Source organism: Ferranicluibacter rubi, assembly GCF_011603255.1.
Lineage (GTDB): Bacteria > Pseudomonadota > Alphaproteobacteria > Rhizobiales > Rhizobiaceae > Ferranicluibacter > Ferranicluibacter rubi.
Window position 1 is genome coordinate 340,442 of sequence record NZ_JAANCM010000003.1, and the last position, 56,720, is coordinate 397,161.

54 protein-coding genes (2 of these 54 running past the window's edge) are annotated in these 56,720 nt (G+C 63.4%); 28 read left to right on the forward strand and 26 right to left on the reverse strand.

The genetic code is table 11. The features are described 5' to 3' along the window. The 6 genes in view from G8E10_RS08270 to G8E10_RS08295 are tightly spaced (at most 22 nt apart) and all read left to right on the forward strand, a layout consistent with a single transcriptional unit that may run on beyond the window. Window positions 1–342, forward strand: the final stretch of a protein-coding gene (locus G8E10_RS08270) for an ABC transporter permease (RefSeq protein WP_110801615.1). It extends 546 nt beyond the left edge of the window; 342 of the gene's 888 nt are visible here — the last part of the coding sequence; the start codon falls outside the window, past its left edge; it ends in the stop codon at window positions 340–342. Continuing rightward, window positions 339–1,184 carry an ABC transporter ATP-binding protein gene (locus G8E10_RS08275; protein ID WP_132712390.1) on the forward strand — a complete coding sequence of 282 codons (846 nt, stop codon included), beginning with the start codon at window positions 339–341 and terminating at the stop codon, window positions 1,182–1,184. The genes G8E10_RS08270 and G8E10_RS08275 overlap by 4 nt, the downstream gene beginning before the upstream one ends. Beyond that, window positions 1,181–2,062 carry an ATP-binding cassette domain-containing protein gene (locus tag G8E10_RS08280; RefSeq protein WP_110801613.1) on the forward strand — a complete coding sequence of 294 codons (882 nt, stop codon included), beginning with the start codon at window positions 1,181–1,183 and terminating at the stop codon, window positions 2,060–2,062. Before G8E10_RS08275 ends, G8E10_RS08280 begins: the two co-directional genes overlap by 4 nt. Window positions 2,063–2,084: 22 nt before the next feature. Continuing rightward, window positions 2,085–3,632, forward strand: coding sequence for a hydantoinase/oxoprolinase N-terminal domain-containing protein (locus tag G8E10_RS08285; RefSeq protein WP_110801612.1), 1,548 nt, complete (start codon window positions 2,085–2,087; stop codon window positions 3,630–3,632). Next, window positions 3,622–4,740 carry an S-methyl thiohydantoin desulfurase family protein gene (locus tag G8E10_RS08290; protein ID WP_110801611.1) on the forward strand — a complete coding sequence of 373 codons (1,119 nt, stop codon included), beginning with the start codon at window positions 3,622–3,624 and terminating at the stop codon, window positions 4,738–4,740. Before G8E10_RS08285 ends, G8E10_RS08290 begins: the two co-directional genes overlap by 11 nt. Then, the gene (locus G8E10_RS08295; RefSeq protein ID WP_110801610.1) at window positions 4,737–5,819 is read left to right on the forward strand and encodes an S-methyl thiohydantoin desulfurase family protein; all 1,083 of its coding nucleotides are present in this window, start codon (window positions 4,737–4,739) and stop codon (window positions 5,817–5,819) included. Before G8E10_RS08290 ends, G8E10_RS08295 begins: the two co-directional genes overlap by 4 nt. Window positions 5,820–5,904: 85 nt before the next feature. On the opposite strand, the gene G8E10_RS08300 is transcribed toward G8E10_RS08295, so the two are convergent. Further along, window positions 5,905–7,437 (reverse strand): xylulokinase, encoded by a 1,533-nt coding sequence (locus G8E10_RS08300; protein WP_110801609.1) that lies wholly within the window; start codon window positions 7,435–7,437, stop codon window positions 5,905–5,907. A 135-nt stretch (window positions 7,438–7,572) separates the two neighbouring features. Continuing rightward, entirely contained in the window at window positions 7,573–8,565 is a 993-nt protein-coding gene (locus G8E10_RS08305) for a sugar-binding transcriptional regulator (protein WP_245420140.1), read from the reverse strand. A 110-nt stretch (window positions 8,566–8,675) separates the two neighbouring features. Between G8E10_RS08305 and G8E10_RS08310 the strand changes: the two genes are divergently transcribed. The 10 genes from G8E10_RS08310 to G8E10_RS08355 all read left to right on the forward strand — a co-directional run bounded on the left by G8E10_RS08310 (window position 8,676) and on the right by G8E10_RS08355 (window position 20,974). Beyond that, complete coding sequence (locus G8E10_RS08310) at window positions 8,676–10,025, forward strand: iron-containing alcohol dehydrogenase (RefSeq protein ID WP_110801607.1); 1,350 nt, start codon at window positions 8,676–8,678, stop codon at window positions 10,023–10,025. Window positions 10,026–10,029: 4 nt separating this feature from the next. Then, window positions 10,030–10,842: an HAD family hydrolase gene (locus G8E10_RS08315; RefSeq protein ID WP_110801606.1), complete on the forward strand. Its 813-nt coding sequence runs from the start codon at window positions 10,030–10,032 to the stop codon at window positions 10,840–10,842. Next, window positions 10,839–12,380, forward strand: coding sequence for a glycerol-3-phosphate dehydrogenase (gene glpD / locus G8E10_RS08320; RefSeq protein WP_110801605.1), 1,542 nt, complete (start codon window positions 10,839–10,841; stop codon window positions 12,378–12,380). Before G8E10_RS08315 ends, glpD begins: the two co-directional genes overlap by 4 nt. Before the next feature lie 129 nt (window positions 12,381–12,509). Then, window positions 12,510–13,397, forward strand: coding sequence for a carbohydrate ABC transporter permease (locus G8E10_RS08325; protein WP_110729429.1), 888 nt, complete (start codon window positions 12,510–12,512; stop codon window positions 13,395–13,397). Window position 13,398: 1 nt separating this feature from the next. Next, on the forward strand, window positions 13,399–14,274 hold the full coding sequence (locus G8E10_RS08330) for a carbohydrate ABC transporter permease (protein ID WP_110801604.1): 876 nt from the start codon (window positions 13,399–13,401) through the stop codon (window positions 14,272–14,274). An 81-nt stretch (window positions 14,275–14,355) separates the two neighbouring features. Next, a complete protein-coding gene (locus tag G8E10_RS08335) occupies window positions 14,356–15,852 on the forward strand; it encodes an ABC transporter substrate-binding protein (protein ID WP_110801603.1) in 1,497 nt (498 codons plus the stop codon). An 89-nt stretch (window positions 15,853–15,941) separates the two neighbouring features. Next, window positions 15,942–16,667 (forward strand): SDR family oxidoreductase, encoded by a 726-nt coding sequence (locus G8E10_RS08340; RefSeq protein ID WP_110801602.1) that lies wholly within the window; start codon window positions 15,942–15,944, stop codon window positions 16,665–16,667. Between the two features lie 41 nt (window positions 16,668–16,708). Beyond that, complete coding sequence (locus tag G8E10_RS08345; RefSeq protein WP_110801601.1) at window positions 16,709–17,773, forward strand: ABC transporter ATP-binding protein; 1,065 nt, start codon at window positions 16,709–16,711, stop codon at window positions 17,771–17,773. An 80-nt stretch (window positions 17,774–17,853) separates the two neighbouring features. Beyond that, a complete protein-coding gene (locus G8E10_RS08350) occupies window positions 17,854–19,902 on the forward strand; it encodes a bifunctional aldolase/short-chain dehydrogenase (RefSeq protein WP_110801600.1) in 2,049 nt (682 codons plus the stop codon). 31 nt (window positions 19,903–19,933) lie between these two features. Next, window positions 19,934–20,974, forward strand: coding sequence for a glycerol-3-phosphate dehydrogenase (locus G8E10_RS08355; protein ID WP_110801599.1), 1,041 nt, complete (start codon window positions 19,934–19,936; stop codon window positions 20,972–20,974). Between the two features lie 114 nt (window positions 20,975–21,088). Here G8E10_RS08355 and G8E10_RS08360 read toward each other — a convergent pair whose 3' ends face one another. Both G8E10_RS08360 and G8E10_RS08365 read right to left on the reverse strand, forming a co-directional pair. Continuing rightward, window positions 21,089–21,460, reverse strand: coding sequence for a PRC-barrel domain-containing protein (locus G8E10_RS08360; RefSeq protein WP_110801598.1), 372 nt, complete (start codon window positions 21,458–21,460; stop codon window positions 21,089–21,091). A 62-nt stretch (window positions 21,461–21,522) separates the two neighbouring features. Further along, the gene (locus G8E10_RS08365; RefSeq protein ID WP_110801597.1) at window positions 21,523–22,107 is read right to left on the reverse strand and encodes a calcium-binding protein; all 585 of its coding nucleotides are present in this window, start codon (window positions 22,105–22,107) and stop codon (window positions 21,523–21,525) included. 169 nt (window positions 22,108–22,276) lie between these two features. Here G8E10_RS08365 and G8E10_RS08370 point away from each other — a divergent pair, with 169 nt between their 5' ends. The 3 genes from G8E10_RS08370 (at window position 22,277) to G8E10_RS08380 (ending at window position 24,731) form a co-directional block, all read left to right on the forward strand. Further along, window positions 22,277–22,576 (forward strand): PepSY domain-containing protein, encoded by a 300-nt coding sequence (locus G8E10_RS08370; RefSeq protein WP_165910633.1) that lies wholly within the window; start codon window positions 22,277–22,279, stop codon window positions 22,574–22,576. A 137-nt stretch (window positions 22,577–22,713) separates the two neighbouring features. Beyond that, window positions 22,714–23,379, forward strand: a complete 666-nt coding sequence (locus G8E10_RS08375) for a response regulator transcription factor (protein ID WP_110807792.1) — start codon at window positions 22,714–22,716, stop codon at window positions 23,377–23,379. Then, entirely contained in the window at window positions 23,376–24,731 is a 1,356-nt protein-coding gene (locus G8E10_RS08380; RefSeq protein WP_110801594.1) for a sensor histidine kinase, read from the forward strand. The genes G8E10_RS08375 and G8E10_RS08380 overlap by 4 nt, the downstream gene beginning before the upstream one ends. A gap of 55 nt (window positions 24,732–24,786) precedes the next feature. On the opposite strand, the gene G8E10_RS08385 is transcribed toward G8E10_RS08380, so the two are convergent. Continuing rightward, window positions 24,787–26,775, reverse strand: coding sequence for a putative bifunctional diguanylate cyclase/phosphodiesterase (locus G8E10_RS08385; RefSeq protein ID WP_110801593.1), 1,989 nt, complete (start codon window positions 26,773–26,775; stop codon window positions 24,787–24,789). 270 nt (window positions 26,776–27,045) lie between these two features. On the opposite strand from G8E10_RS08385, the gene G8E10_RS08390 reads away from it, so the two are divergent. Together G8E10_RS08390 and G8E10_RS08395 are read left to right on the forward strand one after the other, a co-directional pair. Then, on the forward strand, window positions 27,046–28,104 hold the full coding sequence (locus tag G8E10_RS08390; protein WP_110801592.1) for a class I SAM-dependent methyltransferase: 1,059 nt from the start codon (window positions 27,046–27,048) through the stop codon (window positions 28,102–28,104). Between the two features lie 148 nt (window positions 28,105–28,252). Then, window positions 28,253–28,522 (forward strand): hypothetical protein, encoded by a 270-nt coding sequence (locus G8E10_RS08395; protein ID WP_132665013.1) that lies wholly within the window; start codon window positions 28,253–28,255, stop codon window positions 28,520–28,522. Between the two features lie 21 nt (window positions 28,523–28,543). Here the strand turns inward: G8E10_RS08395 and G8E10_RS08400 are convergent, their stop codons facing one another. The 11 genes from G8E10_RS08400 to G8E10_RS08450 all read right to left on the reverse strand — a co-directional run bounded on the left by G8E10_RS08400 (window position 28,544) and on the right by G8E10_RS08450 (window position 43,049). Beyond that, on the reverse strand, window positions 28,544–29,707 hold the full coding sequence (locus G8E10_RS08400) for an ABC transporter ATP-binding protein (RefSeq protein ID WP_110801590.1): 1,164 nt from the start codon (window positions 29,705–29,707) through the stop codon (window positions 28,544–28,546). Continuing rightward, a complete protein-coding gene (locus G8E10_RS08405) occupies window positions 29,704–31,665 on the reverse strand; it encodes a glycoside hydrolase family 127 protein (protein WP_110801589.1) in 1,962 nt (653 codons plus the stop codon). Before G8E10_RS08405 ends, G8E10_RS08400 begins: the two co-directional genes overlap by 4 nt. A 27-nt stretch (window positions 31,666–31,692) precedes the next feature. Beyond that, window positions 31,693–32,601, reverse strand: coding sequence for a carbohydrate ABC transporter permease (locus G8E10_RS08410; RefSeq protein WP_110801736.1), 909 nt, complete (start codon window positions 32,599–32,601; stop codon window positions 31,693–31,695). A 29-nt stretch (window positions 32,602–32,630) separates the two neighbouring features. Beyond that, window positions 32,631–33,548: a carbohydrate ABC transporter permease gene (locus tag G8E10_RS08415; RefSeq protein WP_110801588.1), complete on the reverse strand. Its 918-nt coding sequence runs from the start codon at window positions 33,546–33,548 to the stop codon at window positions 32,631–32,633. A 120-nt stretch (window positions 33,549–33,668) separates the two neighbouring features. Then, window positions 33,669–34,907 (reverse strand): ABC transporter substrate-binding protein, encoded by a 1,239-nt coding sequence (locus G8E10_RS08420; protein ID WP_110801735.1) that lies wholly within the window; start codon window positions 34,905–34,907, stop codon window positions 33,669–33,671. A 25-nt stretch (window positions 34,908–34,932) separates the two neighbouring features. Beyond that, window positions 34,933–35,958, reverse strand: coding sequence for a LacI family DNA-binding transcriptional regulator (locus G8E10_RS08425; RefSeq protein WP_110801734.1), 1,026 nt, complete (start codon window positions 35,956–35,958; stop codon window positions 34,933–34,935). 109 nt (window positions 35,959–36,067) lie between these two features. After that, on the reverse strand, window positions 36,068–37,642 hold the full coding sequence (locus G8E10_RS08430; RefSeq protein WP_110801732.1) for a response regulator: 1,575 nt from the start codon (window positions 37,640–37,642) through the stop codon (window positions 36,068–36,070). Continuing rightward, window positions 37,639–38,214 carry a chemotaxis protein CheB gene (locus G8E10_RS08435; RefSeq protein ID WP_110801587.1) on the reverse strand — a complete coding sequence of 192 codons (576 nt, stop codon included), beginning with the start codon at window positions 38,212–38,214 and terminating at the stop codon, window positions 37,639–37,641. Before G8E10_RS08435 ends, G8E10_RS08430 begins: the two co-directional genes overlap by 4 nt. Next, window positions 38,211–39,050, reverse strand: coding sequence for a CheR family methyltransferase (locus G8E10_RS08440; RefSeq protein WP_110801586.1), 840 nt, complete (start codon window positions 39,048–39,050; stop codon window positions 38,211–38,213). The genes G8E10_RS08435 and G8E10_RS08440 overlap by 4 nt, the downstream gene beginning before the upstream one ends. Beyond that, window positions 39,047–42,529, reverse strand: a complete 3,483-nt coding sequence (locus G8E10_RS08445) for a response regulator (RefSeq protein WP_110801733.1) — start codon at window positions 42,527–42,529, stop codon at window positions 39,047–39,049. The genes G8E10_RS08440 and G8E10_RS08445 overlap by 4 nt, the downstream gene beginning before the upstream one ends. Before the next feature lie 160 nt (window positions 42,530–42,689). Beyond that, entirely contained in the window at window positions 42,690–43,049 is a 360-nt protein-coding gene (locus G8E10_RS08450; RefSeq protein WP_132665011.1) for a hypothetical protein, read from the reverse strand. Between the two features lie 200 nt (window positions 43,050–43,249). Between G8E10_RS08450 and G8E10_RS08455 the strand changes: the two genes are divergently transcribed. Continuing rightward, entirely contained in the window at window positions 43,250–43,471 is a 222-nt protein-coding gene (locus G8E10_RS08455; RefSeq protein WP_110801584.1) for a hypothetical protein, read from the forward strand. Between the two features lie 216 nt (window positions 43,472–43,687). On the opposite strand, the gene recX is transcribed toward G8E10_RS08455, so the two are convergent. Further along, window positions 43,688–44,269: a recombination regulator RecX gene (gene recX, locus G8E10_RS08460; RefSeq protein WP_280953139.1), complete on the reverse strand. Its 582-nt coding sequence runs from the start codon at window positions 44,267–44,269 to the stop codon at window positions 43,688–43,690. Window positions 44,270–44,632: 363 nt separating this feature from the next. Between recX and G8E10_RS08465 the strand changes: the two genes are divergently transcribed. Beyond that, window positions 44,633–45,007: a hypothetical protein gene (locus tag G8E10_RS08465; RefSeq protein ID WP_092936553.1), complete on the forward strand. Its 375-nt coding sequence runs from the start codon at window positions 44,633–44,635 to the stop codon at window positions 45,005–45,007. A 74-nt stretch (window positions 45,008–45,081) separates the two neighbouring features. Here G8E10_RS08465 and G8E10_RS08470 read toward each other — a convergent pair whose 3' ends face one another. The 4 genes from G8E10_RS08470 to G8E10_RS08485 all read right to left on the reverse strand — a co-directional run bounded on the left by G8E10_RS08470 (window position 45,082) and on the right by G8E10_RS08485 (window position 47,337). Next, window positions 45,082–45,378: a PRC-barrel domain-containing protein gene (locus G8E10_RS08470; RefSeq protein WP_110801583.1), complete on the reverse strand. Its 297-nt coding sequence runs from the start codon at window positions 45,376–45,378 to the stop codon at window positions 45,082–45,084. 69 nt (window positions 45,379–45,447) lie between these two features. Further along, entirely contained in the window at window positions 45,448–45,708 is a 261-nt protein-coding gene (locus G8E10_RS08475; RefSeq protein WP_245507211.1) for a hypothetical protein, read from the reverse strand. Between the two features lie 17 nt (window positions 45,709–45,725). Beyond that, window positions 45,726–46,619 (reverse strand): hypothetical protein, encoded by an 894-nt coding sequence (locus G8E10_RS08480; protein ID WP_422038588.1) that lies wholly within the window; start codon window positions 46,617–46,619, stop codon window positions 45,726–45,728. Between the two features lie 16 nt (window positions 46,620–46,635). Further along, window positions 46,636–47,337 (reverse strand): RibD family protein, encoded by a 702-nt coding sequence (locus G8E10_RS08485; protein ID WP_110801581.1) that lies wholly within the window; start codon window positions 47,335–47,337, stop codon window positions 46,636–46,638. Between the two features lie 133 nt (window positions 47,338–47,470). Here G8E10_RS08485 and G8E10_RS08490 point away from each other — a divergent pair, with 133 nt between their 5' ends. Together G8E10_RS08490 and G8E10_RS08495 are read left to right on the forward strand one after the other, a co-directional pair. Further along, window positions 47,471–48,061, forward strand: coding sequence for a 3'-5' exonuclease (locus G8E10_RS08490; protein WP_110801580.1), 591 nt, complete (start codon window positions 47,471–47,473; stop codon window positions 48,059–48,061). Between the two features lie 79 nt (window positions 48,062–48,140). Further along, entirely contained in the window at window positions 48,141–48,464 is a 324-nt protein-coding gene (locus tag G8E10_RS08495) for a hypothetical protein (protein WP_110801579.1), read from the forward strand. Window positions 48,465–48,491: 27 nt separating this feature from the next. Here G8E10_RS08495 and G8E10_RS08500 read toward each other — a convergent pair whose 3' ends face one another. Both G8E10_RS08500 and G8E10_RS08505 read right to left on the reverse strand, forming a co-directional pair. Then, window positions 48,492–48,914, reverse strand: a complete 423-nt coding sequence (locus tag G8E10_RS08500; RefSeq protein WP_110801578.1) for a type II toxin-antitoxin system VapC family toxin — start codon at window positions 48,912–48,914, stop codon at window positions 48,492–48,494. Beyond that, window positions 48,911–49,165, reverse strand: coding sequence for a type II toxin-antitoxin system Phd/YefM family antitoxin (locus tag G8E10_RS08505; RefSeq protein ID WP_110801577.1), 255 nt, complete (start codon window positions 49,163–49,165; stop codon window positions 48,911–48,913). Before G8E10_RS08505 ends, G8E10_RS08500 begins: the two co-directional genes overlap by 4 nt. A gap of 150 nt (window positions 49,166–49,315) precedes the next feature. Here G8E10_RS08505 and G8E10_RS08510 point away from each other — a divergent pair, with 150 nt between their 5' ends. The 3 genes from G8E10_RS08510 to gnd all read left to right on the forward strand — a co-directional run bounded on the left by G8E10_RS08510 (window position 49,316) and on the right by gnd (window position 53,944). Next, on the forward strand, window positions 49,316–51,139 hold the full coding sequence (locus G8E10_RS08510) for a glycoside hydrolase family 15 protein (protein WP_110801576.1): 1,824 nt from the start codon (window positions 49,316–49,318) through the stop codon (window positions 51,137–51,139). A gap of 43 nt (window positions 51,140–51,182) precedes the next feature. Further along, window positions 51,183–52,826 (forward strand): Na+/H+ antiporter, encoded by a 1,644-nt coding sequence (locus G8E10_RS08515; RefSeq protein ID WP_110801575.1) that lies wholly within the window; start codon window positions 51,183–51,185, stop codon window positions 52,824–52,826. A gap of 107 nt (window positions 52,827–52,933) precedes the next feature. Then, window positions 52,934–53,944 (forward strand): phosphogluconate dehydrogenase (NAD(+)-dependent, decarboxylating), encoded by a 1,011-nt coding sequence (gene gnd / locus G8E10_RS08520; protein ID WP_110801729.1) that lies wholly within the window; start codon window positions 52,934–52,936, stop codon window positions 53,942–53,944. A gap of 212 nt (window positions 53,945–54,156) precedes the next feature. Here the strand turns inward: gnd and G8E10_RS08525 are convergent, their stop codons facing one another. From G8E10_RS08525 to G8E10_RS08535, 3 genes are all read right to left on the reverse strand, one after another. Beyond that, window positions 54,157–54,747 carry a TetR/AcrR family transcriptional regulator gene (locus G8E10_RS08525; protein ID WP_110801574.1) on the reverse strand — a complete coding sequence of 197 codons (591 nt, stop codon included), beginning with the start codon at window positions 54,745–54,747 and terminating at the stop codon, window positions 54,157–54,159. A 451-nt stretch (window positions 54,748–55,198) separates the two neighbouring features. After that, window positions 55,199–56,185 carry an acrylyl-CoA reductase (NADPH) gene (gene acuI, locus G8E10_RS08530; protein WP_110801573.1) on the reverse strand — a complete coding sequence of 329 codons (987 nt, stop codon included), beginning with the start codon at window positions 56,183–56,185 and terminating at the stop codon, window positions 55,199–55,201. A 37-nt stretch (window positions 56,186–56,222) separates the two neighbouring features. Then, a protein-coding gene (locus G8E10_RS08535) for an SDR family NAD(P)-dependent oxidoreductase (RefSeq protein ID WP_110801572.1) crosses the window boundary here: on the reverse strand, window positions 56,223–56,720 show its 3' portion. 291 nt of this gene lie beyond the right edge of the window; only the last 498 of its 789 coding nucleotides appear in the window; its start codon lies off the right edge, out of view; its stop codon occupies window positions 56,223–56,225.

Consider the following 56,720-nt stretch of genomic DNA (forward strand, 5'->3'; position numbering starts at 1 on the left):
CGCACGCAGGAATTCATCGAGGCTGCGGAAACGCTCGGCGCCAGCAAGTTCCACATTCTCTTCCGCGAGATCCTGCCGAATTGCGTTTCCGCCATTGCCGTCAAGACCTCGCTCGATTGCGGCTTCGTCATTCTGGTCGGCGCCTCGCTCTCCTTCCTCGGCCTCGGCATCCAGCCGCCTACACCCGATCTCGGCACCATGGTTGCGCAGGGCGCGGGCTTCCTGCCGGATTTCTGGTGGGAATCGGTGCTTCCCGGCCTCGCCATCCTGTTCGTCGCGCTCGGCTTCAACCTGCTCGGCGATGGCTTGCGCGACCTCTTCGATGTGCAGGAGGTCCGATGAGCTTCCCCCTCCTGCGTGTCGAGAACCTTTCGGTCTCCTTCACCACCTACGGCCAGACGGTGCCCGTGCTGCACGGCGTCAGCCTCGATGTACCCGCCCGCTCGCAAGTGGCGCTGGTCGGCGAAAGCGGATCGGGAAAGACCGTGACGATGAAGGCCATCATGGGCCTGCTGCGCCAGCCGCCCGCCCGCATCACCTCCGGCGCGATCTATTATGACGGCGCAGATCTCCTGACCATGCCGGAGAAGGAGCGCCTGAAGCTGCGCGGCACGGCGATGTCGATGGTGTTCCAGGACCCGATGAGTTCGCTCAATCCGGTCTTCACCATTGCCGACCAGATGGCGACGATCCTGAAATATGCCGACAGGCGCCTCGGCCGCGTCCGCTCTTCCAGAGACCGGATGCAGAGGGTCTACGACACGCTGACACAGGTGCGCATGCGCGATCCCGAGCGGGTGGCACGCGCCTATCCGATCGAGCTTTCCGGCGGCATGCGCCAGCGCGTGCTGATCGCCATGGCGCTGCTCAGCGAGACCGACCTTTTGATCGCCGACGAGCCGGGAACGGCGCTGGACGTGACCACGCAGGCGCAGATCCTGAAGCTCCTCAAGGATCTGGTCGAGGCGCGCGGCCTCGCGCTCCTGATGATCACCCACAATCTGGGCGTCGTGCGCGAGACCTGCAACAGCGTCTACGTCATGCAGAAAGGCGTCATCGTCGAGAAGGGCGAAACCGCGGCGATCTTCGAGGCACCGGCGCATGACTACACCCGCAGCCTGATCGACGCCGTCCCGCGCCTCACCGGCGGACGCCGCTTCGGAACCGCCGGGGTGCCGGCATGAGCGGACCGATGCTGGAACTGAAGAACCTCTGCAAGGCCTTCCCGATCCGCAACGCCTTCGGCCGCAAGACCGGTGCGCTGCAGGCGGTCGACAACGTCTCGATGGCGATTGCGCCCGGCGACGTCTATGGCCTTGCCGGCGAGAGCGGATCGGGCAAGTCCACAATCGCCCGCATGATCATGGGGCTGGAAACGCCCGACAGCGGCGAGATCCTGATCGACGGGCGCAGCATTCACGACCGTTCGGACGGTGTGGCGCATGGTCGCCGCGTGCAGATGGTGTTCCAGAACCCCGGTTCCTCGCTTAATCCCCGTCGCACCGTCGGCCAGTCGATCACTGTCCCGCTGGACGCGCATGGGTTTCCGCGCGGCGCGCGCCGTACCCGCGTCGCGACGCTGCTCGACATGGTGCAACTGCCCGCAGCCTTTGCCGAGCGCTATCCGCACGAACTCTCCGGCGGACAGAAGCAGCGCGTCGCCATCGCCCGGGCGCTCGCGGTCGAGCCGAAGCTTTTGGTGCTGGACGAGCCGACCTCGGCGCTCGACGTCTCGGTGCAGGCGAAAGTCATGGACCTGCTCGCCGATCTCGGCCGGCAGATGGGCCTGACCTATCTGTTCATTTCCCACGATCTGAGCCTCATGCGCAATTTCGCGCGCGAGGTCAGCGTGCTGTACCGCGGCGCCATCGTCGAAAGCGGCACGTCGGACACCGTCTTCGGAAACCCGTCCCACGACTATACGCGTCTGCTGATCGCCTCCGTGCCCGTCATCTCGGCGGAGGAAGCAGCGCTCCGGCCCGTCATCCCCCTGATCGACGGCGAACTCCCCACACCCGAACAACTGATCGCGCTGCGGCAAGCGGCGGATCGTCAGGCATGAAAAGCAGTGAGGTTTGAAGCCCATGATTAGGATAGGCATCGATGTCGGCGGCACCAATACGGACGCCGTGGTCATGAACGGCACGGAGGTGATCGCCGGCGTCAAATCCGCAACGACTGCCGACGTGATGAGCGGCGTCGTCAACGCGCTGCGCGACGTGCTGGCGGCGTCAGGAATGGAAGCCTCCGCCGTCGATTTCGTGATGATCGGCACGACCCACTTCACCAATGCCGTCGTCCAGCGCCGCGATCTTGCGCAGACCGCGGCCGTGCGCCTCGGCCTGCCCGCCACGGCCTCGCTGCCGCCGATGGTCGATTGGCCGGAGGATCTGAAGCAGTCGATCGGCAACCACGCCTATCTCGCCCATGGCGGCAACGAGTTCGACGGCCGCGTCATCTCGCCGCTCGACGAGGACGAGTTGAAGGGCATCGCCCGCGACATCGCCGCCAAGGGCATCCGCAGCATCGCCATCACCTCGGTGTTCTCGCCGGTGTCCAGCGATTTCGAGCGCCGCGCCGGCGCCATCTTCGAAGCGGAAATCCCCGGCGTGCACATCACGATGTCGAGCGATATCGGCCGCATCGGGCTTCTGGAGCGCGAGAACGCGGCCATCATGAATGCCTGCCTGCGCGACCTCTCCGCCCATGTCATCGAGGCTTTCCGCAACGCCATCCGCGAGGCCGGCATCACCGGAAAATTCTTCCTGACGCAGAACGACGGCACGCTGATGGATGCGAGCTTCGCCGAGAAATTCCCGGTCCTGACTTTCGCTTCGGGACCGACGAACTCCATGCGCGGCGCGGCGTTCCTGTCCGGCGTCAGCGACGCCATCGTGGTCGATATCGGCGGCACGACCTCAGATGTCGGGTCGTTGCACAAAGGCTTTCCCCGTCAGGCGACGATCGCCGTCGAGGTCGGCGGTGTGCGCACCAATTTCCGCATGCCCGACGTGTTTTCGATCGGCCTCGGCGGCGGGTCGCATGTCGTGGAAACGGACAACGGCATCAAGGTCGGCCCGGTTTCCGTCGGTTACCGCATCAAGACCGAGGCGCTGATCTTCGGCGGGCAAACGCTCACCACCACCGATGTGGCCGTGGCGGCGGGCCGTGCCTCGCTCGGCGATGCCGCCAAGGTCTCGCACCTCTCCCCTGATCTCATCGATCGCGTGCAGGCGAAGATCCACGCAATGCTGGAAGACTGCGTCGAGAAATCCCGCCTCTCGCCCGATCCGCTGCCCGTCATCGTGGTCGGCGGCGGCTCCATCCTGGTCGATGGCCCGCTGAGTGGCCTCGAGGTTATCAAGCCCGCGCATTTCGGCGTCGCGAACGCCGTCGGTGCTGCCATCGCGCAGGTCTCCGGCGAAATCGACCGCGTCTATGCGCTAGCCGAACTCGGCCGCGACAAGGCGCTCGAAGACGCGAAGCAACGGGCGATCGATGCGGCGATTGCCGCAGGTGCCGCACCCGACAGCATCGAGATCGTCGATGTCGAGGACGTTCCGCTCGCCTATCTGCCGGGCAACGCCACCCGTATCCGCGTCAAGGCCGTGGGAGAGCTCCATGCCGGTTGAAGGCTATCTCCTCAAGGAAGAGGACCTCGTGCCGCTGTCGATGGGGGCCGCCCTGCTCGGCACCGGCGGCGGGGGCAATCCGTATATCGGCATGCTGCGTGCCCGTGAGCTGATGCGCAAGGGCGCTAAGGTCCGCGTGCTGCCGCTGGACGCGCTGCCTGACGATGCCTGGGTGGCGGAGTGCGGCGGCATCGGCGCGCCGGTCGTCGGCGTCGAGAAGATCGAGGAAGGCGGCGAATGCTACCGCGCGGTGCGCGCCGTCGAAGAGGCGGCGGGTGTCACCGTCTCCGCGATGATCTCGGCCGAAATCGGCGGTGCGAACGCCATCGAGCCGATCATCGCCGCCGCCATGGCCGGGCTTCCCGTCGTCGATGGCGACGGCATGGGCCGGGCGTTCCCCGAAGTGCAGATGACCACCTACATGATCTATGGCGCACCCGCGTCACCGGCGGCCATCGCCGACGACAAGGGCAATGTCGTGGTCTTCAAGCAGATGGTCGACATGTTCTGGCTGGAGCGCTTCGCACGCGACGCCTCCGTTGCCATGGGCGCCGGGGCCGGCTTCGCGGTCGCCCCGATGCGCGGGGATTTCGTCAAGAAAACCTCCGTGCCCGGAACAGTCACGCAGGCGCTGGAGATCGGTCGCACCATTCTCGATGCCCGCCTGAAGCGTCAGAACGTCGTGGAACGCGTGGTCGAGGCGACGGGCGCAACGCTGTTCTTTACCGGCAAGATCACCGACATCCGCCGCGAACTGACCGGCGGCTTTGCGAGAGGCGAGGCTCTGCTGTCGGGTATCGGCGGATGGGCGGGGTCGCAGGCGCGGATCGCGATCCAGAACGAAAACCTCGTGCTCTGGGTGGATGGCGTCGCCGTCGCCATGGTGCCGGACCTCATCATCAATCTGGAACTCGACACCGGCGAGCCCCTGACCACCGAAATCCTGCGCTACGGCCAGCGCATCGCAGTGATCGGCCTGCCGGTCCATGACCTGATGAAAACGCCGCGCGCGCTGGAGATCGTCGGTCCCAAGGCGTTCGGCTACCCGGAACTCACCTTCGAGCCGATGGCCTTCAGCAACACGCAAGGTCGGGAGCGACGTGCATGAACATCCTGAGAACGATCTATGCCGAAGATCTCGATGATATCGCCATCGGCGGCGCCATTCTCGGCACGGGCGGCGGTGGTGATCCCTATGTCGGCAAGCTCATGGCGAAGGAAGCCATTCGCAAGCACGGTCCGGTCGAACTGATCGACGTCAGCGAGCTCGCCGACGACGCCCTCGTCGTTCCCGTCTGCATGATGGGGGCGCCGACCGTGATGACCGAGAAGCTACCCCAGGGCGACGAGCTTCTGACCGCCTTCCGCAAGCTGGAACAGCTCCTCGGCCGCAAGATCGATGCCGTGCTCTGCGGCGAAGCGGGCGGCGTGAATTCTACGACGCCCTTCGTGGTGGCGGCCGCCGCGGGCCTGCCGCTGGTCGATGGCGACGGCATGGGCCGGGCCTATCCGGAGCTGCAGATGGTGACCTTCACCCTGCACGGCATCTCCGCCACACCCATGGTTCTCTGCGACGACAAGGGCAACGCGCTGGTGCTCGAAACCGTCAGCAATGCCTGGACGGAACGGCTGGCGCGTGCCGCCACCGTTGAGATGGGCGGCTCGGCGCTGCTCGCGTTCTACCCGATGAGCGGCAAGCAGGCCAAGGCATGCGTCGTTCGTGGTACGCTGTCGCTCTGCGCCAATCTTGGCCTCGAACTTCGGGAAAGCCGCCTTTCGAACGGAGACCCGGTCCGCGCCATCGCGGCGAAGCTCGGTGCTTCCGTCCTCTTCCACGGTCGCCTGACCGATATCGACCGCCGCACGATCGGCGGCTTTGCCCGGGGAACGGCGCGGTTCGATGGCGTGGAGGACTGGAAAGGCCAGACGTTCCGCCTCGACTTCCAGAACGAATTTCTGATGGCAGAGCGCAATGGCGAGATCGTCTGCACGACGCCGGATCTCATCACGCTGCTGGAAGCCGAAAGCGGCAATCCGGTCACGGCGGACTCGCTGCGCTACGGCCTGCGCCTCGTCGCCCTCGCCTTCCCCTGCAACCCGCAATGGAAGACGGACGCGGGCATCGCCCTCGTCGGTCCCCGCTATTTCGGCTATGACACGGATTATATTCCGTTCGACGCACATTGAGCGGATGACGGGATCATGAATTAATTGTTGCCGGGTCGAATCTCGGCGCCTATTTCAGGCGCGCCTTGGTCCGGTCTCTCCCGTTTCATCGGAAACGCCTGAGCGGCGTGTCCACGAAACCGGCAGCAGGCACCGTCTCCTGGCGTGTCGCCCGGTACAGCCGCCCCTGTCGCTCCGAAAGATCGTCCCAGAGAGGCCGGGCCGTCGGGTCGGGCGGGATTTCCTCGGCGAGGCGGGTCATGGCGTTGGCTGTCGCCTTGAAGCCATCGTACCATCCGGCGCCGACGGCCGCCGACATGCCAGCGCCAAGGGCGGAGGCCTCGTTGGACAGGCTGCGGATGACGGGGAGGCCCGTGGCGTCCGCCACCATCTTGCGCCAGAGCCTGCTCTCGGCACCGCCGCCTATGACGAACAGGCGGTCGGCTTTCGCGCCACTTTCCCGCATTTTTGCCAGCGAGCGCGCAAATTCGAGCGTGATCGCCTCCATCGAAGCTCGGTAGAGATGGCCGATCCCCGTGTCCGGTCCCATGCCCGAGAAGGTCGCACGTGCCGTATCGTCCCAGTGCGGGTCCATGCAGCCGACGAGATAGGAGCAAACGGTGACGCCGTTCGAGCCGACTGGAAGGCGGATCGCCTCGGATTCGAGCCGCTCGAAGACGCCGGGATCGCCACGCCCACCGGCGAAGGCATCCAGCAGCCAGTTGAAGAAATAGGCGCCGCCGCGCTGGCAGCTTTCCAGCAGATAGCCCTCCCCGCTCGGAGACACTAGCGTGCGCCAGTAATTGCTGAGTTCGGGGGTTGCCGACCACAAGCCGCCGACAACGGCCGTGCCGAGATTGAGATAGACGGCGCCCTCATTGATCGCGTTGACCCCGAGGCCCGCGCAGTTGCCATCGCCACCGCCGGCAAAGACCGGCGTTCCCGGCCGAAGTCCGGTGGCTGCGGCCGCCGACGCGGTGATCTGCCCGATCGCCGTTCCCGGCGCGTGGAGAGGCGGCAGCTTTTCCAAGGGAATTTCAAGGTGATCGAGGATCTCGCGCGACCAGGTCTTTTTCTCGATGTCGAGGATGCCGAATGGATCGGCGCTCGTCCAGCTGGCCGAGGCGCTGCCCGTCAGTTTCAGCGTCAGGAAATCATGGACACTGAGAATGCGGGCGGCCTTGTCGAGAAGGTTCGGCTCGTGCTCGCGGAAGTAACGCAGCCGGTAGACGCAGGGAATGACATCGATCGGCTTGCCGGAGATCGCATGAAGCCGGCCGGGGCCGAGTTCGTTCGCCAGTACGGAGACGAGTTCGTGGGCACGCCGGTCGAGCCATAGGGTCGCAGGCGCAAGAGGACGATCGTCGGCATCAAGGAGGACCATCGTCTCGCGCTGGTTGGAAATGGCAATACCGTCGATCAGCGCAGGGTCCACCTGCCGCATCAGCGACTGCAGGGCGGCGCAAGCTGCTGTCCACCATTCGTCGGCATTCTGTTCGGCACGCAAGGAGTCCGGCGTGCTGATCGTCAGCGGAGCGCGACCCTCCGCATGGCAGCGCCCGTCCTGCGTCCAGGCGATGGCCTTGACGGATTGCGTGGACGAATCGATTCCGATGACGAAACGCTCGCGATCAGGCATGCACTGCTCCTCCCTGTGCAGCGAGATGCCGGGGCTCGACGGGATCGAGCGCACCTGCGCAAACCGGAGCTCCTCCACCGGCCTTACGCACATCCCTTATATAAGTTCCGACTTACACGTTCAACCTTCCCGGCATCATTGCGGCGCGGCGATTAAAGCTTCCGCCGTCGCCATGTCGGTAATGAAATGGGTAACATATCCTGCCTCGAGCGTGGCGATGATCGCCCTGATTTTCGTGGGGCCGCCCGCCACGCAGATGCGGCTTGGAACGTTCTTCAACTCGTCCAGCGTGATGCCGACGACGCGCTCGTCATGCGGCCCGCCGACGGCGCCGCCATGGGCGTCGATGAAGCGGCCGATGATCACGGCGGTCGCGCCGCGCGCCACGTAATCGTCGATCTCTTCCGGCTCGGCGATGCCAGCCTGTCGCACCGTGCTCTTCGGCCCGATATCGCCGACGCCGAAGAGGATGCGGTTGGCGGAATGAACGAGGTCCATCTGCTTGCGCAGCACGGGCTCGGCCAGAAGCAGCGCCTTCAGGGCCTTGGTCGACAACACGGCCGGCGCTAGCAGGTTGACGCATCGCGCGTGGATGCGGTTGGACAAAAGCGACGTACACAGCTCCGGCGAAAAGTCCGCCTCGCCGGTGGAGCTGCCCGAAACCTGCACGACCGTCACGTTGCGGGCCGGTCGCGTCAGCGAGATCTGGTCGGCCACGGCCAGCACTGTGCGCCCCCAGGCAACGCCGATCGTGTCGTTGTCCTCCACTTGGTCTGCCAGAACACGCGCGCCCGCATCGCCCAGCCGCTGCGTCAGAGCCTGCTCGTCGCCGTCCGGAATGACGAAGGCGCCCGCGAGATCGAACTTCGCCATCAACGCGCGGGCGATGCTCGTGCGACTGCCCGCCTTCGGATGGATGTTGACGGAGACGATGCCGCGCTCGCGCGCTTCCTGCAGGTAATTGACGATCGTCGCGCGGGACACGTTCAGCCGCTTGGCGATCTCGCTCTGCGTCATCTCGTCGGCATAATAGAGCCAAGCTGCCCACATGATGGAATCGTCGAATTCCATAGGGACGAGTGCCCCCTTTTCCGCATCGATCCGGTCTGACGTCTTTGCCTTGGCCATGACGCTATCTGACGCCGATCCTGTCATTTGTCAACTTCCACTGTCTTATGTATTGACATATGCCATGACCTGTTGTCATTTGATCGAAAGGCGAGGAGGCCTCGGCAGTCATGGAATTTGGAACGACCGACACGGCGCAGAGCATGCGCCCGAACTGGACCGCACTGATCGACGATATCGTCGAGGGCAAATGGACGAACCCCGAGACGGGCAAGCTCGCCCGCGTTCCCTATGAGTCTATCGTCATCGACGAGAGCCTCGACGGCAGGGAGGCGGATCTGGTCGCGGGTCTCGGGCTCGGCGAGCGCTTCACGGTGGTGACCGATACGAATACGTGGGATGCGATGGGTTCCCGCGTGGCGAGCGCCTTGCGGGATCTCGGACCGGTCGAAACCGTTGTGCTCGACCATCCCCATGCGGACATGGGACATGCCGAAGACCTGCGCCAGAAACTGCATGGCGCGGATGCCGTCATCGCGGTCGGGTCCGGCACGATCAACGATCTCTGCAAGTTCGTCACGGCGAAGGCCGGAAAGCGCTATGCCGTGTTCGGCACGGCAGCTTCGATGAACGGCTACACCTCCACCACGGCATCCATGACGCTCGAAAGCGGGTTGAAGGTCTCCCTGCCCTCGCAGGGGCCGGCCGGCTTCTTCGTCGATCTCGGCGTCAGCGCCCGCGCGCCGCGGCACCTGTCGGCCTCCGGCTTTGCCGATTGCCTCGTGCGCTCCGTCGCGCAGGTCGACTGGTGGATGTCGCACAGGCTGCTGTCCACGCTCTACTCCGCCGTTCCCTACATCATCCAGGAGAAGGACGAGGAAGAGCTGAACGCCCGCGCGGCAGGGATTGCCGCAGGCGACATCGCGGCGAATGGCTATCTCCACCGCGTCCTGACGCTCTGCGGCCTTGGCGTCTCGTTTACCGGCATGTCCAATCACGGCTCGATGGGCGAGCATCAGATCTCCCACTACATCGACTGCTTTGCCGGTGAAGATCATCCCGGCACGCTGCATGGCCAGCAGGTCGGCGTGGCGACGCTGACCATGGCGCGGCTGCAGCGGCATTTTCTCGACAGCGAAACCGCACCGGTCATCCGCCCGACGCGGATCGACCCGGCCGATATGGCGCGGCGCATGGGGCCGGATATCGCGGCACAATGCTTCGAGGAGCTGAAGGGCAAGATCTTCGACGAGCGCGGCGCGGCCCGGATCAACGAAACATTCGCCGAACTCTGGCCGACCCTGCGCGGCGAGTTGAATGCCTTCGCGCTGCCCGTGGCCGAGATGGAAAGGCTTCTGTCGGACGCCGGAGGCCCGATGACATCGCAGGATCTCGGCCTTCCCGTCGCCCGCTATCGCGAGGCCGTGATCCACAGCCGCGAGATGCGCAACCGCTATTCCTTTCTCGATGTGGCGGCAGATGCCGGCATTCTCGCGGACTTCGCGGCCGGGGAGGCATGACGCGATGCGACCGATCCTGGACATGCCCATCGAGGCGGCGGCGCGGATCAGGGTGCTGTTCGCCGATATCGACGATACGTTGACGAATGACGGCCGGCTTCCGTCCTGCGCCTATGACGCGCTGGAGCGGCTGACCGCGGCCGGCATCGCGGTCGCCCCCATCACCGGCCGGCCTGCCGGATGGTGCGACATGATCGCCCGCATGTGGCCCGTCGCCGGTGTGGTCGGCGAGAACGGGGCCTTCTATTTCGCCTACGATGAAGAGCTGCGCCGCATGCACCGCGTCTTCGCCGTCGCCGATCAGCAGCGGGCAAGCGACCGGGAAAAGCTGCAGCACGTCAAGCAGCGGATCCTGCGCGAGGTTCCGGGTTCGGCCCTTTCGGCAGACCAGCTCTACCGCGAGGCGGACCTTGCCATCGATTTCTGCGAGGATATTCCAGCACTTGCCGTGTCCGATGTGGACCGGATCAAGAGCATTTTCGAGGAGGAGGGCGCCGTCGCCAAGGTGTCCTCGATCCATGTGAACGGATGGTATGGCGCTTACGACAAGCTGACCATGGCCCGCCGCTTCGCCGCCGATATCCTCGGTATCGATATCGACCGGGAGCAGGACGCGATCGTCTTCGTCGGCGACAGCCCGAACGACGCGCCGATGTTCGGTTTCTTTCCCAACGCCTGCGGCGTCGCCAATGTCCTGCAGTTCGACGGCCGCATGGAGGCGAACCCCACCTATGTGACAGTGGCACGCGGCGGCTACGGCTTCGTGGAAGTGGCCAACCATCTTCTGAACGCCGGCCCCCGGAGGAATGCGGCATGAGTGCGCCGGTGTTCGATCTCGTCGTGGTGGGCGGCGGCATCAACGGTGCCGGCATCGCGCGGGATGCGGCCGGCCGGGGCCTGAAGGTCCTGCTGGTCGAGCGGTCCGACCTCGGCTCGGCGACATCGTCGGCCTCGACCAAGCTCATCCATGGCGGACTTCGCTATCTGGAGCATTACGAATTCAAACTGGTGCGCCATGCGCTGGCCGAACGCGAGCGGCTATGGGCGATCGCACCGCACATCATCTGGCCGCTCCGCTTCGTGCTGCCGCACCGCAAGGGCCTGCGGCCGGCGTGGTTGCTGCGCCTCGGGCTCTTCCTCTATGATCATCTCGGCGGTCGCAAGCGCCTGCCGGCGACGGTGACGCGCCGCCTGCGCACCGATCCGGTCGGGCGACCCTTGCGCGATGTCTCCGGCATCGGCTTCGAATATTCGGACTGCTGGGTGCAGGACAATCGTCTCGTCGTGCTCAATGCAAGGGACGCGGCCGCGAACGGTGCCGACATTCGCGTGCAGACCGCGTGCATCGCGGCGCGGCGAGAGGCCGATCAGTGGCAGTTGACGCTTCAGGACGAGGAGACCGGCTCTCGCAGCGAGGTCCGCGCCCGCGCCGTGGTCAATGCCGCCGGCCCCTGGGTCGACAGCTTTCTCTCCGGCGTGGCGGGTGTCAACGCCAACGGACGGGCGCGGCTGGTACAGGGCTCCCATATCGTGGTGCCGAAGCTCTACGACCATGACCGGTGCTACATCTTCCAGAATCCGGACGGCCGCATTATCTTCGCCATTCCCTATGAGGATGATTTCACGCTGATCGGCACGACCGATCAGGACTATCGCGGCGACCCGAAAGACGTAAAGGCCTCGCCAGCGGAGATCGCCTATCTCGTCAAGGCCATTTCGTCCTATTTCCAGCGTCCGATCACCGAGGCAGACGTCGTCTGGACCTATTCCGGCGTGCGCTCGCTCTATGACGACGGCGCGGCGAATGCCCAGGAAACGACGCGCGACTACGTGTTGTCCCTCGATCACGGCCCCGGCCGGGCGCCGCTCCTGTCCGTCTTTGGCGGCAAGATCACCACCTATCGCTGCCTTGCGGAAGATGCGCTGGACAAGCTCGCCGTGGTGTTCCCCGACACGGGCGGCAAGCGCGGCTGGACGGCGACGCGGGCGTTGCCCGGCGGCGATTTCCCACCCGGCACGGCCGGAGACGTGGCGCGCGACCTTCGCCAGAGATACGGCTTCCTGTCGGAGCGCGAGGCGCAGCGTCTCGTGCGGCACTACGGGCTGGAGGCCCGCGACATTCTGGGCACCGCACGCAGCCGCGAGGATCTCGGCCGCGATTTCGGCGGTTCCTTGACGGAAAGTGAAGTCCTGTTTCTGATGGACCGGGAATATGCCCGCACGGCCGCCGACATCGTCTGGCGCCGGACGAAATCCGGGCTGCGCATGACACCGGATCAGATCGACGCGCTCGACGCCTTCATGGCGGAGAGACGCCGGCAGGCAGACGCTCCGAAGGCTGTGGCCAGCGGCTAGCACGAACGGCGATCGGTCCCGCGCCGGTCGAAAGGGACGTATCGAGATGCCGTTGGGAGAGAGCGGTGACCGATACGGGAAGAGCATGCGGCGCAGCTTGCGTCCGGTATCAGGGAGGAATGAAGCGCAATGTCCATTGCACAGGTGAAACGCATCGCGATCTCGGATTCGCCGTGGCCATGGCTGCTGCCGCTCGTCGCGCTGCTGGTGGTCTTCACCGTCTATCCGCTGATCTACAACATCTGGCTCAGCTTCCACGAATTCGTGCCCAAGCAGAGAGTGCTGAAATATGTCGGCATGGCCAACTGGATCCAGCTGGTCAATGACGGCCGGTTCTGGGGCGCGCTCGGCGTCACCTTCCTCTATTTCTTCATCGCCCTGACGGTCGAGATCATCCTCGGCATGTCCGTCGCCATGCTGCTCGATGCCGAACTGCCGGGCTTTGCCGCCCTGCGGGCCATCCTGTCGATGACGCTGGTCATCCCGCCCGCCATCGCCGGCATGATGTTCCTGCTGATGGAGGACTCGCAGTTCGGCGTGCTCTCCTACTTCCTCGGCCAGCTCGGATTGCTCGACAAATCGACGCCGATTCTTGGAACCTCGTCCCTTGCCCTTCTCGGCGTGCTCGTCGCGGAAATCTGGCAGTGGACGCCCTTCATGGTGCTGATCTTCATGGCGGGCCTGCGGTCGCTGCCGGCCGAGCCCTATGAGGCGGCATCCATCGACGGGGCGTCCTCGTTCCAGATGTTCCGCCGGCTGACCCTGCCGATGATGTCGCGGGTCATCGCGGTCGCCGTCCTTCTGCGCGGCATCGATCTGTTCCGGGTGTTCGACTACGTCTTTGTCATGACCTCGGGCGGGCCTGGAACCGCGACCTACACGGTCAGTCTCTATGCCTGGCAGCAGACATTCTCGTTCCTGAAATGGGGCTATGGCGCGACGCTGAGCCTGACGAGCCTCGTGATCGTCATGGTCATGGCCAACCTCTTCATCCGCGTCGCCAAGGTCAGGTGGTAACATGCATCAGAGCAAACTCGTCCGCACCGTTCGCACCATTGCCGGCTGGCTGGTGGTCGGCGCCTTCTTCTTCCCGATCTATTTCTGGACCTCGGTGGCCTTCCGCGACTCCAAGGACATCTTCAACTGGCCGCCGATCATCTTCAATTTCCAGCCGACGATGCGCAATTTTGAGCAGGTCTTCGGCATTTCCTTCGGCTTCGCCCGGCAGGACGCCGTCGCCCCCGGCGGTGGAAACTTCTACATGGCCCCGCGGCTGTGGGATTCCATCGTGGTCGCGTCGATGTCGACGGTGCTCGCCATCACGGTGGCGACCTTCGCCTCCTATGCGCTGTCCCGAATGAATTTTCGTGGCCGTCACCAGTTCGTCAACTGGGTGCTGTCGACGCGCATGATGCCGCCGGTGGCGGTCGCCATCCCGATGTTCTTCATCTTCAAGCAGTTCAACCTGCTCGACACCTATATCGGCGTGATCCTGATCCACGGGCTGATGAACCTGCCGCTGGCGGTGCTGCTGCTCAAAAGCTTCTTCGACGACATCCCCGCCGAGATCGACGAGAGCGCGCTTCTCGACGGCGCGTCCCGCTGGACGATCTTCCGGCGCGTCGTTCTGCCGATGGCCAAGGGCGGGATCGCGGCGACCGCCGTCCTCTGCTTCATCTTCTCGTGGACGGAATTCCTGTTCGTCCTCACGCTCACCCAGACGGGCCTGAAGACCGTGCCCGTGGTGTCGTCCACCTTCGTGACTTCGATCGGAACCGCCTGGGGCAATATGGCTGCCCTCGGTGCTGCTGCGATCGTGCCTGCCTTCTTCGTCGTCCTTCTGGTCCAGCGCCATCTGGTGCGGGGCCTGACCATGGGCTCGCTGAAGCAATGACTGCGGCGGGCCGGGAGGGCCTGCCGTTCGATCAACGACGTCCGTTGCCAATCCCGGCAGCGGAGATTGGAGGAGAGAACAGTGAAAGACAGCGATAGAAAATCATACCTGGCGTCCGTCACGGACCGTTTCGTGCGGGGCCAGATGGACCGACGCGCCTTCCTGCGCGCAACCAGCAAGCTGGGACTGGGCGCCGCAGCGCTCGGAATGGGCATGGGAAGCCGCCCCTTCATGCTGAACAAGGCTTTGGCCCAGGAAGAGATGCAGCCCTCGGCCGAGGTGATGGCCTGGCTGAAGGACGTCGGCAAACCCTTTGCTGGCACCACGCTGAAATTCGCCACGGAATCCACGCCGCCATCGAACGCGATCAACTCGCAACTGAAGAAGTATTTCGAGGAAGCGACGGGTATCAAGGTCGAGATCGAGGTCCTGCCGCTCGAACAGGTTCTCCAGAAGATGACGCTGGACGTGGCGTCCTCGCTCGGCACCTACGACCTCTATTACATCGACCAGAGCTGGGCCGCATCCTTCAGCCAGGACGTCTTCGATCCGCGCGAGCAGATCAAGGCCAAGGCCGACCTTGCCATGCCGAACTACAATATCGACGACTTCCTGCCGGCGCTGGTGGACGGGATTTCGAAATATCAGGATCGCTGGGTCGGCGTGCCCTACGACATCCCGATCTTCATCATGATCTACCGCCGGGATATCTACGAAAAGCTCGGCCTGAAGGCGCCAGCGACGTTTGAGGAGCTTTACACCAACTCCGCCACCATCACGAAGGAAATGGGGCCGGACACGTTCGGCTATGCCGGGCAGATGAAGTCCGGCCACTATGCGCTGGAATGCGAATGGACCTCGATGCTGTGGGGTCACGGCGGGTCGATCTTCAATGCGGACAAGACCTTTGTCGGCAATGACGAACGCGGCATCGCTGCCCTCGACTACTACACGAAGCTCAAGGACATCATGCCGCCGGGCGTCAACCAGTGGACATGGGACGGACAGGGACAGGCGGTCGCTCAAGGGGTTGCGGCATCCATGCTGTCCTGGGGCGAGTTCTTCCCCTTCTTTGACGATCCGACGCAGACCAAGGTTTCCGGCCTCTGCGAAGCCGTCATCCCGCCGCAGCCGATCTCCCTGCGCAAGCCGGAAGAATGCGGTTTCGGCGAAATTCCCGGCGTCGGCCATCAGGGCGGCTCGTCGCTGGCGGTCTCGCGTTACTCCAAGAACCCGGATGCCGCATGGCTGTTCATGCAGTGGGCGACCTGCGCCGACACGCAGGCACTGGTGACGACGCTGGGCGGCGGCACCGGCCCGACACGGGCGAGCGTCTATGACGATCCGCGCGTCAAGAGCCATGCCCGCGTGGGCGCCGGTACCACCCGGCACCTGCCGGTCGTACGGGAGACCATCGACAAGTACATGGGCTCCGAACCGGACCTGCCGGAATGGGCGCAGATCTCCTCCGACACGATCCCCGTGGCGCTCGGCAAGTATTTCTCGGGCAGCTACGGCTCGTCCAAGGAAGCGCTCGACGACATCAGCACCGGGATCGCGGCCGTCCTGAAGGGCTGAGCCTCGCCTTGAAACGAAGAGGTCGCGGCAATCCCGCGACCTCTTCCGAACATGATGACGCTCGACGCAGACCGACGGAGGAAACGATGATGGACAACAAACCCCTGATCGCCATTACGGGCGCGAGTTCCGGGATCGGCGAGGCCGTGGCCCGCGCCTTCTCGGAGGCCGGCCACCCGCTTCTCCTGATGGCGCGCAGGCTGGACCGCCTTGAGGCGCTCGACCTTCCCCGCACCGTGTTGCGCAAGGTCGATGTGCGCGACCGCGCAAGCCTTGCCGCCGCCGTCCGCGATGCGGAGGCAGAACACGGCCCGGTCGATCTGATGTTTGCCAATGCCGGCATCGCAAGGCTTGGCGACATCGCCACGCAGCCCCCCGAAGAGTGGGACGAGATGATCGACATCAACACCAAGGGCGTCATGAACAGCGTGCATGCCGTGCTGGCCGGCATGGTCGAGCGCAAGCAGGGCACGCTGGTGATGATGAGCTCGATCGCCGGGCGGAAGGTCTATCCCGACCACACCGTCTACTGCGGCACGAAGTTCTTCGTTCACGCGGTGTCGGAAAGCCTGCGCGCCTATCTCGCGCCCCACAATGTCCGTGTCGTCGTCGTGTCGCCCGGTATCGTCGACACCGAGGTCCTCGATCACGTCAACGATCTCCAGACGCTGGAAAACTACAAGTCGAACAAGGCGGCCATCGGCGGCGGCATTTCCGCCGATATCGTCGCTGGCCTGATCCTCGACGCCTATGCACTGCCGCAACGCGCCATCGTGCAGGAAATCGTCATCACGCCGACGCAGCAGACCTACTGAAAAGACGCCGTCCACCCACGGCCTATTATGGAGTACATTCAATGGCGACCGTCGAATACCAGCGCATAGGCAAGTCCTTCGGCGCCTTCACGATCATGCGCGACATCTCCTTCAAGATCGCGGATCAGGATTTCGTGGTGCTGCTCGGCCCGTCCGGCTGCGGCAAGACGACCCTGCTGCGCATGACGGCCGGGCTGGAAAGCGTCAGCGAGGGCGATTTGCTCATCGACGGCAACCGCGTCAACACGCTGCATCCGCGCGACCGGAATATCGCCATGGTGTTCCAGAACTACGCGCTCTATCCCACCATGAAGGTCTACGACAACATCTCCTTCAGCCTCGAGGTCGCCAAGATACCCCCGGCCGAGATCAAGCGCCGGGTGGAATGGGCGGCCGAGACGCTCAACCTCACGCCCTATCTCGACCGCTACCCCAAGGAGCTTTCCGGCGGGCAGCGTCAGCGCGTCGCCATGGGGCGGGCCATGGTGCGCGAAGCTGCGGTGTTCCTGTTCGACGAGCCGCTCTCGAACCTCGACGCCAAGCTGCGCGCCCATATGCGCACCGAGATCCGGCAGCTGCACAACCGGCTGAAGACCACCACCGTCTACGTGACGCACGACCAGATCGAGGCCATGACGATGGCCGACAAGATCGTGGTCATGCGCGCCGGCAAGATCGAGCAGATCGGCTCTCCCGACGAGGTCTACGACCGGCCGGCCAGCAAATACGTCGCCGACTTCATCGGCGCGTCCGCTATCAATTTCCTCCCCGGAACGGTCGTCGTGTCCGACGGCATGCCCGCCGTCGACACGGCGACCGGACGGGTGGTGCTGGAAACGACGACGACAGCCAGGCCCGGCGAGAAGGTCGTCATCGGCCTGCGTCCGACCGATGTCGTGGTCGATGGCGCGGGCGCGCTTTCGGCGAAATCCGTGCTTGTCGAGCGGCTCGGCCACGATGCCCAGCTCTTTTGCGACGGTGCCGATGGACGCTTCACGGTGTCGGTGGACAAGACCGCCCGCTTTGCCGAGGGCAGCGAGGTCCGCTTCTCCATCCCGCCGTCCAAGGTTCACGTCTTCAACGCCGAAACGGAAGCGCGCCTTTAGGCGCTGCGATCCATCACTTCCATCCCATTCCATCGTCTGCCGGCCTGCCCGATCGCGCCGGCACAGAAAGGACCGTCACCATGAGATCCCGCTGGTCGGATACCGAATTCAAAGCCGTCGTCGATGCCTATGTCGCAAAGGGCATCAATCGCGATCTCGCCATCCGCACCTATACGACGCGCCTTCTGGGGCAGGATCCCGAGCTGGTGCTGCATGGCGGTGGGAATACGTCGGTCAAGACCGTCTTCACGGAGATGGACGGAACTGAGATCGAGGTGCTCTGCGTCAAGGGCAGCGGCTGGGACATGGGCACGATCGAACCTCAGGGCCTGCCGGCCGTGCGGCTGGAGCCGCTGAAGGCCATGGTCGCGTTCGACACCCTGTCCGACGACGACATGGTGATGCTGCAGCGCCGCCTGCTGCTCGATCCCTCAGCCCCCAACCCATCGGTCGAGGCGATCTTGCACGGTCTCCTGCCGTTCAAGCATATCGACCACACCCATGCCAACGCCATCGTCTCCCTGACCAACCAGCCGAATGGCGAAGCGCTGGTGCGCGAGCTGTTTCCGAATGCCATCATTGTTCCCTATGTGATGCCCGGTTTCGATCTGGCTAAGGCCTGCGATGCCGCCTTCAAGGCCAATCCCGGCGGCGATGGCATGATCCTGCTCAAGCACGGCATCTTCACCTGGTCGGAAGATCCGCGCACGAGCTACGAGGACATGATCGCCAAGATCGATGCTGCGGAAAAGCGGATCGCCAAGGGGAACCCGAAGCCGTTCCGGGGCGTGACGCTGCCGCGAAAGATCGCCAGCGCGGCCGAGATCGCGCCCATCCTGCGCGGTGCGATCGCACTTTCCACGGAGGTGGAGGGCGCGCCTCGCCGGTTCGTGCTGGAGCACCGCTCGAGCGAAAAGATCCTCGATTTCTGCAATGCCGAGACTGTTTCGTCGCTGGTCCGGCGTGGAAACGCGACGCCCGAGCATGTCATCCACATCAAGCGCTTCGGCGTCGCCCTGCCGGCACCGGAGACGGGAACGCTGGATGCGTGGGCCGAGACCGTGACGGCGGCGGTCAAGGCCTATCAGGAGGAGTATAAAGCCTATTTCGAGCGCAACAACGCCCGCGTCGGCGGCGGCAAGCGCATGCTCGACCCGATGCCGCGGGTGTTCTACGTCGCAGGCGTCGGCCTCTTTGCAGCGGGGGCCGCCCGCAAGAACGCGCTGGTGGGCGCCGATGTCGCTGAAGCGACCATCGCCGTCATCACCAATGCCGAGGGCATCGACGCGTTCGAAGCGCTCTCCGAAGCGGATCTGTTCGATATCGAATACTGGTCGCTGGAGCAGGTGAAGCTAGCGAAATCGGTCGAAAAGCCGCTGACCCGACAGGTCGCCATCGTCACCGGCGGCGCGAGCGGTCTTGGCCTTGCGGTCGCCGAAGCCCTGAAGGCGGAGGGTGCCGAGATCGCGCTGTTCGACATTTCTCCGGAGGGTGTGGCGCGGGAGGCAAAACGCATCGGCGCATTCCCGGTCGTCTGCGACGTCACCGATCCGGATGGGGTGGATGCGGCCGTGGCGTCCGTCGCCGCGCATTTCGGCGGTGTCGATATCCTGATTTCCAATGCCGGCGCCGCCTTCCAGGGCAGCCTTCTCACCGTGTCGGAAGACACGTTCCGCAAGGCGTTCGACCTCAATTTCTGGGGACATCACTATATGGCGCGGGCCGTGGTGCGGGTGATGGAACAGCAGAAGACCGGCGGCGCGCTCGTCTTCAACGTCTCCAAACAGGCGGTCAATCCGGGCGCGGATTTCGGCCCCTACGGCACGTCGAAGGCCGCGCTGATGGCGCTGATGCGGCAATATGCGGTGGAGCACGGCGCGTCCGGCATCACCTCCAATGCCGTCAATGCGGACCGAATCCGCACCGGACTGATGACCGACGAGATGGTGGCGGCCCGTAGCAAGGCGCGCGGCGTCACGCCGGAAGCCTATCTCTCGGCGAACCTTGTCGGCCGCGAGGTCACGGCCGCCGATGTCGCAGCCGCCTTCGTGCACCTGGCCAAGGCGCGGACCTCAAGCGGCGCCGTCATCACGGTCGACGGCGGCAACGTCGCCGCCATGATGCGCTGACGCAGCCAACCCATCGCAGGAGAAAAGGTCCATGGCCAATATTCTGATTCTGGGGGCCGGCGTCATGGGAACGGCACTGGCCGTGCCCGCCAGCGACAACGGCCACGCGGTCGTTCTCTCGGGGACGCCGCTCGACGACGCAGTCGTCGCGCGGATGCAGGCACCGGGCGGAACACATCCCAAACTCGACGCGCCGCTGCCCGGCACCGTCCGCGTCATCGCGGACGCAGCCCTGACAGCGGAGGATACAGACAAGGCCGACCTGATCGTCGTCGGCGTCAGCAGTCCCGGCATCACCTGGGCGGTCGACAGGCTGAACGAACTGCTGCGCCGGGAGACGACGGTCGCCTTCGTGACCAAGGGCCTTGATCGCAGGGACGGCGCCGTCGTGACCTTCGCCGAAACCGTGCCGGAGCGCATCAACCGCCTTGGCACCTTCATCGGCATCGGCGGCCCCTGCATCGCCCGCGAACTTGCGCTGCGCCTGCCGACAGCGAGTGTCTATGCCGCGCGGAATGAGGCCGCAGCGAAGCGAGCGGCAGCCCTCTTCCGCACGCCCTATTACCGCCTCGCCGTCAGCGACGACCTGACCGGGGTCGAGGCCTGCGCCGCCCTGAAAAATTTCTTCGCCATCGGCGTCAGCGCCATGCAGACCCGCTATCCCGACGCGCTTCGTGCGGACGGGCAGTCTAAGAACCCGACCGCTGCCGCCTTCACCCAGGCCGTCCACGAAATGGCCATGCTGTGCGAGATGGTCGGCGGAGCGCGCTCCACCGCCTTCGACCTCGCCGGTCTGGGCGATCTGCACGTCACCGTCGGCGGCGGACGAAACAGCCGGCTTGGCCACAGCCTTGGCCGAAAGCGGAATGTCGAGGAAGCCATGACACAGGAACTCGCCAACGAGACGGTGGAAGGCATCGATACCGCCCGCGTCGTCGCATCGCTGCTTCACGGTATGGGCCGTGATTCCGTGAGATTCCCTCTCACCAAGGCGATCATCGACGCCGTTCTTGGCAAGACACTGTTCGAGTTCGATTTTGAGAAACTCTACCTGCCAGCGAACGCCGGCTGATGCCGCGGTCGGTACGCGGATCTGATCTTGTTACAGCGCCGCGCGTCATATCAGACGCACGGCGCTTTAGCGCTCTGGACCTGCTGCATGATCCGAACAGGTGCTACCCCGGGATTAATCGTCGAAGACGGGCAGTGCTGCAGCCTTCGCCGCATCGAGATCGACGACCAGACGCAGGCCATCCTGCTTGAGGCCGGAGAGTGGCACGACGCGGTTTTCGCGGCCGAGTCCTGAATTGTTGTCGAAATCGATCACAACGCCCGTGGCAACAGACGAATCCGCCCCAACGACATCTTCGATCTCGCCGATGCGCTGGCCTGCCGTGTTGTAGACGTGCATGCCTTCGAGATCGTCGGCGGTCACATTCAGGCCGGGCAGCACCGTCGCGTCGGCCACCTTAACCAAAGCGGGCGTCTGCGCGATCGCCGCCGTACCCGTGAGGGCGACCAGAGCGGAGGTGGCGATAAATGTGGTAAATCGGGTCATTTCTGTACTCCATTCCTGTCACTGTCCCGACCGATGGCCGGGCAGACCATTGTGTGCTCGCCTCAGACGAGGAGAAAATCGCTGGCCTTCAGGTCGGCAAGCCGCATGTCTTCGAGATGAAGTTCGTGCTGGCCAAAATCGATGATGACATCGTCGCCACCGTCGGTGGAGCGTGCCAGCGCGAGAATGTCGTCGAAACTGGCGACGCCGAGCGACTTGGAGATTTGCAGCCGATCGACGCCCGACTGGAAATCCTCGATCTCGGTGATGCCTGACTTGAAGATGAAGGTATCGGAGCCGCGACCGCCGCTCAGCTCATTGAAGCCGGCGCCGCCGTCGAGGATGTCGTTGCCGGTACCCCCTTCGATCTCGTCGTTTCCGGCGCCGCCTTCGAGACGGTCATTCCCGGCGCCGCCCTCAAGATCGTCATTGCCGGCCTCTCCATAGAGACGGTCGTTACCGGCGCCGCCGTCGATCTCGTCGTGGCCGTTTCCACCGTAGAGGCTATCATTGCCATTGCCGCCATACAGGTCGTCATTGCCGTTCTTGCCGAACAGCTGATCGTTTCCGTCAAGACCGTAGAGCTTGTCGTTTGTATTCGTGCCGTTGATGAGGTCGGCCTTGCTGGTGCCTTTGCGCGTGACCATGATCGTCTCCCTTGGCTGTGTCCGACACGGTCTGTTCAGCCGATGACGGCTGCCGGTGTCGTTGGTACGGAACGATAATGCACGAGGTCGCCTCTCCTGCCCTGACAGGCTTTGTCAACATTCTGTCAGCTTGGGCGTGGTAGTGCGCGGGATGTTCCATCTTCACCGAATGTCCCGTTTCGCCGCGGCCGTAACATTTTCCGTCCTGTTTCTCGCAGCGCCTGCGATTTCGGATGACGGCGACGATCTGCTGGACCAGGAAGCGGCGCGGCAGGCGCTGGCCGAAGGTCGCGTCCGTCCGCTGGAGGACATCATCGCGCATGTGCGAAAGACGATCAAAGGCGACATCATCGAAATCGAATTCGAGCGTGACAATGGCCGCTTCGTCTATGAACTGGAAATTCTGCAGGAAACGGGCCAGCTCCTCGAAATCGTCGTCGATGCCCGAACTCTGGAAATTCTGCCCTAAAGCGTCTTTGTGTTGATGCATGTCGTCCTCCCGAAACCGCTGCACACTTTCGGGCGACATGCATTAGATGAACGGAAACGGGCAAAAGCCTCGGGATACGATCGGAGGAGTTTCATGCGTAGGGATCGAACAGGCTGATGCGGTTGCTTGTCGTGGAAGATGACAGGCGGATCTGCGAAGATCTGGTCGGCGTGCTCACGGGCGCCGGCTTCGTCGTCGATCTCGCCCATGATGGCGACGATGCGTGGTTCAAGGGCGATACCGAGGATTACGGCATGGTGGTCCTCGACCTCGGATTGCCGAAGCTTGATGGAATAAGCGTGTTGAAGCGCTGGCGCGCTAACGGACGTCACATGCCTGTTCTGGTTCTGACGGCGCGGGGAAGCTGGGCGGAGCGTGTCGAGGGTATCGATGCCGGGGCCGACGACTACCTGCCCAAGCCCTTCCAGTTCGAGGAACTGCTCGCGCGCGTGCGGGCGCTGATCCGCCGCTCGGTCGGTCATGGCGCAGCGACGCTCGACATCGGCGAGCTGACGATCGACACCCGCACGATGCGTGTCCTCGTCTCCAACAAGCCCGCCCGGCTCACACCGCTGGAATACCGTCTTGTCAGCTACCTCGCGCATCACAAGGGCCGGACGGTTCCGATCATGGAGCTTCAGGATCATGTCTATGGCGATGATTTCTCACGCGATGCCAACGCGCTGGAAGCCGTCGTCGCGCGCCTGCGCAAGAAGCTCGGCAGCGAAGCGATCACGACCAGACGCGGCTTTGGCTATATGATGGGCGGAGATGCGGAATGACCCGGCATTCGCTGCGCCTGCGCCTTGCGCTTGCGGGTGCGGCCTCCGTAGCACTCGCGCTCATCGTAGCCTTTCTCGGCCTGTCGCTGCTGTTCGAGCGGCATGTCGAGCGCCGGATCGTGGAGGAACTCAAGCTCCACCTTGATCAGGTTATCGCCGGACTCGATCGTGATCCCGCCGGTCGTCTCGACGTGACGCGCCCGCCAGCGGACCCGCGATTCCAGCGGCCTCTTTCAGGTCTCTACTGGTCGATCGAATATGACGACACCCGGCGCCAGTCCCGGTCGCTCTGGGACCAGACGCTGGCTCTTCCGGCATTGGTTCCGGGAGAGCCGAAGCAGTCGCTCGTCCAGGGCCCGGCCGATACCCGACTTCTGATGCTTGCGCGCCGGATCGTGACCGGTCCAAACCTCGGCGCGCAGACGGTCCTCGCCGCGGTCGCAATCGACAGGCAGGAGATCGAGCGCGCCACGGCCGACTTTCGCCGTGACCTCGCGCCGCTGCTCGTGATCCTTGCCGTTCTTCTGTGCCTTGCCAGTTTCGCGCAGATCGTCGTCGGCCTGAGGCCGCTGAAGGTGTTGCGGAACCGCATCGCCGCCATTCGCACCGGCGAAGCAAAGCGCCTCGGCAGTGGCTTTCCCGATGAGGTGCTGCCACTGACAGTCGAAGTCGATGGTCTGCTTGCCTCGCGGGAAGAGCAACTGGAAAAGGCGCGTGAGCGTGCGGCCGATCTCGCACATGGCTTCAAGACGCCTCTGCAGGCGCTCACCGGCGATGTGCTGCATCTGCGCGAGGCCGGCATGGCGAAAGCCGCCGACGACATCGAAAGCGTAATCCTCGGCATGCGCAGGTTGGTGGACCAGGAAATGGTGCGGGCGAGAATGGCAGGTCGCGACGTCACGGCACGCGCCAGTCTCGCCGACGTCGCCGACCGCGTCATCAGCGTTCTCAGCCGCACGCCGCAAGGCGACGCCATCGACTGGCACAACGGCTTGTCGGCAACCGACTGTGTCCGTCTGGACGCAGGAGACCTTGCCGAATTGCTGGGGAATATCCTCGAAAACGCGGCGCGATATGCGGAGGAAAGTGTGACGCTTCAAGCCGAGCGCATGGGCGACCGGATCCGCCTCTCGATCCGAGACGACGGCCCAGGCATCCCGGAAGACAAACTTTCCTATGTCCTGCGCCGTGGAGAAAGGCTGGACACGACCAGCGCTGGCGCAGGCCTTGGCTTTTCCATCGCGCAGAACATCGTGGAAGCCGCGCATGGCTCGATTTTGCTTAGGAATGCATCACCCGGGCTTGAAGTCATTGTCGAACTTCCCACTGCCGATGAACGGTTGCTTCCATAATATCGCCGGCGTGAGCTTCCGTGCGACAGTCGTGATGTAGCCTGGCTAGCGTAGTCTACCTTGAGACCACGACCAGCTTGGGGAGTTGCCTGATCGGCCGAAGGCTCGTGGCGGGTGCGGGGCGGCCGACATAGTAGCCCTGCATCAGGTCGATCTTCAGGCGGTGCATGAGCGCGAAATGCTCTTCCGTCTCGACGCCTTCGACAAGGATCGTTGCCCCCCGATTGCGCGCCAGCCGCAGGATATCGTCGAGCATGGCGCAGCCGCGCTGGGTGTCGCAATCGTGCAGAAAGGATTTGTCGATCTTGATGCAATCGAAATCGATAAGGCGAAGCCAGGAGAGGCCGGCAAAGCCCGTGCCGAAATCATCCAGCCAGATCTTGATGCCGAGGGCGCGCAGGTCGCTGATGCAGCGTAGCAGGCTCGAATGGATCTCCATGTCCTGCCCCTCGGTGATCTCGAAGGCGAGGCGATCGCCGGTGAGGCAGAACTCGTCCAGCGTCCGTGCCACGAAGGCGACGAAACCGGGCGTCTTCAGCTGCAGCGGTGAGACGTTGACGCTGGCAACGGGCGCGAGATTGGTCACCAGCAGCTCCTCGCAGACGCGACGCAGAGCCCACTGCCCGAGATTGACGATCGCACCGGACCGCTCGGCCGCCGGGATGAACAGCGAGGGGGAGATGAAGGCGCCATCCGACATCTTCAGCCGCATCAGGGCTTCATAGGCATATGTCTTGCCCGTCGCCACGTCCTGCAGTGGCTGGTAGACCATGGACACGAGGCCTTGCGGTACGGCGATCTTCAGCAAGGCGGCAATGTTTTCGCCGTCGTCGCGATTGTTCGGATCGTTAATATGGAACAGCTTGACGCAGTTGCGGCCGGAAGCCTTGGCGCTGTAGAGCGCGCGATCCGCCTGGTGGATCACCTTCTCGACCTTGGAAAGGTTTCGGTCCGCGGTAAAGGCCGCACCGACACTGACCGTAACCTTCGACGTTCCATCCCGTCGCTGCTCGTGCAGGAGACCGAGATCCTCGACCGTTTGGCGAATGGCTTCGCAGAGTTCGGCGGTCTGCTGCTCGGATGCCACGTGCGCAAGCAGGATGAACTCCTCACCACCGAACCGGCCGACAGAGGCCTTGTGCTCCTCGGCAAACGCACGCAAGGCCTGGGCGACCAGTACCAGACACTTGTCGCCTTCGAGATGACCGTAATAGTCGTTGTATCGTTTGAAGAAATCGACATCGACCAGAATCACGGCAAAGGTGCGCCCGGCCTGCTGCCAGTCTCGCCAGAAATCACGCAGACGATTGTCGATCGCGCGCCGGTTGGCAAGGCCCGTGAGGGGATCGGTATGGGACAACCGCAACAAGGCCTCGCCACGCTCGGCCGCCTGTCGATGCTGGGCTTTCGCTTCCAGAGCGTTGAGGAACACGTTGTAGCGCTCGAGGTTCAGCTTCCAGTTCACATAGGAGGTAAAGATGAAGCAGGAGAGGCAGAAGAGACCGAACGTGAACTTGTAGCTGTATCCGACATTCGGAAACCAGACGAGGCCGGCCAGAAAGATCAGCACGATGATGCCTGAGGCGACGACGGAGATCCGGAACGGGAAATTGAAGAACAGGTTCACGCTCATCATGAAGATAGCGCCGAACACCATGTAATAGGACATGACGACCGAGTGTTCGCTCATCATGCTCGGTATGAGCCAGCCGGAATAGGCGAAGATCAGCGCAATCGCCGCCGTGCTATCGACGGCGTCGGCCGTGGACGACCGCCGCATCTGCAATTCCAGCGCGATCAACATGATGATGGAAATCGTGAAACGCGCGCCGACGACATACGGCGCGACGTCGCCGATCAGGAGAATGTCGCTGATCGAGAAGACGAGATAGACGAACACGGCAGCCCAAAGCCCACGGCGCGTCGACTGCTTGTGCGCATTCTCGCCATGACGCTTGTAAAGCTCGCGAAGGGTTACCTTCGGTTGCTGCAGCGGATCTCTCGACGCGCCGAACTCGATGGTGTCGGTCGACTTGTGCATCATGCACTCTCCACCGCTTTCATTGCTGTGCCGAAGTTATGCACCGGTACTCGGCGACCAGGCCCTCGAATAGAAGATCCCGACAAACCGTTTCAATGTTTTATCACGCTTACAAATGCCGCGGCAAACATTAGCGAAAACGGCTTAACACTTCCTTTCCACAGGCCTGAACGCCTGTGCCGTAGCGGGGCATGTGTGCCATTAACCAACAAATCGAAACGTCCATGCATTTCCAGACAATTTGAGTCATCTCTTACGCGTCTTGTTAACCCAATGGTAACCAAAGGACGTAGCGTGAAGAACCCACTCGCCGCTTTTGACGGGCAAAGCCTGATCACCCCGACCGCTGTCAACAGAGAGGTTTTCCCCAGCGGAGCCCCTGCCGACGAACGGCAACTTCGGATCGCCAGAGACGAATTGACGCTGATATTGCAGGTCGCCTCGCAGCAAATTCAGGCAGACCGTAGCCCCGATCAGATCATCGATCGCCTGATCCGCTCCCTTCACGAGAGCCGCGAAAAATACCGGGCGGTCTGGCCGGACCTCATTCCCATGGTCCAGGATCATCCCGTGGCCGCCTACTTCCACAACGACCCGTTCACCCGCTGGTCGTTCGAAAAGCCGCGCGGCTATTCCGGAGATGCGAGCCTGATCGACTTCATCTACGGCCACCCGGATATCGCAGCCGACGTCGAGCGCGCCTCGCCGCTCGGGCGTACACTCTACGAATACACGCGCAACGCCCCTTCCGCCGTGGCCGTGCGGGAACGTCGCGATCTTCTGACCCGCACCGTCGATGAAACCGCTGCCAAAGTGGGACCGGAAACGGAAGTGCTCGCGGTTGCGGCAGGGCATCTCCGCGAGGCCGAGACATCCCGCGCTCTACGTGAGGGCGGGATCAAGCGATGGGTGGCGCTCGACCAGGACCCTCTAAGCGTCGGCCGCACCATGCGCGACTTCAACGGAACACCGATCGACGCGATGGACGGCTCGGTGCGCGGCCTTCTGAAGAATGCCTACAGTCTTCGGCAGTTCGACCTGATCTATGCGGCAGGCCTCTACGACTACCTGGCCGACAAGGTCGCCGTGAAGCTGACGCAGACGTGCCTTTCGATGCTGAAGCCCGGCGGAATGTTCCTGTTCGCCAACTTCTCCACGGAAGTTCCCGATGACGGCTACATGGAGACGATGATGAACTGGACGCTTCTCCTGCGGTCGCAGTCGGAGATGTGGTCGATCATCGAGGCGAGCCTTGAAGGACAGCCGGCGGAGAAGAACGTCTTCTTCGGCGCGAACCGCAACATTATCTACGGCACCATCCGTAAGCCGTAATAAGCGGCCCCGGCACGCTTCTCGTTCGGCCGCTTGTGCGGCCGAATTTGTGGCCAAAACTGCAGCTTGTGACAAAACGAAAAACTGCCGACGTCGTGAAACTCTTTTCGATCCGTCTTCGTCTTCCTCCACTTGGTCCGGAGGAAAAATGCATATTACGAGAGCGCAGTGGCTCAGTTTGGCGTCGGAACGACACTCTATCAGGCACATCTACAGCCTATGCCTGCTCGTTCGCGGTGGCGATATCTTCAGCTACAAGGAGCGCCACCTGGCAGGTCGCCTCATTCAGAAGCTGGACGGCATCGTGCATCTGGCGATGACGGCGAGCGAAGATGCGAAGGCCATCGCAGACAATTTCTCGCTGTTGGAAACCCAAGTCGCCAAGCGACTGGAACGCTTCCAGCCGCCGCGGCGATGACTGGGCCGCTCACACGCGCCGTCAGATGTCCTGCCGTAAGCGAAGGCCTGCCGCATTGAACAGCCGGATCGCGTCCGGAGACCATGACAGCACGATGCGGTCGCCGGGCTTGACCGTATCGGGTGAGCGGTACTCAACGGTTACCGTCTGGCGATCGGCAAGCTGGCAGTAGAGATACTGCGTCCCGCCGAGATATTCCGAAAAGTCGATGGTTGCCGTGAGCGAACGACCATCGACGATCTCATGACCGACCGTCAGATGCTCGGGCCGGATGCCGAAGGTGACGTCCTCCTCGTGATCCCCCGATGCCGTCGGAAAAGGCGCTGCGAGCATCGCATCGGCCAGCTCGAGGCTTTCCGGCCCCACGCGCTTCGCTTTCAACAGGTTCATCCGCGGCGAGCCGATGAAGCCGGCGACGAAGCTGTTGGCCGGGTTCTCGTAGATCTCGCGCGGGCTCCCGACCTGCTCGATCCGCCCTTCCCGCAAGACCACGATCATGTCCGCCAGCGTCATCGCTTCCGTCTGGTCGTGCGTCACGTAGATCATCGTGTTGCCGAGTTCTCGGTGGAGCCGGGCGATCTCGATGCGCATGGAGACGCGAAGCTCCGCGTCGAGGTTCGACAGCGGCTCATCGAACAGGAAGACGTCCGGCTTGCGCACGATGGCGCGGCCGATGGCAACGCGCTGGCGCTGGCCGCCGGAAAGCTGCCCCGGGCGCCGGTCGAGAAGGCGGTCGGTCTTGAGGATGGCGGATGCCGCCGCGACACGGCGGTCGATCTCCGCCTTCGGGGTGTTCGCCATCTTCAGGCCGAAGGCGAGGTTGTCGCGAACGCTCATATGGGGATAGAGCGCATAGGACTGGAAGACCATCGCAATGCCGCGATCCGACGGATCGAGATCGGTCACGTCGCGTCCCTTGATGGCGATCAACCCGTCCGAAACCTCCTCGAGCCCCGCAATCATCCGCAGCAATGTGGATTTGCCGCAGCCTGATGGGCCGACGAAGACGGTGAAGGCACCCTCCGGGATGGACAGGTCGATCCCGTGGATGATGTCGAGACTGCCGAAGGACTTTCGCACCCCCGACAGGCGAACGCCCCCGGTCGCAGCGCCATCTTCGCCGTCAGGCCCGGCTGTCGCTCCGCCGGGCCAGACGGGTACGCGGGCATCTTGAGCCAGGCTCATTTCACCCCTCCCTTGCCGTCGCGCATCCACACGAGCATTTCGCCCGGCTCCCGGTTGTCCCAGAGATGATAGGGGACGAACCGTGCGGTGACCTTCGTCGCCTCAGGCGCCGCCTCGCGATAGAGCGTTTCGCCCCAGTCGGCCTCATCCCGCTCGGCCGAGATCTCGAGCGCGATCGCATCGTTGAGGCCCGGGATCGGACGTTCGGTCGCGGATGCCGGCTCGCCGGTGATCGCCAGCCTCTGCAGGCCGGTGCCGTTATCCGTCTCTTCCGTGCAATAGACCAGCGGACCGCGCACGAGCGCGACGCGGCCGGCATCCTGGCGGATCAACGGATTGGCCCGCAGAAGCCGCGGCGCAAGCGGCAGGTCGAGCGCGATCTCGTCCTTGTCGGACCATTCCCGCTCGATCCGCGCATAACCATCGACCATCACCTGGTCGAGATCGACGGGCGCGCCGTTGACCGAGAGCATCGCCCCCTTGCACCATGCGGGAATGCGCAGCGAAAGCGTGAAGCGGGCAGGCTTGGCAAGACCGACGTCGAAACGAATGGCTCCATTCCAGGGATAGCGCGTTTCTTGGGACAGCGAGACCTCTTCACCTCCCATCTCGAACCGCGCCTTGCCTTCTCCATAGAGATGAACCGCGATCTCGTCGTCCGAGACGGCATACATATAGGAGCCGATGGAGGCGAGCAGCCGAGCGATGTTCGGCGGGCAGCACGGGCATGGATGCCAGGTCCAGCGATGGTGCTTGCCGGCGCTTTCCAGCGGGTTGTCGTAGAAGAAGCGTGTTCCGTCGAGCGAGAGACCCACCATCGCGCCGTTGTAGAGCGCCTGCTCCATGATATCGGCATAACGGCGATCGGGGCCGCGACCGAGCATGCGCGCGGCCCAAAAAACGATGCCGACCGAGGCGCAGGTCTCGTTATAGGCGCTCTCATTCGGCATGTCGTAAGGGTCGGTAAAGCCCTCGTTCGCCGCAGACGGGCCAATGCCGCCGGTGACGTACATCTGCCGGGTAACCAGATCGCTCCAGAGCGTTTCGAGCGCGCCTGTCAGGCTGTCATCGCTATATTCCGTCGCGATGTCGGCCATGCCGGAATAGAGGTACATGGCGCGCACGGCGTGACCAACGACCCGGGTCTGCTCGCGCACCGGCTGGTGCGACTGGTTGTACTCGAAGCTGTGGAAGACAAATTTCTTCGCCTCGCGACCGTCGCGTTTCGCTTCTTCGATGAAGAAGTGCGGCTCGGTGCCGCGTTCGTCGATGAAGTATTTCGACAGGTCGAGATATTTCTGCTCGCCGGTCACGCGGGCAAGCTTGACCAGCGCCAGCTCGATTTCCTCGTGTCCGTCATAGCCTGGGATCTGGCCTTCGCCATGGCCGAAGACGGTGATCATATAGTCCGCGAAGCGCGCCATGACGTCGAGAAGCTTGCGCTTACCCGTCGCCTGGTAGTAGGCGACAGCCCCTTCGATCAGGTGGCCGGCGCAGTAGAGTTCGTGAAAATCCCGCAGGTTCGTCCACCGGCGACCGGGCTGCACGCGCTGGAACCAGGCGTTCAGATAACCATCCTCATCCTGCAGCGTCTCATAGAGATCGGCGATCTGGTCGACGCGGGCCTCCAGCTCGGGGTTGGGCGAACGGAAGAGCGAATAGGCGGCCGTCTCGATCGACTTGCCCAGATCGCTGTCCCAGAACATCTGGGTCGACCCGTCCCAGGGCTGGATCGGCAGCACGACGCCGGGGCTCGGGAGGCTGACGTCGATGGCGGTGAGCATGCCGGCTTCCACACAGCGGTCGAGCAGCGTCTTCGCCGTCGTTGCGCAGATGGCATCCTGCCGCTCACCGAAGAGACCGCCAAGCGTGACGCTCGGGACCGGCAGCGGCCGGAATTTACGGTCTTTGCGGGAGTGGGGGCGGGTCTGGTTCTCGGTATGCACGTTGCTATCCATGGCTTTCACTTTCAGAATGAGGAGGCATCACTTGACGGCGCCGGCCATGAGGCCGCGCATGTAGTAGCGTTGGAGGAGAAGAAAGATGATGAGGCACGGGATCGTCATGACGACCACCCCGGCCTGGACCGCGCCCCAGTTAATTGCGCCGAGCCGGCCGGCGCGCACCGCCATCATGAGGACGGGCATGGTGTAGTTGTCATTGCTGGAGAGAAGCACGAGCGCCGCGAGAAACTCGTTCCAGGCATTGAGGAAGGCGAAGATCGCAACGGTGGCGGCGCCCGGAAGGACGAGCGGCAGGAGCACGCGCACCAGCAACTTCAGATCGCGCGCCCCGTCGATCCGCGCGGCCTCTTCGATCTCCTTCGGCACGGCATCGAAGGCATTGCGCATCATGAACACGGAGAAGGGCAGCTGCAGTGTGACATAGACCAGCACCAGCCCGAAGAGCGAATTGTTGAGCCCGAGCTTCGCGAGGATGATGAACAGCGGCGTCAGGATCGACTGGAACGGGATCATCAGCGTCGCGATGATCAGCACGAACAGCGTGTTCTTCAGCGGAAACCGATAGCGCGAGAAGCCGTAGCCCGCGAGCAGGCTGATGGCGACGGTGAGCACGACGGTGGCGAGCGAGACGATGAGCGAGTTCAACGTGTGCTGCCAGACACCTGCACCGAACGTATCGAGCGAGCGATAGGAGTCGAGGCTGAAACCCGTCGTCGGCCACGGCGGCAGCGGCGGGGTCATGCCTTCCGCGCCGCTTCGAAATGAGGCGAGGAAGGCGATGGCGAAGGGTGCGAGGAAGAAGAGGACGATGGCGACGCCGGCCGTGTGGTAGGCGACCGCACAATTGCGCTTGCGGCGCGCACGGGCGAGCTTTGCGGCCTCGTTTGCCGGGTTCGGTCTTACCTCTATCGGGTGTCCGGCTGCTGTCATGGTCGGGGGGAGCGCTGTCTGCGTCATGGTCATGCCTTGTCGTCTCCGACCTTCAGCAGCCAGAGCTGCACGATGCTGATGGCAACGAGGATGGCGAGCAGCACGATCGAGAGCGAAGCGCCGTAGCCGAGGTTGAAGGACACGAAGGACTGGTTGAAGATGTAGTAGACGACCGAGATCATCCGGTTCTGGGGGCCGCCGGCCGTCATGATATAGAACTGGTCGAAGGCGAGGATCGAACCGGTGACGGAGATGATGAGGGCCAGAGCGATCGTGCGGCGCATCAAAGGAAGCGTCAGGTAGCGAAACCGTTGCCAGCGCTTCGCCCCGTCGATGCGTGCCGCCTCGACGATGTCGGCCGGAATGGCCTGCAGGCCGGTGAGCAGGATGATCATGGTAAAGCCCGCGATCTTCCAGACGACCATGATGATGATGGTCAGAAACGCGCTGTCGAAGCTGGCCAGCAGGTTGGGGCTGCGCTCGACGATGCCGAGTGCCCGGAGGAGAGGCCCGATGAAGCCACTGTCCACATTGGCAAGCCACACCCACAGGAGCGATGCGGTCGCCAGCCCCACGACGACGGGCAGGAAGATGACGGTGCGATAGGCGCCCACGAAACGCCGGTGCTTTTCCACGAAGAGCGCCAGCGGAAAGGCCACGGCGAAGATCGCGATGGTGGCGACGACCGTGTAAAGCGCCGTGAACCGCAGGGCCGACAGAAAACGCGTGTCATTGATCATGCGGATGTAGTTGTTGATGCCGATCCAGCGCTGAGCGCCCATCAGCGGCCAGGCATGCAGGCTCATCCAGGCGGTCATCATCACCGGAATGACGAAGAACAGGATGACGAGCGCCATGGCGGGTGCGATGTACAAAATGCCACGCCATGCCGACGATCTCGGCTTCGGGCGTCCCGCGGCGCGCGACAGGTTGGGAACAACGGTCATGGGGCAGATCTCACACTTCACGGTCCGGCCGACGACCCGAACGACATCGGGCGCGGTCGCTGAAGGAACCGGGCGGAGGGGATGCGTTCCCCCTCCGCCCGCGGGCGACCAAGGGGAGGATTACAGGCCGCTGTCGATGATCGACTGCATCTCGGATTGAGCCGAGGAGAACGCACCATCGACGTCGTCGCCGAAGATCGAGGCGTTGATGAAGGTCGCCCAGGGACCGTTCGCGCTATTGAGCAGGTCGTTGAACTGCAGGGTATAGGGCGTCTTTGCGACCGCAATCGCCTTCATACCCACGTCCATGCGCGGATCGAGACCCTTCAGCACCTCATCGGCGATATCGCCACGGGTCGGCAGGCTGCCATACTTGGCCATGATCTTCTGTCCTTCTTCCGAATAGATGAACTGGATGAAGGTCTTGACCGGCTCGAGCTTGGTCGTGCCCTTGGTCACCACGACATTGTCGCCGCCGGCAAAGGACGACGGTTGCCCGTTAACGCCGGGGATCAGCGTGACGCCGAAATCGATCGTCGGATGCTCGGTGACGAGGGTGCCGATGGCGAAGGCGCCAAGGCTCTGCTGGCCGATCTTGCCATTGGTAAAAGACAGAAAATTCGTGCCGTTGTCGCTGGCCGCGCCCGATGGCACGAGATCCTTCTTGACCATGTTGCGGTAGATATCAACCGCCTTGCGCATCTCCGGCGTGTCGAGCGTCGCAGTCTTGCCGTCGGACGAGAGGATATCGGCACCCGCGCCCCAGACGAGCGGCGTGAAGGTGAAGATCATGCAGCCGCCACAGCCGCCGCCCGAGAAGTAGAAGCCGTAGGTGTCGTCGCCGAGCGCGCGGATCTTCTCGGCGTTCGCAGTGATCTCGTCCCAGTTGGCGGGCGCCTTTTCGGGGTCGAGGCCGGCCTTGCGGTAGAGGTCCTTGTTCCAGGCGAAGACGGAGGTCTCGACGGACAGCGGCAGACCGTAGATCTTGTCCTCATAGGTGCCGAGACGAACATGCGACGGTGAAAGGGCATTGAAATAGGGCAGGCTTTTCGCCCAGTCGGTCAGGTCTTCGAGCTGGCCCGCGGCGGCAAAGGCCGGGGTGTAGATCAGGTCCATCGACAGCGCGTCCGGCGCCTGACCGCCTGCAATCGAGGTCGCGTATTTCTGCACGAGTTCCGAGAAGGGGACTTCGGTCAGCTCGACCTTATCGTCATGGCCGGCATTGTAGGCGGCGACGACATTCTTGAAGGCGTCGCCGACGCCGGTGCGCACCCACATATTGATGGTTTCGGCCGAGGCGAGGCCTGGGCTCAGAGACAGCGCGAGCAGGCTCGTCGCAGCGAGAAGCTTTTTCATCATGGTCATTCCTCCCTTGTGGCGCTCCTCAGCGCCGTTTCTCAGTCTTGGGGCTCCCGACCCCACATGATTGCCGAACCACCAACCGGCACGGCAACGTTCTCACGCCCGGTTCCACGGGCTGGCCTTCCGCCAGCGCGAGGATGGTCAGGCCTGCCTGACGCCCGAGTTCCTTCAGGTCCATGTCCACCGATGTCAGTGGCGGACGCATCTGGGCTGCGACAATCTCCCAATTGTCGAAACCGACGATCGCAACATCCTCGGGCACACGAATGCCGCGTTCTCGAAGAGCGTCCACTGCGCCCCGGGCGATCTGGTCGTTACCGCAGAAGAGCGCATCCGGCTTCTCGCCGGGCGACGACCAGATCCTGTCGACGGCATCCCGCCCCCAGGTTTCCGACCATTCGCCGAAGAGAACGGTTGCCCCATTCCCGGTCACCGCGCGAAAGGCGCCGCTTCGCTCGCGGACCGAAAAGAAGTCCTCCGGGCCGGTCACATGCACGATCCGTTGCCGCCCGCTCGCCTTTAGCCATTCCACCGCGAGCGTCGCGCCATGCGCATCGTCCGAGCGGAAGGACACGCTGTCCGGTCCACCCTCGGTAAAGGCGTAGACCACGGGCACCGGGACATCCGACAGGTCGATCGGCAAGCGACGATCGACGCGCTTTCCCGTGGCGATGATGCCGTCCACCTGCTTGTCGAGCATGGCATCCACATGCACCTGACCGAGCGCTGGATCGTCTTCGATGGCGCAGAGAAAGACGGAAACGCCGCGATCGACCAAGGCTTCGGAAACACCCGCCATGACCGGCAGGGTGAAGCGACCATAGGTGTCGTTCGTCAGGAGGCCGATGGTGAAACTGCGCTTCGACAACAGTCCCTGCGCCAGCGCATTCGGCCGAAAGCCGATCTCGCGTGCGACGCGCTTGACCCGCTGGCGCGTCTCCTCGCCCATGCGGCCCGTGTCGTTCAGCGCCTTCGACGCCGTGGAAATGCTGACCCCTGCCATGGCCGCAAGATCCCGGATCGTCTGCCGTCCTCCCTTTCCGCGCATGGTGTCCTGCAACCTCCCCGCTGCTGTTGGAGCAGAGAAAAGCTTTTCTCAAGCGCTTCGTCAAATGAGAAAACGTTTTCTCAATGAAAAACTTGCGAAAGAGTTTTCGTCAGGCGACGGGGACCGTTTTGAGCAGGTGCTCCAGGTCGTCGATCAGGACCGGCTTCGTCAAGTGATGGGTGAAGCCTGCCTCGAGCGCCTTCGCCTTGTCCTTGTCCTGCCCCCACCCCGTCTGGGCGATGATGGTCGTCGCCTTGAACCGGTCCTGGTTGCGGAAGGCGCGGCAGACCTCGTAGCCGTCCATGCCCGGCAGGCCGATATCGAGGAGGATGACATCCGGCTGGAAGCGCGTGGCGACGTCGAGCGCTTCGCGCCCGTCATGGATCGCCTCACACTGGTGCCCGATCTCCTCCAGCATCCATCCGAGCGCATCTGCCACGATGACATTGTCATCCACGATCAGCACCTTCAAAGAACGCAGCGTCTGTGTGGCCCCGTGCTGGGGCTCGTCCGTCGTCGGCTCGACGGCAATGGCTGGTGCGGAGACGTCGGCAGGCACTTGCCCAAGCGGAAGGCGAACGGTGAAAAGGCTGCCCTTCCCGGTGCCCGCACTCGTCACCTCGACGGTGCCGCCATGGAGAACGACGAGCTGGCGGACGAGGGCAAGCCCGATACCCAGACCGCCCTGTGCGCGCTCCAGATGACCATCGACCTGCGCGAACAGCTGGAACACGTCGGAGTGCAGCGTTTCGGGGATGCCGATGCCGTTGTCGGACACGTCGATAACGGCGCTGCCGCCGAGCGCGCGGACCGCGATCCCGATCTGCCCCCCGGCCGGCGTATATTTCGCGGCGTTGTTGAGAAGGTTGGCGACGACCTGCGCCATGCGGGTCGGGTCGGCATCCAGCCAGAGGGGTTCGCCGGGCAGATCCACGGTCAGCCGGTGTCCGGAGGCGTCGATCAGCGGACGGCTCGCCTCAATGGCGGACCGGATAATCGTCTCGACTGCGATGCGCTCCTTGCGCAGTCCGATCTTGCCCTGGCTGACGCGGGAAACGTCGAGCAGATCATCGATCAGCCGCACCAGATGCACCATCTGCCGGTCCATCATCTCGCGAATGCCCTCGGCGGCCTCCCCCGTCGGGTTCCGGCGCAGCACATCGAGCCCGTGGCGCAGCGGTGCCAGCGGATTGCGCAACTCGTGCGCCAAGGTTGCCAGAAACTCGTCCTTACGGCGATCCGCTTCGCGCAGGGCCTGCGCCTGCGCCTCCAGTTCATCGCGCTGCTCGGCGATCTGCTGGCGCTGGCGGTAGAGTTCGAAGAAGACGTCGGCCTTGCTGCGGAGAATGTCGGTTTCGATCGGCTTCTGGATGAAGTCGACCGCACCCGCCTCGTAGCCGCGGAAACGGCGCTGGCCATCCGTGCTGCCGGCCGTGACGAAGATGATGGGCACGCGGCGGGTGCGTTCGTTGCCGCGCATCAGCTCGGCAAGCTCAAAGCCGTCGAGGCCGGGCATCTGCACGTCGATCAGCGCCAGTGCCACGTCATGCTGCAGCAAGAGTTCCAACGCCTGGTCGCCGGAGCGCGCCTTGAGAAGCGTCAGGCCGTCGCGGCGCAGCAGGGCTTCCAGCGAGAGGAGGTTTTCCTCCAGGTCATCCACCAGCAGAAAGGTAACGGGGGTCATGCGCATACGACCTTCTGAAGGTACGCCGCGATCGCGTCAAGCGGCAACACCCGGGCATCGGGACACCGTGCGATTGCACCTTCGGGCATTGCGGCGGCAAAAGCCGTCGCCGGATCCTGAACGACGGCATGGCCGCCGGCATCCGAAATGGCACGCAGGCCCCGAGCGCCGTCGTGATTGGCGCCGGTGAGCACGATGCCGACCAGCGCTGCCCCGAACGCATCGGCAGCACTTTCGAAGAGGACATCGATGGAGGGTCGGGAGAACATCACGGGTTCATCGCTGGAGAGTGAAAGCGTTCTATTGCCTTCAACGAGCAGATGATAGTTGGGCGGCGCGAAATAGGCCGTGCCGCCGACGAGTGGCTCCTTGTCCTCGACTTCCATCACCCGTATCCGGCACTTCGCCTGAAACAGCTCGGCCAGCACGCTGCGCTTGTCGCCGGGGATGTGGACGACGAGCATGATGGGCACGGGGAAATCGGCGAGCAAAGCCGGCAGGATGATCGTCAGGGCCTCCAAAGCACCGGCAGAGGCACCGATGACGACGGCCTGCGGGCGGAGGTCGCTCATTCGCCGATCCTCTGGTAGATCTTCTCCTCCCGCACGAAGTCGCGGAACGCGCCGGCATGATCGGAAAAACGGATGCTTTCCTTCGCACCGAGGCCGAGGAACCCTTTTCGCGGCAGCGAGTCCTTGAAGAGGCCGAGCGCGCGATCCTGCAGGGTGCGATCAAAATAGATCAGCACGTTGCGGCAGGAAACCAGGTTCATCTCGCCAAAGACGGCATCCGTGACGAGGCTGTGATCGGAGAACACCACGTTCCGCCGCAGCGTCCGGTCGAAGGATACGCGGCCATAGGCCGCCTGATAGTAATCCGAGAGCGACGACTTGCCGCCCGACTTGCGATGGTTTTCGGTGAAAAGCTGCATGCGGTCGAGCGGGTAGACGCCGGCCTCCGCGATCTGCAGCGCTTCCTGGCTGATATCGGTCGCGTAAAACAACGTGCGGTCTTCGAGCCCCTCTTCGCGAAAGAGGATGACGAGGGAATAGAGTTCCTCGCCATGGCTGCAGCCGGCCACCCAGACTTTCAGCGAAGGGTAGGTTCGCAGATGCGGGATGACCTGTTCGCGGATCGCGCGGAAATAGTCGGGATCGCGAAACATCTCGCTGACCTGAACGGTGAGGTAGCCCAGCAGTTGCGGCAGCATGTCCCGGTCGTGCAAAAGCCGTTCCTGAAGCCCCGAAATGGTGGAAATATGGAGCTGCTCCAGCGCCTGGCGCAGGCGTCGCTTGACGGACGCCATGGCGTAGCCGCGAAAATCATAATGGTATCGGGAATAAAGAGCTTCCAGCAGAAGGCGGATCTCGATGTCCTCGACCTTTTCCAACGCGGAAAGATCACTCATCGCGGCATCCAGACGCGAACGAGCGATAGCAGCTTCTCAACGTCGAGAGGCTTCGCCATGTAGTCGTTCGCCCCGGCCTCGATGCAGCGCTGCTGGTCGTCGGGCATGGCCTTGGCCGTGAGGGTGATGATCGGCAGTTTCTTCCACTGGGTGTTCTTCCGGATCTCCCGCGTCGCCGTCAGGCCGTCCATGACCGGCATCATCACGTCCATCAGCACGAGATCAATGCCGGCTCCCGGCTGGACTGTCGATTTCGCGAGCGCATCCAGCGCTTCCTGTCCGTTGCGCGCGATCTCGATCACGGCGCCGCGCGGCTCGAGAATGTTGGTCAGCGCATAGACGTTGCGCACATCGTCCTCGACGACGAGGATGCGGCGGCCTTCCAGAAGCGCGTCGCGGCTGCGGGCCTTGCGGATCATCTTCTGCTGCTCGGCAGGCAGGTCGGACACGACCTGGTGCAGAAACAGGCTGACCTCGTCGAGCAGCCGCTCAGGCGATTTCGCACCCTTGATGATGATCGACTTGGAATAGCGGCGCAGTTGCAACTCGTCGTCGGCCGACAGCACGCGGCCGGTATAGACGATGACCGGCGGGAAGGCGCGGTCGCTATCCTGGCTCAGCGTCTCCAGCAGCGAATAGCCGGAGGCATCGGGCAGCGAGAGATCAAGGACGATGCAGTCGAAGGTCTGTTCCTGCAGGAGCTTCAGGCATTCGGCCGCCGTTCCCGCGGTCACCGTCTCCACGTCGTGGGAGGTAAGGAGGCGGGCCACCGCCTCGCGCTGGACGTCGTTGTCCTCGACGATCAGAACGCGGTGCACCCGCTGCGAAAGTTTCGCCTCGAGCTTCTGCAGCACCTCGACCAGCTGTTCGCGCTTCACCGGCTTCAGCATGTAGCCGACGGCGCCGAGCGAGAGCGCCGTTTCCGTATGGTCGTCGCCCGAAACCATGTGGATGGGAATATGCCGCGTCTGCACGTCGCGCTTCAGCCGGTCGAGAACCGAGAGCCCGGATTGGTCGGGAAGGCCGACATCGAGCACGATGGCGCTCGGCATGAATTGGCGGGCAAGCTCCAGAGCCTCCTGCGCCGTACCGGCAACCAGCGTGCGGAAGCCCATCTCGCGCGACAGGTCCCGAAGAATCGCGGCGAAGGTCACGTCGTCCTCGATGATCAGGAGCACGCGCTTGTTGTCGGACGGCGCGGCGCGGTCGTCGTCCACGAGGCGCGCCCTGGAAACGGCGGCTGTCTCGCGCTGCTCGATCGCGGGAGCGCCGACTGGGGCTCGCGCAGGTGCAGCAGATGCGGGTGCCGCCGAAGCGCTTTCTCGCGGCTGGCGGGCGGCGACCCGTGTCGCGTCGTAGGCTTCCGGAATGGTGATCGTAAACGTGCTGCCCTGACCCGGCTGGCTCTCCAGATGAATCGCCCCGCCCAGGAGGCGAACGAGCTCGCGGGAGATCGACAGGCCGAGGCCGGTTCCGCCATAACGACGGCTGATCGTGCCATCGGCCTGATGGAAGGCCTCGAAGATGTTGCGCTGCTGGTCCTCGGCGATGCCGATACCACTGTCGGTGACGGCGAGCGCGATCTGTCCCTCCCCGCTGCCATACCGTGCCCCGGCACGACGGATGGAGACGGACACCTTGCCGGCGGAGGTGAATTTGAACGCGTTGGACAGGAGATTCTTCAAAACCTGTTCGAGCCGCTGCAAATCGGTCTCGATCATCGGCGGGCATTCCGGCGCAATCTCAACCGCGAAATCGAGCTGCTTGTTTTTCGCCACGGGATCGAACACCTGCCGCAGATTGTTGGCAAGCCGCTCGACGGAGACCGCCTCCGGGCGAATATCGATGTGCCCCGCCTCGATCTTCGAGAGGTCGAGGATATCGTTGATCAAGGTAAGAAGGTCGTTGCCCGAGGATTCGATCGTCTGGGCGTACTTCACCTGTTCGCCGGTCAGGTTGTCCTCGGAATTGTCGGCAAGCAGCTTGGCAAGGATCAACAACGAGTTCAGCGGCGTGCGCAACTCGTGCGACATATTGGCGAGGAAGTCGGATTTGTAGCGGCTGGCCTGTTCCAGCTCGCGCGCCTTCAGCTGCACCGCCCCGTTGACGCGCTCCAGATCGTCGCGCTGCGTTTCCAGTTGGCGCGTTTGCTCTTCCAGCTGCGAATTGGTCTGTTCGAGTTCCACCTGCTGCTGCTCGAGCCGCGCCTGGGATTCCTTCAGCGCCCGGCCCTGCTCCTCCAGCTCTTCGTTGGAAACCCGCAGCTCTTCGCTCTGGACTTGCAGTTCCTCGGACTGGCGCTGGGTTTCGGCGAGAAGGTTCTGAAGATCGGTGCGGTAGTTTGCCGACCGGACGGCCGTCGCGATCGAGGCGGCCGCCTGCTCCAGCAGAGCGAGAACGCTTTCGTCGATCGGACGGAGGAAGCCGAGCTCGATCACCGCGTTGACCTCGCCATCGATGATGGCAGGAGAAATGACGAGGTGCCGCGGCTTGTCTCGCCCAAGCGCGGAACCGAAGGACAGGTAGCCATCGGGAACATCTGCGACCAGCACGGCCTTCTCGCCGGCTGCCGCCTGCCCGAGCAGGCCTTCCCGCAGCTTGAACTGACGCGGAATGTCCGCGCCATCGGGAACGCCATAGGTCGAGGACCGCTGGAAGATGCCCCTGTCGCCGACGAAGATCGCGCCGGCGACGGCTCCGGCATAGTCCGCCAGGAAGGTGAGAATGCTGTCGCCCAGCTGCTCCGTGCGCTGGTCGCCCATGACGGCGGTGCTGAGGCCCACCTGCCCCGCCTGCAGCCAGTCCTCCCGGCGGCGCGCAAGAGTGGCGCGGCGGATGAGGACGCCAATGGTAACCGTCAGGAGAAGCCCAAGAATGCCGGAAAAGATGCTGCTGACGAGGGCGGTGCCATAGGCGTCGTCCATCTCGCTCAGCCATTGCTGCCGCTGGCGCGTCTCTTCCTGTCCCATCTCGGAAAGCTGCGATCGGATGGCGTCCATCGCCGCCTTGCCGCGATCCGAGTTGACGACGACAAGCGCTGCCGGCAGGCCTTGGCTCCGGCGCAGCTCGATCGTTTCCCTCAACTCGGCGAACTTGGCATTGACGCTGAGACGGATCGCCTCGATACGGCGCCCTTGTGCAGGATTGTTCTGCACCAGCCGGGCAATATCGTTGAGATGCCGGGGAACGGCGAGGACGGCGACATTGTAAGGATCGAGATAACGGGCATTGTCCGTCAGCAGGAAGCCACGCTGCCCGGTTTCCGCATCCTGCGCGCTCGACAGAAGCTTGCCGAGCGCCACGATGACCTCGTGGGTATGGACGATCTTGTCGTTATTGTCGCGCAACGTATGCAGGTTGAGATAGGCGACGGCGCCGCTGATCAGAAAGAAGACCAACGCTCCGGCAAGGCTGAAGGCGACGACAGGATCAAGACCGAGCTTGAGGCTCGATGTTCTGGGCTGATGGATATCTGTCATCGGAATCTCGGCGAGGTAGGAGCGGCGACGGTACGGAAGCAGATGGCGACGGAGCTGTCGCGCAACGCGCTGTATCATTGCAGACGATCGCTGCACAACGCGTTCCGTCGTCAACGCGGGCGGATATGGATCGAAACCGCGGGAAGACAAGGACGCCGGCTCATGCCGACACCGTCAGATGCGCGATCAATGGCCCGAGTGTGAAGGAAAGCCCGGAGGCTGGTGCGTAAGCCGGATTCTCGATCGCGTAGAGACCGAGGTGTTGTTCTCGCGTCACGGAGACGACCAAACCATCCGCATCACGGTCCGCACGGTCATCGGTGAGGACAACCCGATGCTTCTGCAGGACGACCACCAAAAATTCCCGGTCTTTGGGGTTTCCCACGTCGTGGAGAGGCGGCGTGAACGGGTTGGCATAAGTGGTGCCCTTCACCCAGACGTTGGAGACGAGCGGAACGAGTTCGCCATCGATGCGGGCATACCGACCGTCCACCTCGCCGCTGATCTCTTTTACGATCACGTGTCTCTCCTCATGCTCGCGAACAAGCATCGACTTTCCCGATCCTGCGATGCCCATCATACCGGAACGAATCGACAGGCCGTCTGTTATCACCACAGCCACGTCCGTTAACGGCTTCTTTCGCAGTGTTCCATTGGTCGTTTGCGCGAGAGACCGGCACAAGGGGCTCGACAGGCGCCAAACGTCAAGAGGATCGCATCATGGAAGACAAGACCACGACACCATCCAAGAAGATTGCCGAGGAATATCTGGCGCTCGGCGGCCGCCGCAAGGCGAAGGTGGACGACAACATCGTCAGCACGCGAGCTTGGGAACACGATGCGCCAGAGGCGGATGCCTTCTGGAAGGAAAAGGTCGAGCCCATGAGCGACAAGGAGCGCCGCGAGGTGGAACTCCATCTTCCCTCCATGTCGGATACCTGAGGCACAGTCCTTCGATAGCGTCTCCCTGCCGAGATCAGGGTGACGCCGATTCATGGAACAGAGAACGTCGCCGAGCATTCTCTTTTCAGACCATAAGCGCGGCGCTGACATGGACTTCACCGGCGAATGACCGGCTAGCAATTGTTTCAGCGCCGCGCATGGTTTTTCCATCACGACCTCCACGCAGCATGTCGCCATACGTCGGATGCAGAGACGTCACAGAGTATCGCCGCTCAGAATCGCTTCCGCCTCGTCGCGCGTCATGTCGTAGACCCTGCGGCCGATCTCGAAACCGAAGCCGCCGCGGGCGAAAGCGGAAAGCTCCTTCATCTTGCGCTTATCGTCCAGTGCCTCCTTGCGGAATGGACCGAAGGCTCGCTTGCGGGCAAGGATGATCGCAGCCTTGAGGTCGTCCACGTCGGCAACAGCCGCCGTTGCCGTCTCGCGATCGATGCCCTTGACGACGAGCCGCTGCGAGATCGCCCGTCGGGAGCGTCCACTCTGCTGGCCGGAGCGCGTCGCAACATCCGCATAGGCAACGTCGTCGAGCGCCTTGTTGTCATAACCGAAGGCGACCGCGAAGGCTGAGAGGGCCGCCACCTGCTCGTCGCTGATCCCCTCGAATTTCTCGCGCGCCTTGCGGGCGATGGCGTCGGCCAATTGCTTCTCGGTATGCATCCGCTTGCCCAGCCGATAGGCCGCCGAGTTGCGGGCCCAGGACAGCATGCGAGGCGTGGGAACAGGAGAGGGCACGGCCTCCTCGTTTTCATCACGTCCGTCCTTGTCGGAATCCAGCACCTGATGTCTTCCTCGATTTAAAAGCGGACGTGAACGGCACGTTCCACCAATCTATTCCTTGCAAGCCGGCCTGCAAAATTCCCTGTTGCGATCCTTTCCATAAACCGCAGAGGGCTCACTTATGTCAAAGACCGTCGATGACATCGTGGTCCGGAATACGCCCATCTTTGCTTGAAACTACCTATGATACGGCCATACCGGCCTAACAAGCGGACTGTTAAGAACGCGTTTTCCCACGGGCTTCCCTGTGCTATGGACCGGCGAGATGCCTTCGATGAGGCCCCCGGATGTCCGGGGCGATCGCCGAACGTATGTTTCGAAACGTGACAGGAGACCGGCCTCCGTGCCGGAAGAGATGGACGCATGGCAAAAGTTCCGGAAATGACCAAACACCGCGGCTTTCCGGCCGGATTGTCGGGAACGCAGTGGCAGTTCACGCTTCGCAGAGCGAATTCGAAAGTGACCGTTCTCGGGCAATGGCGCCGGCATCCGACACTCGACAAGTCGGTCGGACTTGCCGATACCGCTTTCGTGCATTCGCTCTGGCACTATTTCGGCACCGAGCCTTTCGAGCGCGGAAATCTGGATGGCGAACGCCTGTCCCGCCTGTTCGGACGCGAGCTCCTGCCGGCCGAACGCGATTTCGATCCGGCATCCTATCAGGCGCTACTGAAGCTCAACGAGCCCCTCGCACGGAAGAACTTTCCCGACGCTTTCGTCGATGTTCTCGACGTGTAAGCCCTTTCGGGTATCCTAGACATCCAAAAGCCCGGCACGGGGGCCGGGCTTTCAAAATCGAAATTCAGACGTGATCAATCGCGGTGCTCAGGCATGTCCTTGAGCTGATCCTTAGTCCAGGTCGTCACGGCGTGTACGTCACCGTCTTCGTCGCGCATGAACTGGAGATCGCTCAAGGAAACGGCAACCGGTTTCGCTCCAATTCCGAGGAAACCACCGACGTCGATGATCGCTTTGCCGCTGGCGCCCGTGCCATGAATATGGTCGAGCTTGCCGACCTTGTGGTCATCCGCGCCGTAAATCGTCGCGCCTTCCAAGACAGCCGGGGTCAGCTCGGTGGGCGAAAGGCGAACGTGGTTGGTATGATCCATTGAATGGTCCTCCTTGATTGTTGTCCAACCGTAACCCCTTGCTTGCAATGTTTGTTCCCGGGCGGAAGCTCATTCGGCAGCGGGTTTGAAACCGATGACAAAGGCTGTGACCTTGTCCGATGACATTTCACAAGGCTTCAGAACGGGGCTGCCGGACGTGGTTCGGTAGAGGTTGAAGCTGACGATGTCATTGCCCCTGAGGTCCCGTGCAAACAGCCAGACGCGGCGATGATCGATGGATCGGCGAATGGTCGCGCCCCACGGCCGGCCTTCGAACACACCTTCGATGTAGCCGCTCGGCAGCCGCGCGAGAGCCTGTTCGAACGCCACCTTTGCTTCGTCCGCATTCATCGCCTGCGCACCGTGTCGCTACCCTCGCGAACCCGGGCGGCGCGTCGCGCCGGCCTCAGTTCCTCGATCGTCGGCATCCACCAGTCGCCCGGCGGGTCCGGGATCGCTTTTGCCGGCCATGTCGAAAGCAGCTCATCGAGGGACGGCGCCCGCCAGAGGCCCCAGACATGGTTTTCCGTCGCACCCGGGTAAAAATCCGAGACGGCAGCAGGATCGACCAGTTCGCCGGTGATCTCGGTGAAGACCACGATGCCGTAGGAGATCGCCACGGGCACGTCGGGCGGCGGTAGATCGTCAGGCAGCAAGGGATAACGATGCTTCCGGCGCTCGGTGGAGCGGGCCTTGGATTTCACGTCGTCTTCGGTGCCCTTTCGCTCTTCCGCGCGCCGCGCCCGCTCGGCCGGCTCGTTGCGGCGCGCTGCCGCCTCGATGGCGGGCCAGTGGCTGCGCAGATCTTCGAACGAGCGAAAGGGGACATGCCAGAGGCGCAAATCCCCATCCCAACGTGCGAACCGGATCTCCCGCAGCTCCTCGACCACCGTTTTCGAGTAGGGCGTGCGGATCTGGAAGCCGGCCCGCCCGATCTCGAGATAGGGGCTGACGATCGGATCGAAGGCGAAGGCGTCGCGTCCGCGGGCATCGGCATGCGCATCCGCTTCGGCCTCCTGTTCCGCCAGCCACCGCCCGATCCGGCGAGATGCCGTCTTTCCCGGCACCCACCACGCCTTGATGTCGTCGCGCCAGCGGGCACGGGGAAAGCGATGCCGGAACTGGTCGACCGTCATCCGGTCATAGGGAAACGAGACCACGCCGCCGAGCGCGGCCTCATCGTCCGGTTCAGGACGAGAATCCGGCTCGCTCTCCAGCGGCTTGACGGCCATCGGCTCCATCCCCGCTCCTATCGCCTCAGCTCGGCATACGCACGTCGTAACGGACGTGGATGGCGCCGTGTGCGAGGACGTCGCAGGATTTCAGAGACAGCTCGACCTTGCCCGCGAGACCCTCTTCTCCGAATGCAATGACCCGGTCGCTGTCGGCGCGGCCTTCCAGCGCCGGTGCGATGACGAGGCTGATCTCATCGACGAGCCCCGCCGCCAGCATCGACCCGTTCACGCTCGCCCCACCTTCCAGCAGGATGCGGGTGATGCCGAGTTCCTGCCCGAGCAGTGTCAGCATGGCGTGAAGGTCGAGCGCCTTCTTGTCCGAAACGACATAGGAAACGCCGTCGCCGGCCAGTTCCGCCAGATGGCTGTCGGGCACATCGGGACCGAGCAGCACGACGATATGATCGCCGAAAAGCTCGTCGCCTGAGAAATGCAGCTTGCCACTGGGGTCGAGTGCGATGGCGAAGGTTGAAGCGCCCGGCCGGGCGAAGTGGTGTGGGCGCGCGACGTCCACGGGTTCCGTCGGCGGGTGGGCCTTTGCCTTCGACATCTCCGCCATCGTCACCCGCCCGACCATCCAGGCATTGCCGGCATGTTCCGTGTGAATCTTTTCGTAAAGCGCCGTCCAGTCGGACCGCTCACCATCTGGGCTCTTCGTCCAGCGGCTTGGGTGCAGGCTGCCGTCCGGCGAGGTGATCATCAAGCAAATGACGTGGGGTTTCATGGCGCGATGGTCCTTTCGATGAGGTCTCCTCACCTTAGATAGGGCTGGAGCTGCCGCGCACCATGGTCTCTCCCTTTGCCAAATCACGCTTCAGCCAGTATGCCGGGAGGGAAACGGCAGACGGATACCGGACGTGAAGACGATCGCCATCGATTTCGAAACAGCCAACGAGCAACGCGGCAGCGCCTGCTCGGTCGGGCTTGCGTGGATCGAGGATGGGCGGGTCGTGCGGGTCGAGGAACGTCTCATCCGCCCGCGGGACATGCGCTTCTCCTCCTTCAACGTCGCCATCCATGGCATCCAGCCGGAGCATGTGGAAGATGCCGGGGAATTTCCCGAGGTCATGGACGAGTTTGCCGACGACTTTAGGGGCGCGACGATGATCGCGCACAACGCATCCTTCGACTTCAGCGTCTGGCGCGCCTGCCTCGATCTCTACCGGCAGAGCTATCCTGATCTCTCCTATCTTTGTTCGGTCAAGATGGCGCAGCGGGTGTGGCCGCATCTCGGCTCCCATCGCCTGAACATTCTGGCCGGCCACCTCGGCCTTACCTTCCGGCACCACAATGCTGGGGAAGACGCGGCGATCTGCGCAGAAGCGTCGATCGCCATGGCCATTGCACTGCAAGTTGCCCATGTCAGGGATGTGCCGCTGAGAATCGGCATGCAGGCCGGCCGGCTGTTTGCCGGAGGTTACGATGCCTGCCGGTGCCGAAAGGCCTGAGATTTCGGGCCTTCTGTGAACCGCGGGATGATCACATTTCAAGACTGCGAACGGGGTGTGCCCCGGAAAGGACGATGGGATGGAGACGGTGAACGAACTGATCGTCGAGTTGGTAACGGCGTCGAACGATGTGGAGACGTTGGAACACCGGGATGTCACGCGCTTGATCGACGCGGCCCTACGCCAGATCCGGGATCTTCGCGCGCAACAGAGCATCGTCGATGAAGGGGATGCGACCGGGCTGGAACGCGTGTCTTCCGGTGCGGAGCAGCTGACAGCGGACGACTGGCAGCGCGGGCTTCGCCACGCGGCAGAGATGCTGCGAAACCTTCAACCGACCGTCGATCCCGAGCCGGCCTTGCCGGCCCACCAGCCGGATGGCGGCGATGGGGGCAACTACTGACGCGTCCGTGTCTATCGACGATGCATCTCACCCGCGCCAGGGATCGATCACGACGACGCCGGTGCCTTCGAAGTCGCGGATGTTGCGTGTGACGACGGAGAGGCCATGGACGAGACCCGTGGCAGCGATCAGGGCGTCCGCCTCGTTGCGCCGATCGGGAATGTGGAGATGCGCGCAGCGGGTCGCGATCGCATCGTCGATGGCGAGGATTCTTCCAGAGAACCCCGTCCGCACGTGATGATCGAGCCATGTGCGCAACCGCGCGCCTTGCGCCGGATCGCGGCGCTGGACGCCGAGCACGCCGCGTTCCAGCTCCAGAATGGTGATGGCGGACAGGCAGAGATCGTCGGGGTCCTGCCCCCGAACCCAGTCCGCCACGTTTTCATCCGCCTTGCCGTCACCGAGCTTCCGCAGTTCCGAAATGACGTTGGTATCGAGGAGATATTTCAAGACAGATCCACGTCGCGACCCGCGATGTTTGCGCGTGGCGTGTCGAAATCGATATCCGACAGGCCCGGCATGGAGAGAGCATCGACGAGGCTGCGGCGCTTGCCGGTCAGGCGTTCATAGGATTCGTAAGTCATCAGCACATGCGACGGGCGCCCCCGGTCGGTGATAACGACCGGCCCCTTCAGCGCCGCCTTTTTGGCGCTGCTCACATCGTGATTGAGTTCGCGGCTCGAAAGTCGGGTGTGCTTCATGGGGACCTCGATGTAGAAACGTACCTACATATAAGACAGATCCGCGAGAATCGCAACGCTCGACCTCTCCGCTTCAATGCTTTAGCGGTGTCACCGCTCGGGCCATCCGCAAGGCTGGCCTGACGAGCATGAGCTGCCGGAGGATGTCGAATGTCGACAAGGATCGAGGATTATGCGCTCATCGGCGATTGCGAGACCGCAGCGATGGTGGGGAGAAACGGCTCGATCGACTGGCTCTGCCTGCCCCGCTTCGATTCGCCAGCCTGCCTCGCGGCCCTTCTCGGCGACGAGACGAACGGCCGGTGGAAGATCGCACCGGCAGACGGCGCTTTCCGGACGCGGCGCGCCTACCGCGAGGATACGCTGATCCTCGAGACGACGTTCGAGACGGCAACGGGCAAGGCCGTCATCCACGATTTCATGCCGCTCCGGGACGGGTCGAGCAACATCATCCGCATCGTTGAGGGCATAGAGGGCACCATTGCCTTCGATTTCGAGTTCATGGCGCGTTTCGATTACGGGCAGACCGTGCCCTGGATGTCGTTCGAGGAGGAGGACGTCATCACGGCGGTTGCGGGACCGGATATGCTGATCCTGCATTCGGCCGTTCCGCTCACCGGCGATGACAGCCGCGTGACAGGCGCGTTTACCGTTCAAAAGGGCGATCGGCTGACCTTCGCGCTGACCTTCTGCTCTTCCTATCTGCCACGGCCGAAGCCGGTGGATGCGGAAGCCGCGTTGGAAGCAACGGAGAGCTTCTGGCGCGAGTTCACCGGGCGTTGCCCCGATGTCGACGGGTGGACGGGGCCGGTCAAGCGATCGCTGATCACGCTGAAGGCCCTGACCTACATGCCGACCGGCGGCATCGTGGCCGCCGTTACCACGTCGCTGCCGGAGAAACTGGGTGGCACGCGCAACTGGGACTACCGCTATTGCTGGCTTCGCGATGCGACGCTGACGCTTCTGGCCCTGATGAAGCTCGGCTACTACGAAGAAGCGAGCGCCTGGCGGAACTGGCTGCTGCGCGCGGTGGCGGGCGCTCCCGAGCAGATGCAGATCATGTATGGCGTGGCGGGCGAGCGCAATCTCCGGGAATGGGAAGCCCCATGGCTTGCGGGTTACGAGGGCTCGCAGCCGGTGCGCATCGGCAATGCCGCCTCCGAACAGTTCCAGCTCGACGTCTATGGCGAGGTCGCCGACGCGCTGATGCAGGCCTCCAAGGGTGGCCTTGCGCGTCACCCCCGCGGGGCTGAGATCGGCGATGTCCTCATGCCGTTTCTGGAGCGCGTCTGGCGCGATCCGGACGAGGGCATCTGGGAAGTTCGCGGCGAGCGACAGCACTTCACCTATTCCAAGGTCATGGCCTGGGTCGCCTTCGACCGAGTGGCGCTGATGGCAGAAGAGGCGGGAGAGCACGACGCTTCCCGCCGCTGGCGCAAGGTCGCCGACGAGATCCATGCAGAGGTCTGCGCCAAGGCCTTCGATCCCGCGCTCAACAGCTTCGTTCAGGCCTATGGCTCGAAAGCGCTGGATGCGAGCGTGTTGCAGATCGGCATGGTCGGCTTCCTGCCGCCCGACGATCCGCGCTATGTCGGCACGGTGGAGGCCATCGAACGTCATCTGACCAGCGACGGCTTCGTCCTTCGCTACCGCACCGGCGAGACCGATGACGGGCTGCCGTCGGACGAAGGCGTGTTCCTTGCCTGCTCCTTCTGGCTCGCCGATGCGCTCGACCTTATCGGCCGTCGGGCGGATGCAGAGGCGCTGTTCAAACGCCTGCTGGCGCTTTCCAACGATGTCGGGCTTCTCTCCGAGGAGTACGACCCGAAGGACAAGCGCCTGCTCGGAAACTTCCCGCAGGCCTTCAGCCATATCGGCGTCATCAACACGGCGCTCAATCTATCGCGGCGCAAGGGCCCGGCCGACGACCGGTCGGATGGCACGCCTGACGTCACGGTCGGGTTGGGCGCCTGACCTTGAAGGACGAACGAACCTTGCGACGGATGAAAGGACCATCATGGAAGGCGTGACGATCTCCCTGTTCCTGTTGCTGGCCGTGGTGATCAGCGGCATGCTGGCGCGGATGTCGCCGATCGCCGTGCCGGTACCGCTCGTGCAGATCGGGCTCGGTGCGTTGCTGGCCACGGTTACGGGTTCCGCGATCACGCTGGAGCCGACGCTGTTCTTCCTGCTTTTCCTGCCGCCACTGCTGTTTCTCGACGGCTGGCGCATTCCCAAGCAAGGGCTCTTGCACGACAAAGCCACAATTCTGGAGCTTGCACTCGGGCTCGTCATCTTCACGGTTCTCGGCATCGGCTTCTTCATCAACTGGATGGTGCCGGCGATCCCACTTCCCGTCGCCTTCGCCCTCGCCGCCATCCTCTCGCCGACCGACCCGATCGCCGTCTCCGCGATCACGGCCCGGGTACCAATTCCCAAGCGGGTGATGCATATCCTCGAAGGGGAATCGCTCCTCAACGATGCCTCCGGCCTCGTCTGCATGCGCTTTGCGGTGGCCGCCACGCTCACCGGCACGTTTTCGGCCGGCGAGGCGGTGCTGACGTTCCTGTGGCTTGCGATCGGCGGCGTTGCCATCGGTCTCGGAGTGACATGGCTGGTGACGCGCGCCAAGGACATCGTCTCGCGCAAGCTTGGCGAGGAGACCGGCTCGCAGATCCTCATCAGCATCCTCATTCCCTTCGGTGCCTATCTGCTGGCGGAGCACCTGCATTGCTCCGGCATTCTCGCCGCCGTCGCTGCCGGCATCGCCATGAGCTACGAGGAGCAGCGCGGCAAGGTGCTCGCCGTCACCCGTGTACGCCGCGCCGCCGTGTGGGATACGGTCCAGTTCACGATGAACGGCATCATCTTCGTGCTGCTCGGCGAACAGCTTCCGGGCATCGCCTCGGGCGCGGCACGCATCGTCAGCGACACCGGTCACCTGCACCCGATCTGGCTCGGCTACTACGTCGTCGCCATCACGCTGGCACTCGCAGGCCTCAGACTGGCCTGGGTCTGGGTGTCGCTGCGCTTCACCCTGTTCAAGGCGGCCCGTCGTGGAGAGGTGATCCACAAGCCGAGCTGGCGTCTCGTCATCGCGATCTCGGTCGCGGGTGTGCGGGGCGCGATCACGCTCGCCGGTATTCTGACTCTGCCGCTGGTCATGAACGACGGTGCGCCCTTCCCCGCCCGTGATCTCGTGATCTTTCTGGCAGCCGGCGTGATCATCGTCTCGCTGGTGGCGGCGAGCATCGCGCTGCCGGCGCTGCTGCAGGATCTCGAACTGCCGCCCGAGCCCTCCCATCAGCGCGAGGAGGACGATGCCCGCATCGCCGCTGCGGAAGCCGCGATCAAGGCCATCGAAGCCACGCAACATCGTCTCGGCAACGGCCGGAACGATGCCGATCTCTATGCCGATGTCGGTACGCGCCTGATGGAGGTCTATCGCCAGCGCATCGACGGGCGCTCTCGCTCGGGCGACGAGAACGACCAGATCCGCAAGGTGGAGGAGATCGAGCGGATCCTGCGGCTTGCCGGCGCCCGCGCAGAGCGCGACCAGATTCTCAAAATGGCCCGCGCGCGCAAGCTACCGGACGAGATGGCGCGCCGGATCGTGCGCGAGATCGACCTGACGGAGGCGCGCCTGAGTTCCGCGACATGACGGAAGCACGCGAACCATCGCCGGCGGGAGGTTCCCTCGGACCCGAAACGGCCTACATTAAACCTGCCGCCAGCAACCGGCGACAGAAGCAGGAAGGTTTCAATCCAATGCAGATCGGAATGATGGGACTGGGCAGGATGGGCGCCAATATGGTGCGCCGCCTGCTGCGCGGGGGCCATGAATGCGTCGTCTACGACATCAACCCGGCGAGTGTCGCAGCACTTGTTGCGGAAGGCGCCGTGGGTGCCGCCTCTGTGGACGAGCTGGTGTCGAAGCTCGCAAAGCCGGCCGCAGTATGGCTGATGCTGCCGGCGGCGATCACCGATGAGAACCTCGAGCGCGTGGCAGCCCATATGGTGCCCGGTGACATCATCATCGACGGAGGCAACTCCTTCTACCACGACGATGTCGATCGCGCCGAGCGCCTCTCGGCCCGGTCGCTAAACTATGTGGACGTGGGAACGAGCGGCGGCGTCTGGGGTCTCGATCGCGGCTATTGCCTGATGATCGGCGGACCGGACGATGCCGTGCGCCACCTCGACCCCATCTTCGCGACGCTCGCGCCGGGCGGCGATATCGATCCCGCCGACGTCAGCGAAAACATGAAGACCGCGGATCGCGGCTATCTGCATTGCGGACCGAGCGGCTCCGGCCACTTCGTCAAGATGGTCCATAACGGCATCGAATACGGCATGATGGCAGCATATGCGGAGGGCATGAACCTTCTGAAAGCGGCGAATTCCGGCAAGGCCGATCGCGCTGCCGATGCGGAAACCAGCCCGCTGCAGCAGCCGAAATACTACCAGTTCGATCTCGATCTCGCCGCCATCGCCGAAGTGTGGCGCCATGGCAGCGTCGTCAGCTCCTGGCTGCTCGATCTCACGGCCGGCGCGCTGAAGACGGACCCGGAGCTTGCCGGTTTCAGCGGCCGGGTGTCGGACTCCGGCGAGGGCCGCTGGACGGTCAAGGCGGCGATCGACACCGGTGTGCCCGTGCCTGTTCTTTCGTCTGCGCTCTACCAGCGCTTCACCTCGCAGGGCGAAGCCGAGTTCGGCGACAAGCTGCTGTCCGCCATGCGCTTTGCCTTCGGCGGTCATCACGAGAAGCCGAAGAGCTGATCGTCGCTGGAATCGACCGTAGCGGGTAAGGCATCCCCAACCCGCTACGATCTTCTTGAGCGGATATCCGATCTTGATCACGACCTTGCCCTTGGCGCGTCCCGTTTCGACCAAGGCTTTGACGCGTTATCTCCGGTTTGCTGCGCCCTTCGATAGGGCTTTATGCGTATAAGAGGGCGATGCTTCGCACGGTTTTCGTGAGGAGCTCGAGGTTATTCCACTTCAGGGGCGGACGTGCGCGAACGGCCGACCAGAACGCCGATCGCGTCTTTCCCAGCCTGCAGGATGCGATCCGAGACCTTGGCATCGACGGCGCGTGAGAGCTGCAGCGTTCCGATCAGCAAAGCGAAGATCGCCGTCGCCACATCTTCCCTGTTCTCGACATCCGCCGGAAGTGCGTGCGCAAGCTGAAGCACGAGGACGTGGGATTGCTCGGCATACATACCGCGCGTTTCCTCCGGCTGCCGGGAAAGCTCCGGAAGGAGTGCTGCCGAGGCGCAACCCTTCCCCGGCTCGTCGCGGTGATCGGGCGAGAGATAGATATTAACGATCCGGTCGAGGCCGCCTTCGTCCAGCACACCGCGCAGCCACGTGGCCTGCTGGCTCAGGGCATCCGACACCGTTTCGCGAACCAGATCGGCCTTGGAAGGAAAGTGCGGATAGAAAGCCCCGTTCGTAAGCCCGGCATCCTTCATGATCGTCGCAAGGCCGGAGCCTGCGATGCCATCCGTGCGGAACCGCTCGACGGCAACATCCATGATCCGGCGGCGCGAGGCATCCTTCCGGCCTTTTTCATATCGCATGACGCGTCCCTCATATAGCTATAAAATTATGACCATAATAATATCAATAAAATCCGATAAGACAACAGCATCCGGCGCTGAAATCCGGGACGGTCATCGTGACGGGTGCATCCTGGGGGTTGGCGACGCCACCGCCGAAGGCCTTGCCTGTGCTGGCTTTGTCGTTTTCGGAACCAGCCGGACGATCAAGAGGCGTCGGCAGTTCCGCGGCGTAGAGGAACCCTCCATCGCCCAGTCCAAGGCGCTCTTCAACGTGAATGTCTTCGGCGTCATCCCCACCCCGGACTCCGCACATGACTCTGCCGCGAAACATGCGATCGAGGGGCGGTAGGTCGTCTGCGAGGCCATGAGATCATTCAACGATCCCAAACGAACAAAGGCCGCGCGTCGTCGTCGACACGCGGCCTTTGTCGTTTTTGAATGCCGGCCCCGAAAAGGCCGGCCGTCTGACTTACAGATTGACGTCCACGACCGTGCGGCCCTGAACATGCCCGCCCAGAATGCTCTCGGCGACAGCCGGCACCTGCTCCAATCCGATGACAGTCGTCGTCCGCGCAAGCTTCTTCAGATCCAGATCGCGCCCAAGGCGCTCCCAGGCTTGAAGTCGCACAGCCTGCGGAGCGTTGACCGAGTCGATACCGGCAAGCGTAATGTTCCGCAAGATGAACGGCAGAACCGTGGCCGGGAGGTCGCGGCCCTGAGCCAGGCCGCAGGCCGTGACGACGCCGCGGTACTTCGTCTGCGCCAGCACATTCACCAAAGTGTGGCTGCCGACACTGTCGATCGCCCCGGCCCAGCGCGGTGTCGCGACGGGCGCACCCGGCTCCGAAAGCGTCTTGCGGTCGATGACATCGGCTGCCCCGAGTTCCCGGAGATAGGCTTCTTCCTCAAGGCGTCCGGTGGACGCAACGACGCGATATCCGAGGCCGGACAGGAGGGTGATGGCGACCGATCCGACGCCGCCATTGGCGCCGGTCACGAGAACATCGCCCTTGTCGGGGGTGATGCCGCCGTGTTCGAGCGCCAGTACGGAGAGCATGGCGGTATAACCGGCCGTACCGATGGCCATGGCATCTTTGGTCGACAGCGTGTCGGGAAGCTTGACCAGCCAATCACCGTTCAGCCGGGCCTTCTGGGCGAAGCCGCCATGATGGCTCTGGCTTAGGCCCCAGCCATTGGCGACGACGCGGTCGCCAACCTTGAAATCGGGATGCGACGATGCCGATACCGTTCCGGCAAGATCGATGCCCGGCACGAGCGGGAAGCGCTCGATGACCGGAACGCGACCGGTGATCGCCATCCCGTCCTTGTAGTTCACGGTGGAATAATCCACATCCACCGTCACGTCGCCGTCCATCAGGTCGGCTTCGGTGAGGTCAACGACCCTCGTGGAAAACACGTCACCATCCTTTGTGGTGAGCAGAGCTTTGAATGTCATTTTGGTTTTCCTGTTGAAGACAATGTCAGCCTGCGCCTTAGCCGGCGGTGCGGTAGCGCTCGGCAGCATGCTCCTGCCGGGTGTTCGGAAGCATCGCCTGACGTGCCGTCTGATAGGTCTCCCACTGACCAGCATCGGGTAGCGGCGGGATGGTCACGGCTTCGCGGCGATCATAGCCGACGAGCGCGGCATCGACCAGTTCGGCGACTTCCATGACGCCGCTCATCGTGTTGACGTCGATGCCGGAATGCTCCCAGATCTCGGTGCGGGTGGCGGCGGGCAGTACGGCCTGGACATAGACGCCCTTCGGACCGAGCTCGACGCTGAGGCCCTGCGACAGGAAGGTGACGAAAGCCTTGGTGGCGCCATAGACCGACATGGCGAATTCGGGTGCAAGACCCACGACCGACGAAATATTGACGATGGCGCCCGTACCGGCTTCGGCAAAACGCGGTGCGACGGCGCTGGCCAGACGAACGACGGCGGTCGTGTTCAAAGTCACCAGCCGGGCCACGTCGTCCGGGCTCTGGGTGAG

Coding starts and splice junctions, on each gene's coding strand:
- G8E10_RS08275 (WP_132712390.1), top strand. CDS start 339: ATGAGCTTCCCCCTCCTGCGTGTCGAGAACCTTTCGGTCTCCTTCACC.
- G8E10_RS08280 (WP_110801613.1), top strand. CDS start 1,181: ATGAGCGGACCGATGCTGGAACTGAAGAACCTCTGCAAGGCCTTCCCG.
- G8E10_RS08285 (WP_110801612.1), top strand. CDS start 2,085: ATGATTAGGATAGGCATCGATGTCGGCGGCACCAATACGGACGCCGTG.
- G8E10_RS08290 (WP_110801611.1), top strand. CDS start 3,622: ATGCCGGTTGAAGGCTATCTCCTCAAGGAAGAGGACCTCGTGCCGCTG.
- G8E10_RS08295 (WP_110801610.1), top strand. CDS start 4,737: ATGAACATCCTGAGAACGATCTATGCCGAAGATCTCGATGATATCGCC.
- G8E10_RS08300 (WP_110801609.1), bottom strand. CDS start 7,437: ATGCCTGATCGCGAGCGTTTCGTCATCGGAATCGATTCGTCCACGCAA.
- G8E10_RS08305 (WP_245420140.1), bottom strand. CDS start 8,565: ATGGCCAAGGCAAAGACGTCAGACCGGATCGATGCGGAAAAGGGGGCA.
- G8E10_RS08310 (WP_110801607.1), top strand. CDS start 8,676: ATGGAATTTGGAACGACCGACACGGCGCAGAGCATGCGCCCGAACTGG.
- G8E10_RS08315 (WP_110801606.1), top strand. CDS start 10,030: ATGCGACCGATCCTGGACATGCCCATCGAGGCGGCGGCGCGGATCAGG.
- glpD (WP_110801605.1), top strand. CDS start 10,839: ATGAGTGCGCCGGTGTTCGATCTCGTCGTGGTGGGCGGCGGCATCAAC.
- G8E10_RS08325 (WP_110729429.1), top strand. CDS start 12,510: ATGTCCATTGCACAGGTGAAACGCATCGCGATCTCGGATTCGCCGTGG.
- G8E10_RS08330 (WP_110801604.1), top strand. CDS start 13,399: ATGCATCAGAGCAAACTCGTCCGCACCGTTCGCACCATTGCCGGCTGG.
- G8E10_RS08340 (WP_110801602.1), top strand. CDS start 15,942: ATGGACAACAAACCCCTGATCGCCATTACGGGCGCGAGTTCCGGGATC.
- G8E10_RS08345 (WP_110801601.1), top strand. CDS start 16,709: ATGGCGACCGTCGAATACCAGCGCATAGGCAAGTCCTTCGGCGCCTTC.
- G8E10_RS08350 (WP_110801600.1), top strand. CDS start 17,854: ATGAGATCCCGCTGGTCGGATACCGAATTCAAAGCCGTCGTCGATGCC.
- G8E10_RS08355 (WP_110801599.1), top strand. CDS start 19,934: ATGGCCAATATTCTGATTCTGGGGGCCGGCGTCATGGGAACGGCACTG.
- G8E10_RS08360 (WP_110801598.1), bottom strand. CDS start 21,460: ATGACCCGATTTACCACATTTATCGCCACCTCCGCTCTGGTCGCCCTC.
- G8E10_RS08365 (WP_110801597.1), bottom strand. CDS start 22,107: ATGGTCACGCGCAAAGGCACCAGCAAGGCCGACCTCATCAACGGCACG.
- G8E10_RS08370 (WP_165910633.1), top strand. CDS start 22,277: ATGTCCCGTTTCGCCGCGGCCGTAACATTTTCCGTCCTGTTTCTCGCA.
- G8E10_RS08375 (WP_110807792.1), top strand. CDS start 22,714: ATGCGGTTGCTTGTCGTGGAAGATGACAGGCGGATCTGCGAAGATCTG.
- G8E10_RS08380 (WP_110801594.1), top strand. CDS start 23,376: ATGACCCGGCATTCGCTGCGCCTGCGCCTTGCGCTTGCGGGTGCGGCC.
- G8E10_RS08385 (WP_110801593.1), bottom strand. CDS start 26,775: ATGATGCACAAGTCGACCGACACCATCGAGTTCGGCGCGTCGAGAGAT.
- G8E10_RS08390 (WP_110801592.1), top strand. CDS start 27,046: ATGGTAACCAAAGGACGTAGCGTGAAGAACCCACTCGCCGCTTTTGAC.
- G8E10_RS08395 (WP_132665013.1), top strand. CDS start 28,253: ATGCATATTACGAGAGCGCAGTGGCTCAGTTTGGCGTCGGAACGACAC.
- G8E10_RS08400 (WP_110801590.1), bottom strand. CDS start 29,707: ATGAGCCTGGCTCAAGATGCCCGCGTACCCGTCTGGCCCGGCGGAGCG.
- G8E10_RS08405 (WP_110801589.1), bottom strand. CDS start 31,665: ATGGATAGCAACGTGCATACCGAGAACCAGACCCGCCCCCACTCCCGC.
- G8E10_RS08410 (WP_110801736.1), bottom strand. CDS start 32,601: ATGACAGCAGCCGGACACCCGATAGAGGTAAGACCGAACCCGGCAAAC.
- G8E10_RS08415 (WP_110801588.1), bottom strand. CDS start 33,548: ATGACCGTTGTTCCCAACCTGTCGCGCGCCGCGGGACGCCCGAAGCCG.
- G8E10_RS08420 (WP_110801735.1), bottom strand. CDS start 34,907: ATGATGAAAAAGCTTCTCGCTGCGACGAGCCTGCTCGCGCTGTCTCTG.
- G8E10_RS08425 (WP_110801734.1), bottom strand. CDS start 35,958: ATGCGCGGAAAGGGAGGACGGCAGACGATCCGGGATCTTGCGGCCATG.
- G8E10_RS08430 (WP_110801732.1), bottom strand. CDS start 37,642: ATGACCCCCGTTACCTTTCTGCTGGTGGATGACCTGGAGGAAAACCTC.
- G8E10_RS08435 (WP_110801587.1), bottom strand. CDS start 38,214: ATGAGCGACCTCCGCCCGCAGGCCGTCGTCATCGGTGCCTCTGCCGGT.
- G8E10_RS08440 (WP_110801586.1), bottom strand. CDS start 39,050: ATGAGTGATCTTTCCGCGTTGGAAAAGGTCGAGGACATCGAGATCCGC.
- G8E10_RS08445 (WP_110801733.1), bottom strand. CDS start 42,529: ATGACAGATATCCATCAGCCCAGAACATCGAGCCTCAAGCTCGGTCTT.
- G8E10_RS08455 (WP_110801584.1), top strand. CDS start 43,250: ATGGAAGACAAGACCACGACACCATCCAAGAAGATTGCCGAGGAATAT.
- G8E10_RS08465 (WP_092936553.1), top strand. CDS start 44,633: ATGGCAAAAGTTCCGGAAATGACCAAACACCGCGGCTTTCCGGCCGGA.
- G8E10_RS08470 (WP_110801583.1), bottom strand. CDS start 45,378: ATGGATCATACCAACCACGTTCGCCTTTCGCCCACCGAGCTGACCCCG.
- G8E10_RS08480 (WP_422038588.1), bottom strand. CDS start 46,619: ATGGAGCCGATGGCCGTCAAGCCGCTGGAGAGCGAGCCGGATTCTCGT.
- G8E10_RS08485 (WP_110801581.1), bottom strand. CDS start 47,337: ATGAAACCCCACGTCATTTGCTTGATGATCACCTCGCCGGACGGCAGC.
- G8E10_RS08495 (WP_110801579.1), top strand. CDS start 48,141: ATGGAGACGGTGAACGAACTGATCGTCGAGTTGGTAACGGCGTCGAAC.
- G8E10_RS08505 (WP_110801577.1), bottom strand. CDS start 49,165: ATGAAGCACACCCGACTTTCGAGCCGCGAACTCAATCACGATGTGAGC.
- G8E10_RS08510 (WP_110801576.1), top strand. CDS start 49,316: ATGTCGACAAGGATCGAGGATTATGCGCTCATCGGCGATTGCGAGACC.
- G8E10_RS08515 (WP_110801575.1), top strand. CDS start 51,183: ATGGAAGGCGTGACGATCTCCCTGTTCCTGTTGCTGGCCGTGGTGATC.
- gnd (WP_110801729.1), top strand. CDS start 52,934: ATGCAGATCGGAATGATGGGACTGGGCAGGATGGGCGCCAATATGGTG.
- G8E10_RS08525 (WP_110801574.1), bottom strand. CDS start 54,747: ATGCGATATGAAAAAGGCCGGAAGGATGCCTCGCGCCGCCGGATCATG.
- acuI (WP_110801573.1), bottom strand. CDS start 56,185: ATGACATTCAAAGCTCTGCTCACCACAAAGGATGGTGACGTGTTTTCC.